The following is a 56,710-nucleotide window of genomic DNA, read 5'->3' on the forward strand; positions in this document are numbered from 1 at the left end:
AAAGAAGAGAGAAGAGCGAGAGAGAAACAAACAGGGACCAAAAAAAAACGAGAAAAAAGTTGGGGGGGGTTGGTTTTGTGTCTCTGAGAAAAAAAAAAAAAAAAAAAACACCCAGCACTCAACGGTTTGTAAGGGGCGGGTGGGTCACTCCTCCGGGAAGTCGCCCGTGACCAGGAAGGTCACGCGGCGGGCGACCGACACGCCGTGGTCGCCGAACCGCTCGTAGTAGCGGCCCACCAGCGTCACGTCGACGGCCTCCTGCACGGTGCCCTGCCAGCCCGGCGCCAGGAGCGTGTTGAACGTCTCCTGGTGCAGCTCGTCGATGATGTCGTCGTCGCGCTCCAGCGCCTCGGCCACCGACAGGTCGCGCGTGGCGAGCAGCTTGGTGGTGCGCTGGGCCACCCGGACGGCGGCGTCGTGCATCTTGGCGAACGTGTCCCGGGCCTCCGGGACGATCGCCTGGGCGGGGTAGCGCCCGCGCGCCACCTGGGCGACGTGGCGCGCCAGGTCGCCCATCCGCTCCAGCGACGCGCTCATGCGCAGGGCGCTGACGACCACCCGCAGGTCGGTCGCGACCGGGGCCTGCTGCGCGAGCAGGTGCACGCACCGCTCGTCGAGCGAGTCCTCGATGGCGTCGATGGTCTTGTCGGAGGCGATCACCTCCTGCGCAAGCTGAAGGTCGGCCTCCAGCAGCGCCGTTCCGGCGCGGGTGATGGCGGACTCGACGAGCCTGCTCATCTCGGTCAGGTCGTCGCCGACCTGCTGGAGCTCGGCATCGAAGATCTGTCGCATCGGTTTCCTCTCGCACTCGTGGCGCGCGAACGGTTCGCGTCCGCTGTCGCGCCGCCGTGAGGCGGGCAGGGCCGACGCACGGCCGGGCCGGCCGCCCGGACACGTCCCGGAACGGCGCACGGCACAGCTACCGCCCGCACCCACCTAGGTTCGACGGCGCGATGTACTGGGAGGTTAACGCTCTTCCTCCCTGACATGAACAGTAGGCGACGCGATCCTCCGACCGCCCGCCCACGTCCGTCAGCGGTTGAAACGTCGACCTACCCTGGAGGCGTGGACGGAATCATCTCCGGGGTACCGGTGCTGGTCGCCGGAATTCTCGGCGTGATCGTCGGCGTGGTCGCCACCGTGGCGTTCCGCGTCTCCGAACGGCATCAGCACGCCCTGCCCCCGACCGAACCCGACGAGCTCGACGCGGGCCTCGTACGTGTGCTCTCCGTGCTGCGTTCTGCCGCCGTCGTGCTCGACGGCGAGGACGAGGTGATCCGCGCGTCGCCCCCGGCCTACGCCCTCGGCGTGGTGCGCAACGACGCCCTGGTGCACGCCGCCATCACCGACCTGGTCGCCCTGGTGCGGCGCGACGGCGTGATCCGCGAGCAGGAGCTGGAGCTGCCCCGCGGCCCGGTGGGCCAGGGCACGGTGCTGCTGCAGGTGCGCGTCGCGCCGCTCGGCCTGGACCGGGTGCTGGTGCTCGCCGAGGACCGCACGGAGGCCCGCCGCGTCGAGGCGATCCGCCGCGACTTCGTCGTCAACGTGTCCCACGAGCTGAAGACGCCGGTCGGCGCGCTGGCGCTGCTCGCGGAGACCGTGGCCGACGCCGCCGACGACCCCGTCGCCGTCCGCCGGTTCACCGAGCGCATGCAGCGCGAGGCCGTGCGGCTGTCCGCGCTGGTGCAGGAGATCATCGAGCTGTCCCGGCTGCAGGGCGCCGGCGCGGTGCCCAAGCTGACGCCCGTCCCGATCCGCGAGGTCGTGGAGGAGGCGGTCGACCGGGCGCGCACCACGGCCCAGGCCAAGAACATCGCGATCACCATGGGCGGCGACCTGGACACCGAGGTGTACGGGGACCACAACCTCCTGGTCACCGCGGTCCGCAACCTGGTCGACAACGCCGTGGCCTACTCCGGGCCCGCCAGCCGGGTGGGCGTCGGGGTGAACGAGCGGGGCGGCCTCGTCGAGATCGCCGTCGTGGACCAGGGCGTCGGGATTGCCGAGGACGCGCAGGACCGCGTCTTCGAACGCTTCTACCGGGTGGACCCGGCGCGCTCGCGCGACACCGGCGGGACCGGCCTGGGGCTCAGTATCGTCAAGCATGTCGCGGCCGACCACGGCGGCGACGTCCAGATGTGGTCCGAGCCCGGGCGGGGCTCGACCTTCACGCTGCGGATCCCCTCCGCGGACCGGCCCGGCGCAGGCCGGGTCACCCCGCCCTCCCTGGCCGACGTCGTCCGCGAGGGCGACGAGCAGGACCAGGGCGAGCAACAGGAGCAGCACGACGAGCAGGACCAGCACAAGGCCGCGGACACCGCGGCCACGAAGAACGAGGAGGTAGGTGCGTGACGCGCATCCTGGTGGTCGAGGACGAGGAGTCGTACCGGGACCCGCTGACGTACCAGCTGACCCGCGAGGGGTTCGAGGTGATCGAGGCCGCCGACGGCGTCTCGGCGCTCGCCGCGTACGACGCGGAGGGGGCGGACCTCGTGCTGCTCGACCTGATGCTGCCCGGCCTGTCGGGCACCGAGGTGTGCCGCGAGCTGCGGGCCCGCGGTGACGTGCCGGTCATCATGCTGACCGCGAAGGACTCCGAGATCGACAAGGTGGTGGGCCTGGAGCTCGGCGCCGACGACTACGTGACCAAGCCGTACTCCTACCGGGAGCTGCTGGCCCGGGTGCGGGCCGTGCTGCGGCGCCGGCAGCCCACCGACTCCACGGACCAGGACGAGGACGGCGTGCTGGAGGTGGGGCCGGTGCGGATGGACGTGGAGCGGCACACCGTGGCCGTCTCCGGGGAGAGCGTGGCCCTGCCGCTCAAGGAGTTCGACCTGCTCGAGCTGCTGATGCGCAACGCCGGCCGGGTGCTGACCCGCGGCCAGCTCATCGACCGCGTCTGGGGCGCCGACTACGTGGGCGACACCAAGACGCTCGACGTCCACGTCAAGCGGATCCGCTCGAAGATCGAGCCCGACCCGGGCACCCCGAAGTACCTGCTCACGGTGCGCGGTCTGGGCTACAAGCTGGCCGACGACGAGGGGTGACCCCCGGTGAGGTGCGCCCCGGAAGTGGCGCACCTCACGGGTGAAACGTGAACGCTGGTCACCCTCCGTTCATCCGGCGTTTGCTCGCGGGACCGCGCCCCTGAGTAGTTTCGCGAACCGTGAGCACCCCCCATTACACCCGCCTCGTCTCCGCCGCCACCGCCGGCGCCCTCGTGCTGCCGCTCGCGGGCTGCGCCGCGGCCGGGCTGCCCGGGTTCGGCGGCGAGGCGGAGCCGACGGCCACCGCCGAGGCGCAGGTCGTCGCCGGCACGTTCGCCGGCGCCGGTGCCTCGTCCCAGGAGTCGGCGATGGAGGCCTGGATCAGCGGGTTCCAGGAGCAGCACCCCGACGCCGCGGTCAGCTACGACCCCGTCGGGTCGGGCGACGGGCGCGAGTCGTTCCTCGCGGGCAACACGGCCTTCGGTGCCTCCGACGTCGCGCTGAGCGACGAGGAGATGGCAGCCTCGGGCCCGGCATGCGACGGCGGCAACGCGATCGACCTGCCGGTCTACATCAGCCCGATCGCGGTCGCCTTCAACGTCGAGGGGGTCGACCAGCTCAACCTGTCCTCCGACCTCATCGCGCGGATCTTCACGGGCCAGGTCACGCGGTGGGACGACCCGGCGATCGTCGCGGCCAACCCCGAGGCGAAGCTGCCCGCGCTGGAGATCACGCCGGTGCACCGGTCCGACGACTCCGGCACCACCGAGAACTTCACCGACTACCTGCACGCCACGGCGCCCGGCGCCTGGCCGTACCCGCCGGACGGCGTCTGGCCGCTGCCGCAGGGCTTCGCGGCCGAGGGGACGGGCGGCGTCACGGACACGGTCCGCTCCACGCCGGGCGGCATCACCTACGCCGACGCCTCCCGCACGTCCGACCTCGGGCGCGCCGCCATCCTGGTCGGCGACGAGTACGTGCCCTACAGCGCGGACGCAGCGGCTGCCGTCGTCGACATCTCGCCGCGGATCGAGAACCGCTACGAGCACGACCTCGCCTTCGCCCTCGACCGGACGATCGACAAGCCCTTCGCCTATCCGATGGTGCTCGTGTCCTACCTCGTCGTGTGCTCGCGGTACGAGGACAAGGCGAAGGGCAGCTTCGTCAAGGAGTTCGTCGCGTACGTCGCGTCGGCCGAGGGGCAGCAGCGCGCGGCCGCGGCAGCGGGCAACGCCGCGATCTCGCCCGACGTCCAGGCCTGGATTGCCGAGGCCGCGAAGGCCATCTACCTGACCCGGGACCGCCCGGAGGAGCAGGCCGGCGGATGACCTCCGGAACGCACGGCGGGTGGCTCGCGGCAGGGCGTGTCATGGTGATCGTGTTGCGTATCACCCGCTTCCCGCGGGCTTGTTCACCCTCCGTTTACCTGGACCTGGTGAGCAGGTCACTCCACCTGCCTAGCGTCCCGACTGACGCCGCGGCGCTCGCCGCGCGTACGACTTGAACAGGATGGAAAGACACGTGAAGATCAGCCGATTCCCCCGCGTTGGCTCCGCTGTCATGGTGGGCGCGCTCGCGCTGAGCCTCGCAGCCTGCGGGTCTGACCCGACGACCGGTGCCGAGCCCAGTGAGGCAGCGGGCGGCGAGGCCATCTCCGGCGACTTCGCCGGCGCCGGGGCGTCGTCCCAGGAGTCCGCGATGGAGGCCTGGGTCGCCGGCTTCCAGGGCGCGAACCCGGACGTCACGATCAACTACGACCCGGCCGGCTCCGGCGCGGGCCGCGAGCAGTTCCTCGCGGGCGGCGTGCAGTGGGCCGGTTCGGACTCCGCGCTCGACGACGAGGAGCTCGCCGCCTCGGCCGAGGTCTGCGGCCCCGACGGCGCGATCGACCTGCCGATCTACGTGAGCCCGATCGCCGTGGCCTTCAACCTGCCCGGCGTCGACTCGCTGAACCTCTCCTCCGAGGTCATCGCCAACATCTTCAACGGCGAGATCAAGAAGTGGAACGACGACGCGATCGCGGCCGACAACCCCGACGCCGACCTCCCGGACACCGACATCACGCCGGTGCACCGCCTCGACGACTCGGGCACCACCGAGAACTTCACCGAGTACCTCTCGGCGACGGCCCCCGAGGCCTGGACCGACGAGCCCGACGGTGTCTGGCCGCTCAAGGGCGGCGACTCCGCCGAGGGCACGTCCGGTGTGGTCGGTGTCGTGACCGACACCGAGGGCGCCGTCACCTACGCCGACGCCTCCAAGGTCGGCACGCTGGGCACCGCGGCCATCAAGGTCGGCGAGGAGTTCGTGGAGCACACGCCCGAGGGCGCCGCTGCCACGGTTGACGCCTCCCCGCGCGTCGAGGGCCGCGCCGAGCACGACTTCGCCATCGAGGTCGACCGCACGCTGACCGACCCGACCACCTACCCGCTGGTGCTCGTGTCGTACGCCATCGCCTGCACCAACTACGCCGACGAGGCGCAGGGCAACTTCGTCAAGGCCTTCCTGGCCTACCAGGCCTCCGAGGAGGGCCAGCAGGCCGCGGCCGACGCCGCGGGCAACGCGCCCATCTCGGCGGCCACCGCCGAGCAGGTCGCCGCCGCGATCGAGTCGATCACGGTCGGCTGACGAAACACATGAACACCGGCCGGCGGCCGGACCGAACGGCGCCGACGGCGTCGCAGGTCCGGTCGCCGGCACAGCCATGTCAGTCACTGATCCCGATCCCCCCACCACGAGCGACGAGCATCGAGGAGCTCTTGTGACCACCACCGACAGTCCGCCGGACGCCCAGCCCGGCCGACTGAAGCCGCCCGCCCGACGGCGCAACCACGGCGACACCGAACGCGGCTTCAGCCGGGTGTTCCGCTGGATCACCACCGGGTCCGGCGCGTTCTTGCTGCTGGTCCTGGCGGCCGTCGCGGTGTTCCTCATCGCGCGCGGCCTGCCCGCGCTGATGGCCTCGCCCGAGGAGCTCAGCGGCAAGGGCGGCCTGCCCGCGGGGATGAACTCGCTCTGGGACCTGGTCGGCCCCCTCGTGTTCGGCACCCTGCTGGCCGCGGCCATGGCGCTGCTGCTCGCGACGCCGGTCGCCATCGGGATCGCGCTGTTCATCTCGCACTACGCGCCGCGCCGCGCCGCCTCGGTGATCGGCTACGTGATCGACCTCCTCGCGGCGATCCCGTCCGTGGTGTTCGGCCTCTGGGGCGGGCGCACGCTGGCCCCGATCATCAGCGACGTGTGGGTGTGGATCGCGGGCGTCCTCGACTTCCTGCCGTTCTGGACCGTGAACGTGACGAACACGGGCCGCTCGCTCGCGACGGCGTCCGTGGTGCTCGCGGTGATGGTCCTGCCGATCATCACCGCCGTCTCCCGCGAGGTCTTCCTGCAGACCCCGACGCTGCACGAGGAGGCGGCGCTCGCCCTGGGCGCCACACGCTGGGAGATGATCCGCACCGCCGTGCTGCCGTTCGGCCGCTCCGGCGTGATCTCCGCCGCGATGCTCGGCCTCGGCCGCGCGCTCGGCGAGACGATGGCGGTCCTGATGATCCTGTCGCCCGGCATCCTCTACTCGTTCCAGATCTTCGACTCCGGCCAGCAGCAGACCATCGCCGCCTTCATCGCGTCGCGGTTCGCCGAGGCCAGCGGGCTCGCGGTGAACGTGCTCATCGCCACCGGCCTCGCGCTGTTCGTCATCACCATGGTGGTCAACATGGGCGCCCGCGCGATCGTCGCGCGGCGCAAGGAATTCTCGGGAGCCAACTGATGAGCGCCACGACCTCGATCACGGACGACACCGGCGCCGCCGAGCGCACGCGTGCCCTCCTGACCGCCGCGGACACCGGCCGCAGGCGCACCGACCGCATCATGACGGTGCTGATCTACGGCGCCTTCACGCTCGCCGTGATCCCGCTGGTGTCCCTGCTGTGGACCGTCCTCGTGAACGGCATCGAGCGGTTCAACGGTGACTTCCTCTTCACGTCGATGCGCGGCGTCTTCGGCGGTATGGACATGGGCGGCGCCTACCACGCCGCCGTCGGCACGCTGATGATCACGCTGACCGCCACGGTCATCTCGGTGCCGATCGGCCTGCTGGTGGCGATCTACCTCGTCGAGTATGGGCGGGGCGCGCTCGCCCGGGCCACGACCTTCTTCGTGGACGTCATGACGGGTATCCCGTCCATCGTCGCGGGTCTGTTCGCCTTCGCGCTGTTCACGATCTTCCTGGGCCCGGGCGCCAAGCTCGGCATCATCGCGGCGGTCGCCCTGAGCGTGCTGATGATCCCCGTGGTCGTGCGCTCCTGCGAGGAGATGCTCAAGCTCGTGCCCAACGAGCTGCGGGAGGCGTCGTACGCGCTGGGCGTGCCCAAGTGGCTCACCGTCGTCCGGGTCGTGCTGCGCACCTCCGTCGCCGGCATCACGACGGGCGTGCTGCTCTCCATCGCCCGCGTGATCGGCGAGACCGCCCCGATCCTGATCACCGCCGGCGTCTCGGACTCGATCAACTTCAACCCGTTCGACGGCCGCATGATGACGCTGCCCGTCTACATCTTCAGCCAGTACCGGCAGGGCCCTGTGCCCTGCCGCGAGGATGCGCTTGACTGCCTGGTGAACATCAACTTCGACCGGGCCTGGGCCGCCGCGCTCCTGCTGATCATCATCGTCATGCTCCTCAACCTCATCGGGCGCCTCGTGACCCGGTGGTTCTCCCCGAAGCTGCGCTGACGCGCAGACCCGCCTCAGCCGCAGCTCACACGAAGGAATGATCCGATGGCACAGCGCATCGACGTGAAAGACCTGAACATCTACTACGGCGACTTCCTCGCCGTGGAGGGTGTGTCCATGACGATCGACCCCAAGTCCGTCACGGCCTTCATCGGCCCGTCGGGCTGCGGCAAGTCGACGTTCCTGCGCACCCTGAACCGCATGCACGAGGTGATCCCCGGGGCCCGCGTCGACGGCTCCGTGGAGCTCGAGGGCGTCGACCTGTACGGCGACGACGTCGATCCCGTGGCCGTGCGCCGGACGGTCGGCATGGTGTTCCAGCGCCCCAACCCGTTCCCCACCATGTCCATCCGGGACAACGTGCTGGCGGGCGTGAAGCTGAACAACAAGCGGATCAGCAAGTCGGACGCGGACAACCTGGTCGAGTCGTCCCTGCGCGGCGCCAACCTCTGGAACGAGGTCAAGGACCGCCTGGAGAAGCCCGGTTCCGGCCTGTCGGGCGGCCAGCAGCAGCGCCTCTGCATCGCCCGCGCCATCGCGGTGAAGCCGCAGGTGGTCCTCATGGACGAGCCGTGCTCGGCCCTGGACCCGATCTCCACGCTGGCGATCGAGGACCTGATCCAGGAGCTCAAGAAGGACTACACGATCGTCATCGTCACGCACAACATGCAGCAGGCGGCGCGCGTGAGCGACCGGACGGCGTTCTTCAACATCGCGGGCACCGGCAAGCCCGGCCGCCTCATCGAGATGAACGACACCGCGACGATCTTCTCGTCGCCGGCGGAGAAGGCCACCGAGGACTACGTCTCGGGCCGCTTCGGGTGACGGGCCGTCGCTGACCGGCCCCGGCCGGAACACACCTCTGGCGAGGTAGGACGGCGGTCCTACCTCGCCAGAGGTGTGTTTGCTGACTGTGTGCCGGGCCGGGAGCCCGGCGGGTCACTCCGAGGGGGAGGGGGACGGCGACACCGACGGGTCGACGAGCACCTCGACCGGGAGGTAGTCGGCGTACTCCGAGAGGGTGCCGTCAAGGACCGGGAGCTGGAACTCCTTGGTGTCGGTGCCGACGGTCAGGGTCGCGTCGAGGTAGTTGCCCGGTGCGGCGCCCACGGTGTCGAGCAGGGCGGCCTCGCCGGTCTCGGTGCCCAGGTAGATGGTGCCGCCTGCCGGGACCTCGACGATCACGGGGGCGGCGCCGGGGGCCTGGAGCGTGAACGACGCGTCGTCGGCCGTCTCGTTGGCCAGCGCGCCCAGCACGTTGCCGGCCTCGCCCTCGGCGGCGGACACGACCATGAGGTTGATGCCGCGCAGGTCCGTGTCCTCCTCGCCCAGGACGGAGACCCCGACGCCGTCGGACGGGTCGTAGGGCTTCGTCGTTGTGGTCGGGGCGCAGGCCGCCAGCAGGAGGGCTCCCGCAGCGAGGACCGCCGCGACGGCGGTGGTGCGGGCGCCTCGGGCGGCGGTGGCGCGACGGGACACGGTGAACTCCCTGATGTTCGTCTGGTTCGGGCGGGGTCGGATCCCCGCAATATCCTAGTGGGCCCGAGGGCGTGCCCGCGCATCGCCGAAGGTGACGAACCACCCGGTCAGGGAGTGGCAACGGTCACGGCTACGGAACGATCCGACCGGGGTCGCGGAGGTGAGGATCACCCCACCTACCCGGGCGGACAACGCTCTGACCTGCGGAAACGCTGTTCGCGAGGGGGTCGGACAAACGCCAAGGGTGCAAGTTCTTCAGATCACGCCGTGGTAACCTGGTTTCAGGGAAAGGGGACATCTGCAGATGACGTTCACAGTAGGCGAGACGGTTGTCTACCCGCACCATGGCGCGGCGCTGATCGAAGAGATCAAGACCCGCAAGATTCGCGGCGAAGAAAAGATGTACCTGAAGCTCAAGGTTGCCCAGGGCGACCTGACCATCGAGGTCCCGGCGGAGAACGTCGACCTGGTGGGGGTACGCGACGTCGTCGGCCAGGAGGGTCTCGACCGCGTGTTCGAGGTGCTTCGCGCGCCGTACACGGAAGAGCCCACCAACTGGTCGCGCCGGTACAAGGCGAACCTCGAGAAGCTCGCGTCGGGCGATGTCATCAAGGTGGCCGAGGTCGTTCGCGACCTGTCCCGCCGTGACGCCGACCGCGGTCTTTCCGCAGGTGAGAAGCGAATGCTCGCGAAGGCACGGCAGATCCTGGTGTCCGAGCTCGCGCTGGCCGAGCACACCGAGGAGGAGAAGGCGGAAGCCATCCTCGACGAGGTCCTCGCTTCCTGACCCACCCACAGGATCCCCAGCTCCACTGATGCACCGGTCTGGCGACCGGTGCATCGTGCCCCACGGGATCCTTCGCTTCAATCATGATCCTGTGGGGACCCCGACGAGATGACGACCCTTGCAATCCTGACGGCCGCCGGCTCGGGCTCCCGACTAGGCAGAGACCTGCCCAAGGCACTGGTGGAGCTCGACGGCTTCCCGCTCGTGCTGCACGCGGCGCGGCGCCTGGCGGCGTCGGGAGTCGTGGACTCGATCGTGGTGACCGCGCCCGACGGGCTCGTGGGCGTGATGGCCGACCTCATGGCCGACGACCCGCACGTCGACGTCCCTGTCGAGGTGACGGACGGCGGCCCCACCCGGCAGGCCTCGGTGCACGCCGGCCTGGCGCGCGCCCGGCCCGGTGACGACGTGGTGCTGGTGCACGACGCGGCTCGCCCGCTCGTCCCCCCGGACCTCGTCCGGCGGGTCGTGGCGGCCGTCCGCAGCGGCCACGGGGCCGTGGTGCCCGGGCTGCCGGTCACGGACACGGTGAAGCAGGTGCGGCCGGACGGCGACGCCGAGCTGGTCACGGGGACCCCGGACCGCTCGATGCTGCGGGCCGTGCAGACGCCCCAGGGGTTCGCGCGCGACCTGCTGGTGCGCGCGCACAGGACGGGCGCCGCCCGGGCCCAGGCGGAGCACCTCGCGGCGACGGACGACGCCGGCCTCGTCGAGGTGCTCGGCGAGCCGGTGCACATCGTGCCGGGGGACGCCGCCGCCTTCAAGATCACCACCGAACGCGACCTGTGGCTCGCGTCCCTCGTGCTGCAGGAGAGCAACGCATGACCGACCCGTCGAGCACGCCGGACCCCGCCGTCCCGGCCGCCGCGTACCCCCTGCCGCGCACGGGCATCGGCGTCGACGTGCACGCCTTCGCGCCGGACGGGACGGACCGCGAGATGTGGCTCGGGGGCCTGCACTGGCCGGGCGAACGCGGCCTGGCCGGGCACTCCGACGCCGACGTCGCCGCGCACGCGGCGGCCGACGCGCTGTTCTCCGCGGCGGGCCTGGGCGACCTCGGGTCGCACTTCGGGACCGGCCGTCCCGAGTGGGCGGGGGCCTCCGGGACCACGCTGCTGGCCGAGGCCGCGAGGCGCGTTCGGTCTGCGGGGTACATGATCGGCAATGTGGCTGTACAGGTGATCGGAAACCATCCGCGGGTGGGCACGCGGCGCGACGAGGCTCAGGCGGCGCTGTCCGCCGCCGCAGGCGCGCCCGTCTCCCTGACCGCGACCACCACCGATGCGCTCGGGCTGACCGGGCGCGGCGAGGGTGTCGCGGCGATCGCGACGGCGCTCGTCGTGCCCGACGGCAGGGCAGCGGCATGAACAACAAGCGCAAGCCGCTGGACGAACGGCGCGCCGAGATCGTCGAGGCCGGGCTGAGCGTGGCGATGCGCGAGGGCGTCGAGTCGGTGACCGTGCGCCGCGTGGCGCAGGAGGCCGGCATCTCGCTGGGCACCGTGCACTACTGCTTCGACGACAAGGACGCGATGCTGCGGGCCATGGGCCGGGCCATCGCGATGCGGGCGTCCGAGCCCATGATCTCGGCGCTGGAGGTCGGGCCGGACCGCACCACCCTGGCCGACACGGCCGTGGACGCCCTCCTGACGGGCCTCAAGCAGCACCAGCACATGCGGCTGCTCACCTTCGAGTTCGCCGTCTCGGGCGCGCGCACGCCGGTGCTGCGCGAGGTGGCGCAGGCGCACCTCAAGCAGAGCATCGTGATGACGCGGGAGTACCTGCTGCGGCTGGCCGAGGTCGCCGAGGCCAAGTACCGGACCGACATCGACGCGCTGGCGCGCACCGTGGCGATCCGGATCGACGGCATCGAGCTGGCCTGGATGGTCGACCAGGACGACGCCGCGGCGCGGTCCGCCTTCGCTGACCTGACGCACGACGTGTTCGACGACATGCAGCCCTGAGGTCTCGCCGTCCCCGCCCGGGCGCCCGGGCCTAGATCGCGAAGACCCGCTGGGTGTACGGGTTGGCGAACACGCCCTCGGGGTCGGCCGCCTCGCGCGCCCGCCGGAAGTCGCCGAAGCGGCGGTACTGGCCCGCCAGGTAGTCGGCGTCACGCGTGTGCATCTTGCCCCAGTGCGGGCGCCCGCCCGCGGCGGTGAAGATCTGCTCGGCGGCGTCGAAGTACCGCGCGTACGGCAGCCGCCAGTACTGGTGCACGGCGACGTACGCGGTGTCGCGGCCGTACGCGGTCGAGAGCCACACGTCGTCGGCGGGGGCGAAGCGCACCTCGACCGGGAACGGGACGTTCTCGCCGGTGGACCGCTGCCAGGCGTCGAGCTGGTTCAGCACGTCGACCACGGCAGCCCGCGGCACCGCGTACTCCATCTCGCGGAACCGCACCCGGCGGTGGGTGCAGAACACCTGGTGCGACGGCGCGGTGTACCGGCGGGCGCTCAGGGCGCGGGCCGAGATCGCGTTCAGCGTGGGGGTCGCCGCCGGGATCAGGGTCGCGATCTGGTTGACGGTCCCGAAGAGCGCGTTCGACAGCACCTCCTCGTCGAGGAAGGAGCGGGCCGCCCCGGCCGCCTTCCGCAGGGAGTGCGCGAGACCCGACCCCGCGTTCACCCCGGCGTCGACCCGGGTGTTGCGCAGGGTCAGGGCGCGGCGCGTGGCGGGGAACCAGTAGAACTCGAAGTGGTCGCTGCCCGCCACGAGGTCGTCGAGCTCCTCGAAGACCCGGTCCAGGGGCCAGGGCTCCTCGACGGCCTGCAGGTCGAACGCCGGGACCGCCTCGACGGTCACGGTGCTCAGCACGCCCGTGGCGCCGAGGCCGAGGCGGGAGGCCTCGAACAGGTCGTGGCGCTCGGTGGGCGCGGCGCGGACGACGTCGCCGTCGGGCCCCACGACCGTCAGCGCCCGGACGCGCGTGGCGAGCCCGCCGAACCGCGCGCCCGTGCCGTGCGTGCCCGTCGAGATGGCGCCGGCGACCGACTGCCGGTCGATGTCGCCGAGGTTCTGCATGGCCAGCCCGCGCTCGGCCAGGATCTGGTTGAGCTGGTGCAGCCGCATGCCCGCGCCCACCGTGACCAGGGCGTGCCCGGTGTCGGGGTCGCGCTCGACACGGTGCAGGGCGTCGAGGTGGTCGAGGTTGAGCAGCACGCCGTCCGTGGCCGCCGCCGGCATGAACGAGTGCCCGGCGCCGACGGCGCGCACGGGGTGCCCGTCCTTCACGGCGCGGCGCACGGCGTCGGACAGCTCGTCCTCGGAGGCCGGCTGCTCCAGCCGCGCGGGCGTGGCGGTCACGTTGCGTGCCCAGTTCGTCCAGATCACCGGAGCACTATCCCACGGGCCCGCGCTGCTGGACAGAACCGGAGTAGCGTTCGGGCATGAGCTCCGCAGCAGACACCGCCGCGCGGCTTTCCGCCGCCACGTCCGGCCTGCCGGCCCCGGTCGCCGTGGTCGACCTGGACGTGTTCGACACCAACGCGCTCGACATCCTCAAGCGGGCCGACGGCGTACCCGTCCGCGTCGCGTCGAAGTCCGTGCGCGTGCGCTCGCTGGTCGAGCGGGCGCTCGGCCACGGGTTCGCCGGCGTCATGGCCTACTCGCTGCGCGAGGCGCTGTGGCTGGTCGGCACGGGTGTGCGCGACGTGCTGGTGGGCTACCCGACGGTCGACGGGGAGGCCCTGGCCACGCTGGCGGCCGATCCCGCCGCGCGCGCCGAGATCACCCTGATGGTCGACGACGTGGCGCACCTCGGGCTGATCGCCGAGGCCGAGGAGCTCGTGGGCGCGGGCGGTCCGGCCGCCGCCACGGCGGGCACGGCCGCCGGCCGGCCGATCCAGGTCTGCCTGGACGTCGACTGCTCGCTGCGGGTCGGCGTGGGGCCGCTGACGGCGCACCTCGGCGTGCGCCGCTCGCCCCTGCGCGAGCCCGGCGACGTCGCCGCCCTCGCCACCGTGGCCCAGGCCAGGGGGCTGGCCGTGCGCGGCCTGATGTTCTACGAGGCCCAGGTGGCCGGCCTGCCGGACACCAGCCCCGCCGTCCGGCTCGTCAAGCGACTCACGATGCGCGAGGTCAACGACCGCCGGGTGCGCATCCTCGCGGCCGTTCGCGACGCCGTGGGGCAGGACGTCGAGCTCGTCAACGCGGGCGGGACCGGTTCGATCGAGGTGAGCGGCAGCGCCCCCGGCGTCACCGAGGTGACGTCCGGCTCCGGGCTGTTCGCGCCCGGCCTGTTCGACGGCTACCGCTCCTTCGAGGCGCGTCCGGCGGCGTTCTTCGGGCTCGACGTGGTGCGCGAGCCCGCTCCCGGCTGGGTCACGGCCTTCGCGGGCGGGTACGCGGCGTCGGGCCAGGCGGGCAAGGCGCGGCTGCCGCGCCTGTTCACGCCCGGATACACGCTGAGCGGGACCGAGGGCGCGGGCGAGGTCCAGACGCCCCTGCGGGCCACGCGTGCCGACGGCGCTCCCCTCCGCACGGGCGACCGCGTCTGGCTCCGGCACGCGAAGGCCGGCGAGATGATGGAGCGGTTCGACCAGGTGCACCTCGTGCGAGGCTCCGAGATCACCGAGACGGTGCCCAGCTACCGGGGCGAGCACAAGAACTTCGGGTAGGCCGGGGGACGGGCCATCGGGTAGAACAAGCCCATGCCCACACTGCACCACCGCACCCGGCCGATGACGGGGCGCGACCCGCACGAGCCGGCCCGCACGGCGACCCCGCTGGAGCTGCTCTTCGACCTCACGTTCGTGGTCGCGTTCGGGGTGGCCGGCGAGCAGGGCGCCCACCTCCTCGCGGAGGGGCACGTCGCGTCGGGCATCGTCGGGTTCGCGTTCTCGATGTTCGCCATCTGCTGGGCGTGGATCAACTTCACCTGGTTCGCCTCCGCCTTCGACACCGACGACTGGTTCTACCGCGTCACCACGATGGTGCAGATGATCGGCGTCGTGATCCTCGCGCTCGGCCTGCCCGCGATGTTCAGCTCCCTCGACGAGGGCGACCGCGTGCACAACGAGGTCATGGTCGCCGGGTACATCGTGATGCGGCTGGCCATGCTCGTGCAGTGGCTGCGCGCGGCCCGGCAGGCGCCCGAGTACCGCGCCACCTGCATGGCGTACGTGCGCACGCTGGTCATCACGCAGATCGGCTGGGCCGTGCTGGCCGTCGCGCCCGTGACCGTCCCGGTCTTCCTCGTGGGCGGCGTGCTGCTGGGCGCCGCGGAGATGGCGGGGCCGCTGATCGCCGAGCGGTTCCGCACGGCCGGCCCCGGCCAGAAGAGCACACCCTGGCACGCCCACCACATGGCCGAGCGCTACGGGCTGCTGGCCATCATCACGCTCGGCGAGGGCGTGATCGGCACCGTCGCGTCGCTGTCCGCCGTCGTCGAGGGCTCCGGCTGGACGCTCGACGCCGCCCTGGTCGCGCTCGCGGGCACCGGCCTCACCTTCGGCCTCTGGTGGACGTACTACCTCACGCCGGACGCCGAGCTGCTGCACCGGCACCGGGAGCGGTCGTTCAGCTGGGGCTACGGCAACATCGTGGTCTTCGCGGCGCTCGCCGGCGTGGGGGCGGGGCTGCACGTCGCGGGCTACTACCTGGACCACGAGTCGCACCTCGGCCCCGTCGCGACGGTGCTGGCGGTCGCCGTGCCGGTGCTCGTGTTCGTGGTGGCCGACTACACGCAGTTCTGGGTCCTGTCCCGGTCGTTCAGCCCCCTGCACCTGTACCTCGTGATCGGCACCGTGGCGGTGCTCGCCGTGGCGGTCGCCGTCGCGGCGGCGGGCCTCGGCATGGCGTGGGCCCTGCTCCTGGTCATGCTCGCCCCCGCCGTGTCGGTCGTCGGGTACGAGGTGCGCGGGCACCAGCACGTGGCGCGCGTGCTCTCCGATGCCACCTAGACCGCTAGCCTGCACGGATGCGAGCAGCGGTGACGGTGCACATGGACGCCTCCCCCGAGCGGGTCTGGGACCTGCTCAGCGACGTCACGCGGGTGGGCGAGCTGAGTCCCGAGACCTTCGAGGCGGAATGGACCGACGGCGCGACCGGACCCGCCGTCGGCGCCCACTTCCGGGGGCACGTGCGGCGCAACGGGGTGGGACCCGTGTACTGGTCCCAGTGCAAGGTGACCCACTGCGAGCCGGCCAGCGACTTCGGCTTCACCGTGTACCTGGGCGGGCGGCGCCTGAACAACTGGCGCTACCGGCTGGCACCCGCCGACGGCGGCACGGACGTCACCGAGTCGTTCGAGCTGGAGCAGCGCGGGGTCGCCCGCGTGTACTGGGCGCTGGCCGGCTGGCACCGGCGCCGGGTGAACGTCCGCGGCATGCGGCAGACCCTGGAACGAGCCCGGGCAATTGTCGAGGCGGGAAGCTGAAGCGCCGGTACCCTTGACAGGTGACTATTCGCCTGTTTGACACCGCTGCGCGCGAGGTGCGCGACCTGAACCCCATCACCCCGGGCGAGGTCGGCATCTACCTGTGTGGCGCCACGGTGCAGGCACCCCCACATGTGGGCCATCTGCGCCCGGTCATCGCGTTCGACGTGCTGCGCCGGTGGCTCACCCGGCGGGGCCTGAAGGTCACCCTGATCCGCAACGTCACCGACATCGACGACAAGGTGCTGGCCAAGTCGGCCGCCGCCGGCCGGGAGTGGTGGGCGCACGCCGCGCTGTACGAGCGCGTGTTCACCCAGGCGTACGACGCGCTCGGCGTCATCCCGCCCACCTACGAGCCGCGGGCCACCGGGAGCGTGCCCGAGATGGTCGCGCTCATGGAGCGCCTGGTCGAGAAGGGCCACGCCTACACCACCGGTGAGGGCAACGTCTGGTTCGACGTCCACTCCTGGCCCGCCTACGGCGAGCTGACCCGGCAGCGGGTCGAGGACCTCAGCCCCGAGGAGGGCGCGGAGGTCACGGCAGGATCCGCCGCCGCGGCCAAGAAGAACCCGCACGACTTCGCGCTGTGGAAGGCCGCCAAGCCGGGCGAGCCGGAGTCGGCGTCCTGGGACACCCCGTTCGGCCGCGGCCGGCCGGGCTGGCACCTGGAGTGCTCCGCGATGGCCCGCCGCTACCTGGGCGAGACGTTCGACATCCACGGCGGCGGCCTCGACCTGCGGTTCCCGCACCACGAGAACGAGCAGGCGCAGTCGCGGGCCGCGGGCTACGGGTTCGCGCAGCGCTGGATGCACGTCGCGTGGGTCACCCAGGCCGGCGTCAAGATGTCGAAGTCCCTGGGCAACGGGCTGCTGGTCAGCGAGCTGCTGGCCCAGGCGCCCGCGCCCGTGGTGCGCTACGCGCTGGCGGCCGTGCAGTACCGGTCCATGCTCGAGTGGGCGCCCGACACGCTGGACGAGGCGCGCACCACGTGGGAGCGCCTGTCCGGCTTCGTCACGCGCGCCTCGGAGCGGGTGGGCGACGTCCCGGCCGAGGAGGTCGCCAAGGCGGAGGTCCCCGAGGCGTTCGCCGCCGCGATGGACGACGACCTGAACGTGCCGCAGGCGCTCGCCGTCGTGCACGAGCACCTGCGGGCCGGCAACACGGCTCTCGCCTCCGGGAGCGACGCCGCCGTCCGCGACGAGCTGGTGACGCTCCGTGCGATGCTGGACGTGCTGGGCCTGGACCCGGCCGACCCGCGGTGGTCGACGTCGGGCGACGACCGGTACGCGACGGCCCTGGACGGCCTCGTGGCCGCGGAGCTCAAGGCGCGCGCGGAGGCGCGTGCCGCGAAGGACTGGGCCACCTCCGACGCGATCCGGGACCGCCTCGCGGCCGCGGGCATCGAGGTCCAGGACAACGCCGACGGGGCCCGCTGGTCCCTCTCCTGATCTGACACCCCGGCTAGAGACGAGAAACAAAGATGGCAGGCAATTCCAAGCGCGCCGGAGCGGTGCGCAAGGCCGGCTCCAAGAAGGGTGCGCAGGTCGGCACCGGCGGACACAGCCGCAAGGGGCTGCAGGGCAAGGGCCCGACGCCCAAGGCGGAGGACCGCACGTACCACCCCGCGCACCAGCGCAAGGTCGCGGCCGAGAAGCGGGCGACCGCGGCCGGACGCCGTCCGGGCAGCCCGGGCGGGCGCGGCGCAGGCCGCAAGGGCGCCGGGGCGGCCGAGGTCGTCGCCGGCCGCAACGCCGTGCTGGAGGCGCTGCGCGCGGAGATGCCCACCGAGGGCATCTACCTGGCCTCGCGCCTGGAGTCGGACGACCGCACCCAGGAGATCCTGGAGATCGCGCACACGCGCAGCCTGCCGATGTTCGAGGCGTCGCGCCTCGACCTGGACAAGATCACCGACGGCGCCGTGCACCAGGGCGTCGCGATGAAGGTGCCGGCCTACGACTACAAGGACGCCGACGACCTGCTCGACGTCGCGGCCGAGGCGGGGGAGCACCCGCTGATCGTCGCGCTGGACGGCGTCACCGACCCCCGCAACCTCGGGGCCGTGCTGCGGTCCGCCGGGGCGTTCGGCGCGCACGGCGTGCTGGTGCCTGAACGCCGCGCGGCAGGCGTGACGGCGTCGGCGTGGAAGGTGTCCGCGGGCGCCGCCGCGCGCGTGCCCGTGGCGCGTGCGACCAACCTGGCGCGCGAGCTCGCCGAGCTGAAGAAGACCGGCTGCTTCGTGGTGGGGCTCGACGCGGGCGGCGACATGCCCGTGGGCGAGCTCGCGTACGCGAACGACCCGCTGGTGCTGGTGGTCGGCTCGGAGGGCAAGGGCCTGTCCCGCCTCGTGCGCGACACGTGCGACGCGGTGGTCTCGATCCCGATCGCGGCCACGACGGAGTCGCTGAACGCCGCGGTGGCGGCGGGCATCACGCTGTACGAGGTCGCGAAGCAGCGGGGCGAGGCCGGCCAGGCCGGCTAGACCCGCTAGGCCTGCTAGGCCTGCTGCTCGGCCTCGCCCGGTGCGAGGCCGAGCAGGGCGTCCTCGTCGGGCCGGTGCCGCAGCACGTTCTCCACGTAGGACGTCGCGGCCTCGGGCAGCGGGATGTCCCGCTGCGCCTGCTGGGAGATGAACCAGCGGTGGTCGAGGATCTCGTGGAAGAGCTGCGCGGGCTCCAGCTTGCGCCGCATCTCGCGGGGCACGGCGTCGATCGTGGGGCGGAAGACCTGGCGGACCCAGGCGTGCGCCACGATCTGCTCCTGGTCGTTCTGCCGGTCGGTCGCGGCACGGAAGCTGTCGAGGTCGTTGAGCATGCGGCGCGCCTGGTTCTCCTGCACGTCCAGGCCCGTCAGGCGCAGCAGCCGGCGCGAGTGGTGCCCGGCGTCGACCACCTTGGGCTGGATGCGCACCTTGGTGCCGTCGATGTCGGTGGTGATCTCCAGCTCGCCCACGTCGAAGCCGAGGTCGTTGAGCCGCTCGATGCGGGCGGCGACGCGCCAGCGCTCCTCGGAGTCGAACGCCTCCGAGATGGTCAGGGCGGCCCACAGCTCCTGGTAGCGCTCCACCAGGGCGTCGCCGATGGAGACCTCGTCGACGTCCTCGTCGAGCAGCTCGCCGGCGGCCAGGTCCATCAGCTCGCCGATGATGTTGGTGCGCGCCAGGTCGACGTCGTAGTTGCGCTGGCCGTCCGTGAGCTGGCGGTGCATGTCGCCGGTCTCGGCGTCGACCAGGTACGCGGCGAAGGTCTCGGCGTCGCGCCGGAAGAGCGTGTTGGACAGCGAGACGTCGCCCCAGTAGAAGCCGACGAGGTGCAGGCGCACCAGGAGCACCGCGAGGGCGTCGATGAGCCGCGTGGCGGTGTCGGGGCGCAGGTCCTGGCTGAACAGGGCGCGGTAGGGCAGGGAGAACGGCAGGTGCTCGGTGATCAGCACGGCCTCGAGCCGCTCGCCGTCGGGCGCGCTGCGGCCCGTGATGACGCCGACCGGTACGACCGACGGCACCTCGATGCGGTGCAGCTGGCGCAGCAGCGCGTACTCGCGGTAGGCGACGGTCTCGCCGATCTCCTTGATCGCCAGCACCCGGCCGCCGTGGTTGACGAAGCGGACCACGTGCCGAGAGATGCCCTGGGGCAGGGCGGCGAGCACCTCGTCCGGCCACTCGGCCAGGGGGATGTGCCAGGGGAGGTCCAGCAGAGTGGGGTCGGGTGCGACCGCGGTGATCTGGAGGTTCTGCTGGGGCATGGGCACCATTCTGGATGACGGGAGCGCCGAGGTAGAACTACGGCGAGATAGAACTGTGGCGAGACGGGACGTCGGCTGGTGCTGACGTCCTGTCTCGCCACAGTTCTACTTCGCCACGGTTCTACCTCGGCGAGGGAAGCTCGGATCAGCCGAGACGCTCACCCGAGGTCGCGGAGAACACGTGCGAGTGACCGGCCTGGATGGCGACGGAGATGACGTCACCCTTGTCCGGCACACCGCGCGGGTCGATGCGCACGATGACCTGGTTGGTGTCGCCGGCGGACAGGTCGACGTCGGCGGCGTCGCCCTTGAGCGAGCCGTAGACGAAGGCGTCGGAGCCGAGCTCCTCGACCAGGTTGACCTCGACCTCGAACGAGCCGGCGGTGCCGGACGGGACGACGTCGAGGGCCTCGGGACGGAAGCCCAGGGTGACCTTGCCGCCGTCGGCCTCGCTGAGGTTGCTCGCGATCGAGCGCTCGAGCGGGACGCTGGCCGAACCGACCTTGACGCCACCCTCCTTGACGTCGAACGTGCCGATGTTCATGGCGGGCGAGCCGATGAAGCCGGCGACGAACACGTTGTTCGGGCGGTCGTACATCTCACGCGGGGTGCCGACCTGCTGCAGGATGCCGCCGTTGAGGACCGCGATGCGGTCGCCCATGGTGAGGGCCTCGGTCTGGTCGTGGGTCACGTAGACCGTGGTGACGCCCAGGCGACGCTGCAGCGACGCGATCTGCGTACGGGTCTGGACGCGGAGCTTGGCGTCGAGGTTCGACAGCGGCTCGTCCATGAGGAACACCTGCGGCTGGCGCACGATGGCGCGGCCCATGGCGACGCGCTGACGCTGGCCACCGGAGAGGGCCTTCGGCTTGCGGTCGAGGTACTCGGTGAGGTCGAGGATCTTCGCGGCCTCCTCGACACGCTGGCGGATCTCCGCCTTCGGCGTGCCGGCGATCTTCAGCGCGAAGCCCATGTTGTCCGCCACCGACATGTGCGGGTAGAGCGCGTAGTTCTGGAAGACCATCGCGATGTCGCGGTCCTTGGGCTGCACGTCGGTGACGTCGCGGTCACCGATGAAGATGTGCCCGCCGTTGACGTCCTCGAGCCCCGCGAGCATGCGCAGCGAGGTGGACTTGCCGCAGCCGGACGGGCCGACGAGGACGAGGAACTCGCCGTCCTCGATCTCCAGGTTCAGCTGGTCGACGGCCGGGCGCTCCGTGCCCGGGTAGACGCGCGTCGCGTGGTCGAAAGTGACCGTAGCCATGAGAAAACATCCCTCCACCGGCAGGTACGTGCCGGACGATCCGTTGTGGTCGGGTGCCGTTGCTTCCACTCGCGTGTCGGCGGTGACACTGTTGCAGCGCGATCGTACCCCGGTTGGTCAAGGCCGCGGTATCGACCGGGTCACGTACGGGTCAGTCCTCCCCGCGCAACGTGCGGGCGAGGCCGGCCAGGACGGCGGCGAGCGCGTCCGGGTCGGGCACGCGGTGGGAGGCGAGGGTGTCGCCCGTGCCCACCTTGATCGACAGGTCGCCGGACTCGAGCGCGCCGAAGGCCTGCTCGTCGGTGGTGTCGTCGCCCGCGTACAGCACGCGCACCTTCTCGACGCCCAGCTCGGCCGCCACGGTGCCGCGCAGCCGGCGCAGCGCCTCGCCCTTGCTGGTGGTCACCACCGACACCTCGACCACGTCCTTGCCGTGCATCACGGGCAGGCCCAGGTTGGCCGCGACCTCGTCGGCGGCCACGGTGATGGCGGCGGCGTCGTCCACGCTCGCCAGGCGCGTGTGCACGACGGCGGCCGCGGGCTTGACCTGCACCCACGCCCCCTCGCGCCCGGACACCGCGGACTCGAAGCCTGCGACGAGCGCGTCGAGCTGGCCGGACTGCACGGTGGTCAGGTGGAAGGGCACCTGGTCGACGCCGGTGGCGGTGGCCCGCCCGGCCTCCGCGCCGTGGCTGCCCACGAGGAACGTGCCCTCGGGGGCGACCGTGCGCTCGGCGAGGTCGGAGAGGTCGCGGCCGGAGACGAACGCGAGGCGCACCGGCGCCTCCTGCGCCAGCGCGTGCAGCTGCTCGACCGCGGTCCGCGCCGCGCGCGTCATGGTCGACGCCTTGGGGTCGTCCACGAGCGGCGCCAGCGTCCCGTCGAAGTCGGAGGCGAGCAGCCAGCCCGTCGTCGGCTTCTTGCGGCGTCCGTTCCCGTTGCCCATGCGCGCGAGCCGGCCCTTGGCGGGGATGCCGTCGGGCACGGTGGCGAAAGCCGTCAGCGCGTCCCGGAGGTTCTGGTGCCGGGGCTCCGTCGAGCGCGGGTCCACGCTGAGCGGCCGCGGCGGCACGGCGGTGAGCACCCCGAGGAAGGTCTCGGACCACTTGGCCACGTCGTCGGCCAGGACCTTGCGGCGCAGGCGCCGCATGCGGCGCCGCTGCTCCCGGGGGTCCATGGTCGCGGCGGCCACGATGATGTCCTTCATGCCGTCGATGTCGTGGGGGTTGACCAGCAGGGGGCCGGGGGAGAGCTCGTCGGCCGCGCCCGTGAACTCGCTCAGCACCAGGGCGCCGCGCTCGTCTGAGCGGGCGGCGATGTACTCCTTGGCCACCAGGTTCATGCCGTCGCGCAGCGAGGTCACCAGCAGCACGTCGGCCGCGAGGTAGAGCGCCGCCATCTCCTCCGGCGGGTAGGAGTGGTGCAGGTAGTGGATCGCCGAGTGGCCCAGCTCGCCGTACTCGCCGTTGATCCGGCCCACCAGCACCTCGACGTGCTCACGGAGCTCCTGGTAGGCGCCCACGTTCTCGCGGCTGGGGCTCGCGACCTGCACGAGCGTGGCGTGCTCGACGTCGAGGCGGCCGTCGTCGAGCAGCTCGCCGTACGCCTTGATGCGGTGCCGGATGCCCTTGGTGTAGTCGAGGCGGTCCACGCCCAGCATCAGCGTGTCCGGGTTGCCCAGGTCCGCCTTGATCTCCTTGGCGCGGGCCTGGACCTCGGGGGTGCGCGCGAGTGTGTCGAACCGGTGGGAGTCGATCGAGATCGGGAACGACGACGCGCGCACGTGCCGGCCGGGCCGCCCGTCGGCGTCCGGGATGGTGATGACGGGGCCGCGCGTGGTGAACCCGGTCAGCCGCCGCGCCGAGCGCACGAAGTTCGCGGCGTCGCCGTTGCGCTGGAAGCCCACGAGGTCCGCGCCGAGCAGACCGTCGATGATCTGCCGTCGCCACGGGAGCTGCGCGAACAGCTCGACCGGCGGGAACGGGATGTGGTCGAAGAACCCGATCCGCAGGTCCGGCCGCAGGTCGCGCAGCATGCGGGGGACGAGCTGGAGCTGGTAGTCGTGCACCCAGACGACGGCGCCCTCCGCTGCCTGCTCGGCGGCGGCGTCGGCGAAGCGCTGGTTGACCCGGCGGTAGGCGTCCCACCACTGGCGGTGGTAGTCCGGGGGCGCGATGACGTCGTGGTAGAGCGGCCACAGGGTCGCGTTCGAGAAGCCCTCGTAGTAGCGCTCGATCTCGGTGGCGCTGAGCGTGACCGGCACCAGCAGCATGCCGTCCGCCTCGAAGGGCTCGTGCGCGAGGTCGGGGGCGCCGGACCAGCCCACCCAGGCGCCGTCGGCGCCCTGCATGACCGGTTCGAGTGCCGTGACCAGGCCGCCCGGTGACCGCTGCCAGGTGAGGTCGCCCTTGGGGCCGACCGAGAAGTCGACCGGGAGCCGGTTCGCGACGACGACCAGATCGTACCCGTCTTTACCCGGCAATGTACTGCTCCTTATGTGTGGATGATTCTCGCTCTGCTGCGTCAAGAGTAACGAGGTCTCTTCCCTGCTCAGGGTAACGATGTCCGGTTCCACTCGAACGCCGAGGCGTCGCGGTGCTGGTCAGGGCGTGGTTGTTGGCGGGCATCCGTCGTCCGTGACGGCTACGGTGTGCCTCATGGAGGAGGTGGAGGCCCAGATCGCGCACCCGCACGGCGCCGGCCCCGCTGCCGGTACGAAGCTCGGCGGGTACACGGTCGTGCGTGAGATCGGGTCGGGCGCCATGGGTGCCGTCTACCGCGCGCAGGACGACGGCGGGAACGCCGTCGCGCTGAAGATGCTCCACCGCCACCTCGACGACCCGGCGGCCCGCGAGCGGCTGCGCCGCGAGGCCACCGCGCTGCAGGGACTCCGGCACCCCGCCGTGGCCCGGGTGCTGGACGCCGAGCTCGAGGGGCCCGACGCCTTCATCGTCACCGAGCTCGTCGAGGGCCCCACGCTCGAGGAGGAGATCGACGCGCGCGGTCCCCTGGACTCCCGCGACCTCTTCGAGCTCGCCGACCAGCTCGCGGACGCCCTCGAGGCCGTCCACGGCACCGGCGTCGTGCACCGGGACCTGACGCCGTCCAACGTGCTCATCGCGCGGACCGGGCCGGTCCTGATCGACTTCGGGCTCGCGCAGGGCCCGGGCGACGTGCGGGCGACCCGGACCGGGTTCGTCATGGGCACCCCCGGCTACCTCGCGCCCGAGCTGCTCGACGGCGCGGAGCCCGGACCCGACACCGACTGGTGGTCCTGGGCCGCCGTCCTCGCGTTCGCCGGCACCGGCCGCGCGCCGTTCGGCGTACGGCCCACCGAGCTCGTGCTGCGCCGCTCGCGGCAGGGCCAGGCCGACCTCGACGGGCTGCAGCCGCGGGCCGGCCGGGCGCTCGCGGCGGCGCTGCGGGCCGTTCCCGCCGAACGCTGGGGCCCGAACGAGGTGGCGCGGGCCCTCAAGTCCGAGTCGGACGCCTTCGTCGCCACGACGACGGGGGAGGGCGGCCCGGAGACGACGGTCCTCGACCCCTCCGGCGACGGCACCACCGTGGCCGCGGTGGACGCCGGCTCGACGCGCGTGATGCCGAAGGGCCTGCTGCCCCGGCGGCGGCCCGTCTCCGCTGCGGCCGGCGGCGCCGGGGTCGGTGCTGCGGCCGGAGCCGCCGCTGCCGCGCGCACCCGCGACCCCGTGGGCGGCGTGAGCGACCTGGCGCAGGGCGCGGGCCGGGCCAAGGGCCGGTCGGTCACGGGCCGGGCGGTGGGCTCGCCGGGTCCGGGCGCGACGTCGGGCGGGACCGCCCTCCTGCCGGAGCCGGTGAACCCCGCGCGCGTGACCGGCTACCGCACGCTGTTCCTGACGCTCACCCTCGCCCTCATGACGCTGGCCGCGACCCGGCCCGGCGCCGCCGTCGCCGTGCTCGTGGCCCTGCTCGTCGTGACCCGCCTGGCCGGCATCGCCGTCGACGAGTTCCGCAGCCGCCGCGCGCGGCGCGGGCCGAGCCGCAGCGACGCACTGGTGGCGACCCTCGTGTCCCCCTGGCACCTCGTGCGCGCCGTGTTCGGCGTGCTGCCCGCCGTGGCCGTCGGCATCTGCGCCGGGGTGATCCTGGTGCTGCTGGGCCTGATGCTCTTCGCGCCCGGCAACGTGATCATCGCGCCCATCCCGACGGTCGAGGCCCGGTCCGTGGGCGGCATGAACCAGCCGATCGTCGACAGCCTGGTGCTCGCTGTCGGCATGCTGGTCACCGTGGTCGTGTCGTGGTGGGGCCCGGCGTCGTACGGGACCCGGGTCGGGGCCGGGCCGCTGCTGCGCCGGATCGCCCCGACCAAGGGCTCGAAGGTGCTGGTCACCCTGGTCGTGCTGGCGCTCGCGCTGCTCGCCGCGCTGCCCCTGTTCGGCAGCCCGGTGGACGTCGTCTGGTGGCCGCTGGGCGACCGGCCCGCCGTCACCTGGTGACCGCCGGTCCGGGTGTCCGGATCGTACAGAAACGTTCAGCAGTCTCCCAGCAGACGCTAGTAGGCTGGGTGAAGGCGCGTGTCGCGCCTCGCCCCATTGGCCCGCATCTCGAAGGACCCCGATGTCGACGAATCAGACCAAGGCACAGCGCCGCGACGCGGCCCGTGCCGAGGCCCTTGCTCTCCAGAAGAAGCAGCAGGCACGCGAGAAGCGCAGCCGCCTGATCGTGCTAGGACTCCTCGGGCTCGGAGTCATCGTCCTGGTCGTGGCGGTCGTCCTGATCTTCATGGAGTCGCAGAAGACGACCATGGAGAAGGTCGAGAACATCCCGGCCGGCGTGGTGCAGGAGACCGGCATCCCCGTGGGGGCCGACGGCGCCGCGGGCACCTCGAACGAGGGGGCCAAGACGCTCGACGTGTACGTCGACTACATGTGCCCCATCTGCGGCCAGTTCGAGCAGACCAACAGCGCGAGCATCACCGAGATGCGCGAGGCCGGTGACGTCACGTTCGTGGTGCACCCGGTCTCGATCCTCGACCGCGCCTCGCAGGGCACCGAGTACTCGACCCGTGCGGCGTCGGCGGCGGCCTGGGTGGCCGACCGCGCCCCCGAGCAGTTCGCCGCGTTCCACGACGCGATGTTCGCGAGCCAGCCGGAGGAGAACACCGCGGGTCTGTCCGACGAGCAGATCGCGCAGGTCGCCGAGCAGGCGGGCGTGCCGGCCGACGTCGCCGCGGGCATCACCGACGGCGACGCCATGGACACCTACGAGGAATGGGTCAAGGCTGCCACGGAGGTCGCGAGCAACGACCCCGACGTGGTCAACCCCGAGACCGGTCAGCTGGGGACGCCCAGCGTCCTGCTCGACGGTGAGCGGTTCACCGACTGGCAGACGCCCGGCGCGCTGACCCAGGCGATCACGGGCGAGGCCGCCGGCTCCGAGGAGCCGTCCCCGTCGCCGTCCGAGTAGTACCCGGCACGTCGACGGCGGGGTCCCGGACTGCGGTCCGGGGCCCCGCCGCTCTGTGTCCCCGCGGCGTCCCGGCGACGCGCGCGGAATCGACTCGGACACCGGCGGGAGGAACCGTTAGGCTGTTCCCCGCCCGCCGCCTTAGCTCAGCTGGTAGAGCTCCCGCCTTGTAAGCGGAAGGTCGTCGGTTCGAACCCGACAGGCGGCTCCAGAGGCCCGGGATCCCAAGGATCCCGGGCCTTTTTGTCCGGGATCAGACGAACCGGCGCCGTCCGGCGAGTGCGCCGAACACCATCTGGGCCAGCAGCACCGCCAGGAGCATCGCCAGCGGGACCGCCCAGCCGCCCGTGACGTCGTGCAGCAGGCCGAACAGGAACGGCCCCAGCGCGGCGAAGAGGTATCCGAAGCCCTGTGCCATCCCGGACAGCCGGGCGGTGTCGGCGCCGGTCCGCGCGCGCAGCGCGATGACGGTCAGGGCGAGGGAGAACACGCTCATCCCGAGGCCCGCCAGCAGGCTCCACAGCAGCGGCGCCCAGGCCGGGGCCAGCATGAGCCCGGCCGTCCCGGCGACACCCAGGACGCTGAGCGTGATGATCCACCCGCCCTGCCCGCGCCCGCGCGCGGCCAGCGGGGCGACGAACAGGCTGATCGGCACGGCGACCAGCGAGACCAGGCCCATCAGCAGCCCGGCTTCGGAGCGCGGCACGCCGGCGTCCATCAGGACCTGCGGGAACCAGCCCATGGCCGCGTAGGCGTAGAAGGCCTGGAGGCCGAAGAACCCGGTGACGATCCAGGCGAGGGGGTTGCGCAGCAGCGAGCGGCCGCCGTCGACGGTCCCGGCGGGCCGCGGCGTCCGGCCGGTGCCGCGGGCCGCGAGGAGCCACACCAGCAGCGCGACGACGGCCAGTACTGTCCAGGCGCCCAGCGCCGGCCGCCAGCCGCCGAACGCGTCACCGAGCTGCGGCGTCACCGCCGACCCGAGCGCGCCGCCGCCCTGCAGGGCCGCCGTGTAGACGCCGGTCATGACGCCGATGCGCGCCGGGAAGGAGTCCTTGATGACGACCGGGATCAGCACGTTGACCAGCGCGATCCCGGCGGTGGCGACCAGCGTGCCGCCGAGCACCACGGCCGGGCCGTCGAGCACGCGCAGCACGAGCCCGGCGGCGAGCGTGGTCAGCGCGATCGAGATGGCGGCGCCGATGCCGGCCCGGCGGGCGAGCAGGGGCGCGACGAGGCCCGCGCCGGCGAAGCACAGCGTCGGCAGCGTCGTGAGCACGCCCGCCCAGACCGCGGGGACGCCCAGGTCGACGCGCATCTCCTCGAGCATCGGGCCGACGCCGGTGATGGCCGGGCGCAGGTTGAGGGCGACCAGCACCACGGCGACCGCGAGCAGGACGCCGGCGGCGACCACACCCGGCGTCCGGGTCTCCACGGCGCCGTTCAGCTCGGGTCCCAGGGCGGATTCATGGTGGTCGACGCGCATGACCGCTACTCTGGCATACATAGGATGATTGGATGAAAGGAATCCGCTGTGCCTTTGGCCACCACGCACCGGGCCGGCCTCGTCGACCAGGTGATCGAGCAGCTGCGGGCCGCGGTCCGCGAGGGCGAATGGCCCGTCGGCGTACGCATCCCCACCGAACCCGAGCTCGGCGAGCAGCTCGGCGTCGGCCGCAACACCATCCGTGAGGCCGTGCGCGCGCTCGCGCACACGGGGCTGCTGGAGGTCCGCCAGGGGGACGGCACGTATGTGCGCGCCACGAGCGAGGTCTCCGGTGCGATCCGCCGGCTTGCCGGTTCGGAGCTCCGGGAGGTGCTGCAGGTGCGGCGCACCCTCGAGGTCGAGGGCGCCCGGCTCGCCGCCACCGAGCGGACCGAGGAGGAGGTCGCCGAGCTGCGCGCCCTGCTCGCCCGCCGCGCGACAGAGCTGGCCGAGGGCCGCTGGGAGGACTTCGCGCGGACGGACGCCGAGTTCCATCAGGCGGTCGTCCGCGCCGGGCACAACGGGCTGCTGACGGAGCTGTACCGGGGGCTGACGGAGGTCATCACGGCGAGCGTCGCCGCGACGTCGACGATCACGCCCGGCGCGGAGCACGCGCCCGAGATCGGCCACGAGGATCTGGCCGACGCCATCGCGCGGCGGGATCCGGACCGGGCCGTCGCCGAGGCCTGCGGCTTCCTGGACGAACTCCTGGCCCGCGTCGAGAGCTCCTGAGCGGGTGCCCGCACACCCCCTGACCGAGGAGCGGCGTGCGGCGGTGACCGCCGCCCTGTCCCGGGTCGCGGGCGGCGCCGTCGTGGTCCTCCGCGAGCAGCACGTGGGTCACGACTGGGCCCCGGTCACGCGCCTCCGGCTCGACCGTGACCTGCCGGGAGTCGGGGCGTCCGTGATCGTCAAGCACCTCCGGGTGTCGGGGGAGGGCCACGGCGGCCCGCCCTACCTGCGTCGCGAGGCGGCCGGGTTGCGGACGGCGGCACGGAGCGGCGTCGCCCCGAGGCTGCTGCACGTCGACGACGGCGCGGGGTTCCTGCTTCAGGAGGACCTCGGCACCTGGCCGACCCTCCAGGACCACCTTCTGGGCGACGACCCGCGCGCCGCGACGGCCGCCCTCGTCGCCATGGCGACCGCCGTCGGACGCCTGCATGCGACGACGGTCGGCAGCGACGCCGAGCACCGGGACCTCCTCGACGCGTTCTCGTCCGACGTGACGAGCGGGGCGCTCTACGACCTCGGCGCGGACCACTGGGAGCGCGTCGAGCGGCAGTGCGCGGATCTCCGGCTGCCCGCAGGGAGGCCGGCGCGGGCGGCGGTGCTGCGCCTGCTCGGCCGGGTGGCCGCGCGCGGGCCGCACACGGCGCTCGTGCACCTGGACCTGAACCCGACCAACGTGCTGATCACCGACGACGGCGCCCGGCTGATCGACTTCGAGGGATCACGCATCGGGCACACCGGGATCGACGCGTGCTTCCTGCACTACCCGTTCCCGCACCACAGCAGCCCGTGGGGCGTGCTGCCGCCGGAAGCCGTCGAGTCCGCCGACACGGCGTACCACGCTGCGCTGACCGCGGACGGCGCGGACCTGCCGGCCGCCGGTCACGGCCAGGCGCTCGCCGACGGGGCCGTCGTCGCGCTGCTCGGCAGGCTCGTCCGGCTGCCGCTGATCGCCCGGCCGGATCAGGCGCGGGCGGACGCCCGGCGACGTCGAGGGCAGATCGTGCACCAGGTCGGGACCTGCGCGCGCCTGACGGAGCGTGTCGAGGGTCTGGCGGCAGTCACCGGATGGCTCCAGTCGCTCGGCGCGGCGCTGACGCGGCGCTGGCCTGCTGCCGCGGCGTCGCGAGCACCCGTGTTCCCCGCCTTCTCGCGGTAGGCGCCGGGCCCCGTTCAGGCTCCGGGAGCCCCCGCCACGGCGCGCACCAGGTGCTCCGCGACGGCGCGGCGCTGGGTGTCGGGCATCGACCGGTAGGCGAGCGACTCGAACATCCACAGCCCGTCGGCGGCGAGGCGGGCCACCAGCAGGGACATCGAGGCCGGGTCGGCCTCCGCGTCGTCGGGCACGGGCGCCCACCGCTCCAGCACCACGCTCCACGGGCCCGCCCACTCCGGACGGGTCGCGGCCTCCAGCATGAGCTGCAGCTCCGCCCGGGTCGCGGCCTGGGCGCTCACGCGGATGTAGGCGGCCAGCCGCTCGTCGGGGGTGAGCTGGTCGGCCGGACGGCCGGCGTCGGCCTCCAGCGTGGCCTCCCACCGCGCGGCCAGGTGCTCGTGGATGGCGACGAGCAGCCCCTCGCGGGAGGGGAAGTGGTACATGATCCCGCCGCGCGTCAGCTCTGCCTCGGCCGCCACGGAGTCGAAGGTCACGGCCGTGACGCCCTCGCGCTGGACCAGGCGCACGGCGGATTCGAGGATGCGGTCGCGGTTGCTCGGTCGCACGGGGTCTCCTGCGGGGCGTCGCGGTCGGAGCGGTTCAGTGACCCGAACCGTAGGCGGAGGATGCCGATCCCGGCCCGTAGGCGCGGAGCAGCACTGTGGTGACGATAGCGCCGAGCGCCAGGACCGCGGCGCAGATCACCATGACCACGAAGTAGCTGTTCCCGAACGCCTGGGCCGCGGCGGCGAGCACCTCGGGGCCGGTGCCGGGGGCGGTCAGGGCGTCGGACATCGACCGGCCCGCCTCGACGGGGGCGCCGTCGGGCAGGCGGACCGTCGCGGTGTAGACGGTGGTCAGCAGCGAGCCGAGCAGGGCCACGGCGGCCAGGCTGCCGAACTCGTAGGAGACCTCCTCCACGGAGGAGCCCATGCCGGCCCGGCGGGCGGGCACGTTCCCGATGATCGCCGTGGAGGCCACCGACATCGCCGCCCCCAGCCCGAGGCCCGTCACGAGCAGGCCGGCGAGCAGCAGCCACTCGGTCCCGTGCTGCACGCCGTACAGCGTCCCCGCCACGCCGACGGCGCCCACGGCCAGGCCACCGCCGATCAGCACCCGCAGGCCCACCACGTGGAGGAACGCCCCGGCCAGGAGCGAGGACGGCAGCGAGCCGAGGGCGATGGCGGCCACCAGGAGCCCGGCCTCCAGCGGGGTGAACCCGGCCACGAGCTGGAACCGTTGCGTCGTGGCGAGCTGCAGCCCGCCCATGGCGAACATGGCGATCGCCGCCGCCAGCACCCCGGACGAGAACGCGGCGTTGCGGAAGATCGACAGGTCGAGCAGCGGGAACGGCAGCCGCCGCTGCCGGCGGACGAAGACCCACCAGCCCACGACGGTCACCGCTGCCGCGCCGAGGACGACGGTCCCGGACCGGTCGGCGCGGGCGACCTCCTTGATGAGGACCACGAGCCCGACCAGCGTGACGAGGGCCTGGACGGACGAGACGAAGTCCCACCGGGTCGCGGGGTGCGGGTCGTCCTCCGGCGCGACGGCGAGCCCGACGATCACGGCCAGCAGGACCACCGGCACGTTGATCAGGAAGATCGAGCCCCAGGCGAAGTGCTCCAGCAGCACGCCGCCGACGATCGGCCCGAGGGCGCCGCCGACGACGGACAGGCTGCCCCACACGCTGATGGCGATGTTGCGCTCGCGCTCGTTGACGAAGGCCACCCGGATCAGGGCCAGCGTGGCCGGCATCATCGCCGCGGCGCCGACGGCGAGGAGCCCGCGCGCGGCGATCAGCACCTCGGGCGTGGGCGCGGTCGCGGCCAGGAAGGAGGCGAGCCCGAACACGACCAGGCCGGACACGAACATCCGCCGGTGCCCGAACCGGTCGCCCAGCGTGCCCGAGCCGAGCAGGAGCCCGGTCATCACCAGCGGATAGGCGTTGATGATCCACAGGCTCTCGCTCCAGCTCGCGTCGAGCTCGCGCGTGAGGGTCGGCAGCGCCGTGTACAGGATCGAGTTGTCCAGCGTGATCAGCAGCAGACCGGTGCCGACCGTGACCAGAAGGGTCCAGCGCCGTCCGGTGCTCAGCCGGGACGTGCCCGCACCCAGCGGAGGGCTCATCGTCATGGTTGTAAATGTACCATCTAGAAGGTTAAGTTACGCGGCCAGGGTGGGGTGTGAAGACGTCAGAGGCTCCCCGGTGCGAGCACCGGGGAGCCTCTGAGATTCACCCTCGCAAGTGTAGGGCCGAGCGGGTGAACTATGCGCGCGGCCAGGCTCCCGGCGTCGGCCACTTCGCGGTGCGTCCGTCGCCGCTGGAGGTGCCGGTCAGGCGCCGCTTGACCCACGGGCCCACGTGCTGGCGCATCCAGGCGGCGTTGGCGCGCGCCGTCTCGCGGAAGGCCGCGGGCGGGGCGGCGTCGAGCGGCACGTCGTAGGCGGCGTCGTCCGGCTCCAGGCCGAGCGCGACGAGCGCGGCGTTCGCCACCCGCTGGTGCCCCTCGGGGGTGAGGTGGATGCGGTCGGAGGACCAGAGGCGCAGGTCGGCCAGGGCGCGCATGCCCCACAGGTCCACCACGTGCGCGCCGTGGCGCCGGGCGATGGACCAGACGTTCGCGTTGAAGATGCCCACGCGGCCGTTGGTCCAGCTCAGCGCGGCGCCCGCCTTGAAGCCGGTGCCCATCAGCACGTCGGCGCCGGTGGCACGGAGCGTGACGACGGCGTCCTCCAGGGCGGCCGAGATCGCGTCGATGTCCGCCGTGGCGCGCAGGATGTCGTTGCCGCCCGCGACCAGGGAGACGAGGTCCGGCTGTGCGTCGAGGGTGACCCCGAGCTGCTCGGCGACGATCGGGCGCAGCTTGCGGCCCCGGATCGCGAGGTTCGCGTACTCCAGCGGCGCCTCGCCGGCCGCGATGCGGCGGGCGGAGAGCGCGGCGGCGAGGTTGTCCGCCCAGCCGCGCTGCACGTCCGGGGCGTCGGGATAGGGATCCCACAGCCCCTCCGAGAAGGAGTCGCCCATGGCGATGTACCGCGTCCAGCGGACGGGGGCGGTCGCGGTGGGGGTCGTGGAGGGGCCTTCCGGTTCTGGGGTCGTCGTCGCGCTCACGGTCCTCATTGTTGCGCCAACGCGGTGAAGAGTCGTCACAAGTGGGTGTGTCGGGCAGCACAGACGGTCGCTGTCAGTGGGTCCCGGTAACCTCCTGAACGTGGAGACCATCGTGAACCCGACACCCCCTGCCGACGCCGCCGATGCCGCTGGCCGGCCCCCGTTGTCGCAGGTCATCGCGCCGGACTGGGCCGAGGCGCTGGCCGACGTCGAGCCCCGCATCCATGCGATGGGCGACTTCCTCCGAGCCGAGGTCGCCGAGGGGCGCACCTACGTCCCGGCGGGGGAGAACGTGCTCGCCGCGTTCAAGCGCCCGCTCGCGGACGTGCGTGTGCTGATCGTGGGCCAGGACCCGTACCCGACGCCGGGGCACGCCATGGGCCTGTCCTTCTCGGTGCAGCCGGACGTGCGGCCGGTCCCGCGCTCGCTGGTCAACATCTACAAGGAGCTGCAGGAGGACCTCGGCCTGCCGCTCCCGTCGAACGGTGACCTCCGGCCCTGGGCCGACCAGGGCGTCATGCTGCTGAACAGGACGCTGACCTGCCGCCCCGGCTCCTCCGACTCGCACGCCGGCAAGGGCTGGGAAGAGGTCACCGAGGCCGCCATCCGTGCGCTGGTGGCCCGTGGCGGGCCCCTCGTGGCGATCCTGTGGGGCGCGAAGGCGCGCAACCTCAAGGCGTGGCTGGGTGACGTCCCCGTGGTCGAGAGCGCGCACCCGTCGCCGCTGTCGGCGCGCAGCGGCTTCTTCGGGTCCAAGCCGTTCTCGCGGGCCAACGCGCTCCTGGAGCAGCAGGGCGCCCAGCCCGTCGACTGGCGCCTGCCGTAACGACCGGCCGCCCTTGGCGCCGGCGGACTCCCGGCGTGCAGACAACGTGAAAAGGACTCAGGTGAACAACAGGACTGTTCCTCCGGCCTCCGGGGGGACCGGCGAGACGCTGGTCGCCCACGTCGAGGCCCCCGCCGTCGCGGGCGCGGAGAAGGGGCTCTCCGACCGGGACCGCGAGATCCTCGCGTTCGAGCGCCAGTGGTGGAAGTACGCCGGCGCCAAGGAAGAAGCGGCGCGTGAGCTGTTCGGTCTGACGGCCACGCGGTATTACCAGGTTCTCAATACGCTCATCGACTCCCCGGCCGCCCTGGAGCACGACCCGATGCTGGTCAAGCGGCTGCGCAGGCTCCGCTCGACCCGGCAGCGAGCACGATCTACACGTCGTCTGACGGATGAGAACCACTGAGAAGGCACCGATCCGTCACAACAACCCGCTACTCTCTCTGCCGTGACGAAGAGTGGCTACCCCTACCCGCCCGACGAGTTCGACGTCGCTGTCCCCGGGGGCGCACCGGTGGGTGTGCACCGTGCACCGCGCAGCGGTTGGAGCTCGGCCTGGCCGTTCCTGCTGGTCGCCGTAGTCTGCGCCGCCGTGGCGTGGGGCGGCATCACACTGCTCTCCGGCGACGGGGAACCGGCGGAGGCGTCGGGCGACCCGTCGACCTCGGCCTCGGCGCCCGTCTCGCCGTCCCCCTCGGCCTCGACGTCGGGTGAACCGTCGGGCGAGCCCAGCGGTGAGCCGTCCGCGGAGACCGGCGGTGCTGCCGACCCGGCGGCGCTCAAGGCCGGCGCGGACCTGACCGCCCAGGTGGCCGTCTACAACGTCGGGCAGGAGGCGGGCCTCGCAGGCGAGACCGCCGACTACCTGAAGGGGCAGGACGTGGCCGGCGCGGCGCTGCGCGAGGAGCCGGCGACCCCGGACGGCGCGACCTACACCGAGAACACCATTCTCTACGGCGCCAACCGTGCGGAGACGGCCGCCTACACCGCGGCGCTGCTCGGCATCCCGGAGGCCAACATGGTCGAGTCGGCGGCGGTGTCCGAGTCGCCCGAGGCCCTGTGGGTGGTCGTCGTGACCCGGCCCTCGACCATGGGCTGACCTTCGGTTGGGTTTACCAGGCTGTACCACCATGTTGATATTCCTTGACAAGCGGCGGTTTGCAGCCCTCTGACCTGGGCGTTCGCCATGCGCTTAATGCCGCATACCGGGCATAGAGGGTTCCCTGGTGTGAGACGGACCACTAGGCTCGAACCACCACGGGTCGACCGCATGGCCCGTGCAGAGGTACAAGGAGAACTACGCATGGCCCAGGGCACCGTCAAGTGGTTCAACGCCGAGAAGGGGTATGGCTTCATCACCCCGACCGCCGGCGGCCAGGACCTTTTCGTTCACTACAGTGCGATCCAGAGCGATGGCTACCGGTCCCTCGACGAGGGACAGGAAGTCGAGTACGAGGTGGGGCAGGGACAGAAGGGTCCGCAGGCAGAGCAGGTTCGTCCGGTCTGACTCGATGGGACGACGGGTGGGAACTGCCCACCCGTCGCCCGCCACCCCCCGAGGATGCTGGGACCCAGACCCCGGCGTCCGCACTGGACGGTCGACGACGACCGGTATCGCACCCTGTCGGACGACGATGCCCGACGCCACCGAGCAGCCGCCCCGTACCGCGGCTGCTCGCTCTGGTTCCCGCCTGGCGCCCCCTGCCCGGCGAGCACCCGTGATTCGATGGGGTGCGTGACGCTCCTCGATGCAGTGGTGGTGGGCTCCGGGCCGAACGGCCTGGCGGCCGCGGTGACGCTAGCCCGCGCGGGCCTGGGCGTCCGTGTGCTGGAGGCGCAGCCGACGATCGGCGGCGGCGCGCGCACGCTCCCTGTACCCGAGCTCGACGACGACCTGCTCTTCGACCTCTGCTCCGCCGTGCACCCCATGGCCTGGGCCTCGCCGTTCTTCCGGGCCTTCGACCTGCCGGCACACGGCGTCGAGCTCGTCGCGCCCGAGGTCGCCTACGCCCAGCCGCTCGCCGGCGATCGCGCGGGCATCGCGTGGCGCGACCTGGCCCGGACCGCCGACGGCCTCGGGGCCGACGGCGACGCGTGGCGTGACCTGATCGGCCCCCTCGCCGAGAGCTGGCGACAGGTGACCGCGCTCGCGCTGGGGGACAAGCGGACCGTGCGCGGCATGCTGGAGGGCGTGCGCGACCACGGCGCGCACGCGTCGGAGACCTGGGGCCTGGCCTCCCTCGTCCGGCCGGGCCTGCGGTTCGGCGCGGCACTCCTCGAGCAGGGCGGCCCGCGCTGGGAGCGGCGGTTCCTCACCGAGGAGGCGAAAGCCCTGCTCACCGGCGTCGCGGCGCACGCCATCACGCCGCTCCCGTCGTACGCGGGGGCGGGTACGGCCCTGCTCCTCGCGGCCCTCGCGCACGCCGACGGCGGCTGGGCCGTGCCGGTGGGCGGTTCGCAGGCCATCACCGACGCCCTGGTCCGTGACCTCCGGGCGCACGGCGGCACCGTCGAGACGGGCCGCCCGGTCGACGCCTGGCGCGACCTCCCGCCCGCCCGCGCCGTCTTCTTCGACACGACGCCGACCACCGTGCTGCGGGTCCTGGGGGAGCGGATCCGGGCGCCGCGCCGCGCCGCCCTGCGCAGGTTCCGGTACGGCAACGCGGCCGCCAAGGTCGACTTCGTCCTGTCGGGCCCGGTCCCCTGGGCGGCGCCCGACGTCGGGCGCGCGTCGACCGTGCACGTGGGCGGGTCGCGCGGGGAGATGGTGATCGCGGAGGACGCCGTCGCGCACGGGGTGCATCCCGACCACCCGATGGTCCTGCTCAGCGACCCGGGCGTCGCCGACCCCGGCCGGGTGCGGGGCGCCAGGCGGCCGCTGTGGACCTACGCCCACGTGCCCGCCGGCTCGCCGCACGACGTCACCGAGGCGGTCACACGGCAGATCGAGCGCTTCGCGCCCGGCTTCCGCGACGTCGTCGTCGGCGCGCGGTGCATCCCCGCCGACCAGATGCAGCGCCACAACCAGAACTACCCGGGCGGCGACATCTCCGCGGGCGCCGCGAGCATGTGGCAGATGGTCGCGCGGCCCACCCTCGCCCCCGACCCGTACCAGGTCGCCGAGGGTGTGTACCTCTGCTCGGCGTCGACCCCGCCGGGCCCGGGCGTGCACGGCATGGGCGGGTGGCACGCCGCGCGCCGGGCGCTGGTGGGGGAGTTCGACCTCCGCCACGTGCAGGGGCTCGCGCCGGGGTAGGTGTGCCGCGTTCGCTCGCGGTGTACGCGTCTTGCACTCTCAAGGTCCGAGTGCCAATAATGTCTTAGCACTCTCCGTTGGAGAGTGACAGCAGGGTCGAATGGTGAGGCCTCCTGCCGCGGCGAGACATGGTCGTCGAGGCGGTTGCCGTCCGTCGCGGGCACCGGCCGGCCTGGACAAGCCACCAGCGGAGGATTCATCCCCATGGCCAAGATCATCGCTTTCGACGAGGTTGCTCGTCGGAGCATGGAGCGCGGGCTCAACCAGCTCGCCGACACGGTGAAGGTCACGCTCGGCCCGAAGGGTCGCAACGTCGTTCTGGACAAGAAGTGGGGCGCCCCCACGATCACCAACGACGGTGTCTCCATCGCCAAGGAGATCGAGCTCGAGGACCCCTACGAGCGGATCGGCGCGGAGCTCGTCAAGGAGGTCGCCAAGAAGACGGACGACGTCGCGGGTGACGGCACCACCACCGCCACCGTGCTCGCCCAGGCGCTCGTGAAGGAGGGCCTGCGTGTCGTTGCCGCCGGTGCCAACCCGATCGCCGTCAAGCGCGGCATCGAGAAGGCCACCGAGGCCGTCACCGAGCAGCTGCTGAACGCCGCCAAGGAGATCGAGACGAAGGAAGAGATCGCCGCCACGGCCGCGATCTCGGCCGGCGACCCGGCGATCGGCGAGCTCATCGCCGAGGCCCTCGACAAGGTGGGCAAGGAAGGCGTCATCACCGTCGAGGAGTCGAACACCTTCGGCCTCGAGCTCGAGCTCACCGAGGGCATGCGCTTCGACAAGGGCTTCCTGGCCCGCTACTTCGAGACGGACCCCGAGCGCCAGGAGGCCGTGCTCGAGGACCCGTACGTCCTGATCGTCGAGTCGAAGATCTCGAACGTCAAGGACATGCTGCCGCTGCTCGACCAGGTCATGAAGTCGGGCAAGTCGCTCCTCATCATCGCCGAGGACGTCGAGGGCGAGGCCCTGGCGACCCTGGTGCTGAACAAGATCCGTGGCACCTTCAAGTCCGTCGCCGTCAAGGCCCCGGGCTTCGGCGACCGCCGCAAGGCCATGCTGCAGGACATCGCGATCCTGACCGGCGGCCAGGTCATCACCGAGACGGTGGGCCTCAAGCTGGAGAACGCCACGCTCGAGGAGCTGGGCCAGGCGCGCAAGGTCGTCGTCACCAAGGACGAGACCACGATCGTCGAGGGTGCCGGCGACGCCGACCTCATCGCCGGTCGCGTGAACCAGATCCGCAGCGAGATCGACAAGTCCGACTCGGACTACGACCGCGAGAAGCTGCAGGAGCGCCTCGCCAAGCTGGCCGGCGGCGTGGCCGTCATCAAGGCCGGCGCGGCCACCGAGGTGGAGCTCAAGGAGCGCAAGCACCGCATCGAGGACGCCGTCCGCAACGCGAAGGCTGCCGTCGAGGAGGGCATCGTCGCCGGTGGTGGCGTGGCCCTCATCCAGGCCGGCGCCGTCGCGTTCGCCAAGCTCGAGCTCGAGGGTGACGAGGCGACCGGTGCCTCGATCGTGCGTGCCGCGATCGACGCCCCGCTGAAGCAGATCGCCGTGAACGCCGGCCTCGAGGGCGGCGTCGTGGCGGAGAAGGTGCGCAACCTTCCCTCCGGCCAGGGCCTGAACGCCGCGACCGGCGTGTACGAGGACCTGCTCGCCGCGGGCGTCAACGACCCGGTCAAGGTGACCCGCTCGGCGCTGCAGAACGCCGCGTCGATCGCCGCGCTGTTCCTCACCACCGAGGCCGTCGTCGCCGACAAGCCGGAGCCCGTCGGGGCCCCCGCCGGCGACCCGACCGGTGGCATGGGCGGCATGGACTTCTGAGTCCGGCCTGACCCGCTCGGGCCTCGGCCCGCGCACCCGTCCGACGCCGGTCGGTCAACCTCTCACGCGGAGGGTGACCGGCCGGCGTCGGCCTTTTCCTGTCGGGCCGCGGAAGCGCCCGCGCGCGTCCGGAGCCCGCAGGGCGTCAGGAGAACATGCGCGTCGCGGCCGCCTCCGCCTCCGCGTAGGTGCGGGCCGCGGCCGCCAGCGCGGCCTGGATCGCGTCCAGCGCGCCCTCGACCTGCGCCTGCGCGCCCCGCCACTGCCCGACCGTCCCGCCGAACGCCGCGGCGGCCGGCCCCTGCCAGCTCGCCTGCAGCGCGTCGAGGTTGCGCATGAGCGCCCCCACCTCGGTGCGTACGGTGGCCACCGAGCCCGCCACCGCCGCGCTCGCCTGCTCCACCTGGTCGCTGTCGACCTCGAACCGCATGGTCATCACCTCCCGCACGCCGGCCCGTCCGGCGTCCCGCACCGACGGTAGGCACGGGGCGGCCGACGGCGGGGCGGTCGCGGGACCGCCTGTGCACAGGCCTGTGGATGCCGGGGGTGTGGTCGCGCTCGGACCGGCGCGCGGCCGTCCGGAGGGTCTGTCGCGGGCGCCGTCAGGGCGTGTCGAGCTTCGCCTGCTCCTTGCGCAGCCGGTGCAGCTCCATGTCGAGGTTCTGCCGCGCGGGCTCCTCCCACGCGGCGCCCATGGGGCTCAGGAAGAGCGACTTGCGGGCGAGCAGCCGCTCGATCACCCGGATCCGGGCCCGGAGGTAGTCCTCGGCGGGGATGTGCGCGTACTCGGCGCGCACCGCGGACTTGTAGTCCTTGTAGCGCTGCGGCTCGGCGGCGAGCATCGCGAGGTCGGCGTCGTTGAGCACCGCGGCGTCGAAGTCCGTGGGGTCGGGCGCGTGCCGCACGATGGCGTTGACCAGGGCGGCGACCCGGTCCGCCGCCCGCACGGGCACGCCGAGCCCGGTCAGCTCCTTGTCCGCGAGGGCCGCCGAGGCCGTGGTCTGCTCGCCGCCCTGCGAGGCGTCGGCCACCTTGCGCTCGGCGTTGAACACCGCGCCGTGGTACCAGGCGGCGAGGCGCACCAGGTCCGGCTCGTGCGTCTCCTCGGCCAGCTCGTCCACGCGGTGCAGCACGGAGGCCAGGTGGCGCAGGTTGTGGAAGTGCCGGTTCTCGTCGGCCCACCGGTCGAGGAGCGACTGGCCGACCGCCTCGATCGCGTCGGTGTCCGCCGTGGCCCCCGCGCCCACCGCGCTGCGGACGAAGGACTTGAGGAACCACTGCGGCGCGTCAGACGTCAGCACGCCCATGTGAATTCTGCCTAACGGTCGATGTCGGTCACTCCACGACCAGCCTATTACCGAAACGGTCAGTGGCGACTACCACCGTCACGGGATCGTGATCACGGTTCGGGGTCAGAGCGGCAGCGTGAGCCGGACCGTCAGGCCGCCGCCGGGGGTCTGCGCCACCTCGACGTGCCCGCCGTGCGTGCCCACGATCGCCGCGACGATCGCCATGCCGAGCCCCGAGCCGCCGCCCGACTCCCGGGTGCGGGACGAGTCCGCGCGGTAGAACCGCTCGAAGATCCGCCGGCCCTGCTCCTCGGTGAGGCCGGGACCGTGGTCGCGCACCTCCAGGACGGCGGAGCGGCCCGACGCCGGGGCGTCGGCGCCCGGGGCCGCCTTCTCGCCGTTCAGTGCGGCGCCGTTGGCGCCCGGTGAGCCCGGTGAGCCCGGCGCGCTCGGCAGCACCCCCAGCGCGATCTCGGCGGGCGTGCCCGCCGGCGTGTGCCGCGCGACGTTGCCGATGAGGTTGGTCAGGACCTGCCGCAGGCGGTCGCCGTCGCCCTCCACGACGAGCTTGCCGGGGACCTGCCCCGCCGGATCGTCCGGACCGGCGTCCGGGGCCAGCGGCACCACGGTGACGTCGCGCGTCGGGTCCAGCGCGTGCAGGTCCTGCGCGGAGTCCCGCGCGAGGGCGACCAGGTCGACGTCCTCGCGGGCGACCGGGCGCCCCTCGTCGAGGCGCGCGAGCACCAGCAGGTCGTTGACCAGCGTGCCCATGCGGCGGGCGGCGTCCTCGATGCGGAACATCGTGTCGTCGACCTTGTCCGAGCTGTCCAGGGCGCCCATCCGGTACAGCTCGCCGTAGCCGCGGATCGTCGCGACGGGCGTGCGCAGCTCGTGCGAGGCGTCCGAGACGAACTGCCGCATGCGCACCTCGGAGGCCTCCTGGGCGGCGAAGGCGCGCTCGATCTGCGTCAGCATCGCGTTGAGCGACGCCGCCAGCGAGCCCATCTCGGTGCCGGCGGGCGCCTCGGGAACGCGCAGCGTCAGGTCGCCCGCCGCGATCTGCGCGGCCGTGTGCTCCACGGACCGCAGCGAGCGGAGCGACCGCTCCACGAGCAGCCACGCCGTGAGCCCGCCGAGCAGCACGATGCCCAGGCCCGACATGATCAGGGTCCGGGTCAGGATCGAGACCGTGCGGTCCATGCCCACCAGGGGCAGCGCCACGTAGACCGTGGCGCGCTCGCCGCTCGGGTAGGTCGCGCCCAGCGTGATGACGCGCCAGCTCTCGGTGCCGGTGTCCGGGCCGGCGCCGTCACGGGAGCTGCCGTCGCCGGTCTCGCCGTCGCCCGTGTCGTCGGTGCCGGTCGCCCCGGCGGCGGTGAACGGCTCGCCGCCGCTGGCGACGGCCTCCTCGTACGTCACCTCCGGCAGCTCGGGCGTGCCGAACCGCGTGATCGCGGAGTTGCCGAGCTGGGTCCGCTTGCCGCTCTCGTTCTCGATCAGCACGTAGTAGTCACTGGGCAGCGCCTGGCCCGAGGTGGACTGGATGATGGCGATCGGGTCGAGCGCGGCCGTGTGCAGCTCGTCGTCCACCTGCTGGACCAGGAAGCTGGAGACCACCGTGGTCGTCGCGATGCCGGCTATACCGAGCCCCGCCGCCAGCAGCAGCGAGATGATCGCGACGAGCCTGGCGCGCAGAGGGATACCGGCGAGGCGCTCCCTAAGCACGGACGGGCTGCGGGGCGCGCAGCAGGTACCCGACGCCCCGCTTGGTGTGGATCAGCGGGGGCAGGGTCTCGCCCTCGACCTCGAGCGTGTCGATCTTGCGCCGCAGGTAGGAGATGTAGGACTCGACGATGTTCGCGTCGCCGCCCCAGTCGTACTGCCACACGTGGTCCAGGATCTGCGCCTTGGACAGGACGCGGCCGGAGTTGAGCATGAGGTAGCGCAGCAGCTTGAACTCCGTGGGCGACAGGTCGACCTCGACGCCGGCCCGGCGCACCTCGTGCGAGTCCTCGTCCATCTCGAGGTCGCCCACGTGCAGCACGGCCTCCTCCTCGGGGGCGGGCACGCCCGTGCGGCGCAGCACCGCGCGGATCCGCGCCACGACCTCCTCCAGGCTGAACGGCTTGGTCACGTAGTCGTCGCCGCCCACGGTGAGGCCCTGCACCTTGTCCTGGGTGTCGTCCTTCGCGGTGAGGAAGACGACGGGGGTGTGCCGGCCGGTCGCCCGCATCCGGCGCGTCACCGTGAAGCCGTCCATGTCCGGGAGCATCACGTCGAGCACCACGAGGTCCGGCTCGACGTCGCGGACGAGCTGGAGCGCGCCGTTGCCGTCCGCGGCGGCATGGACCTCGAAGCCCGCGAAGCGCAGGGACGTGGACAGGAGCTCGCGGATGTTCGGTTCGTCGTCCACGACGACCAGACGCGCCTCAGGAGTAGCCATGTTTCCAGTGTGCGGCTGGTTCCTGAAGACTGCCTGAGTTTCGCCCGGGAAATCCCCCGGGCTTCCGTTCCGGCTGTCCGCCGCCCCCGTCGAGCGGGCTTCGGCTCCGCGATTCGGCGCACACGGCCTAGGCTGTGTCGCATGTCAGCACCGTCCCCGCAGGAGTCCGGGCAGTTGCCCCGGCGCACGTATCTCATCGTCGACGGTGAGAACATCGACGCCACGCTCGGCATGAACGTGCTGAACCGCCGTCCGGCACCCGAGGAGCGCCCGCGCTGGGACCGTATCTCCGCGTTCGCGGAGAAGGTCTGGTCGCAGGAGGTCGTGCCGCTGTTCTTCCTCAACGCGACGTCCGGCCAGATGCCGATGCCGTTCGTGCAGGCGCTGCTCGCCATGGGCTACAAGCCCATCCCGCTGGCCGCGCAGGGCTCGGAGAAGGTCGTCGACGTCGGTATCCAGCGCACCCTCGACGCGCTGATGGACCGACCTGGCGACGTGCTCCTCGCGAGCCACGACGGCGACTTCCTGCCGCAGATCGAGGCCCTGCTCGCCGACGACGACCGCCGCGTCGGCCTGCTGGGCTTCCGCGAGTTCGTCAACGCGCGGTTCACCGAGCAGGAGCAGCGCGGCCTGGTCATGTACGACCTCGAGGCCGACGCCGACGCCTTCACCACCATGCTGCCGCGCGTTCGCATCATCCCGATCGAGGAGTTCGACCCGCTGCGCTACCTGTAGCCCGGCGATCCCCGGGGGGCGCTCACCGCCCCCGGGGGAGCGTCGTCAGCGTGCCGACGCCGGCCACCAGGCCCGGACGGTGCCCAGCCTGCGGTGCCCCGCCGGCCGGCCGCCGCCGAACCCGCCCCCGCCGAACCCGCCGCCGATGCGGGCCGTGCGGGCGCGCTTGCGCGAGCGCACCAGGTGCGGGTCGAGCAGGATGCCGCCGAGCATCATGCCGCCGCTGATCGGCCCGTTCGCGTCGGTCCCGTCGGCGTCGGGCTCGGCCTCGGCGGCAGCAGCAGCCGCGACGACGGCGTCCGCGTCCTGGCGGGCCAGGCGTGCCGCCTCCCGCACCAGCGCGCTCGCCTCCTGGGCCTCGTTCAGGGCCGCGGTGGGGTCGGTCGGGTGGAGCGCGCGGGCGACGTCGGCCAGCCGGACCGCCTCCGCGAGCCGGGTGCGCGCCGCGGCGCCGACGGCCCCGCGGCGGGTCGCGATGAAGTCGCCGGTCTGACGCAGCTGCGCGTCCACGCGGCGCAGCGTGTCGCGCAGCAGCGCGGACGCGCGGGCCCTGACCTCGGTGTGGTCACGGGTGGACGCCAGGGCCGCGTCGAGGGAGGCCTCCGCCGCGGCGATGCGCTGCAGGCCGGCGAGCGGGTCGCCGCCCTCGCGCGTCACCTCGACGTTCTTGAGCGAGGCCTGGGCCGCGGCGCGCGCGAGGGTGACCCGGAGGTCGCCCTCGATCGCCTTGGCGGAGACCACGTCCTGGGTGAGCGACGCGATCGACTTGTCGAGCCGGCCGACGGCCTCCCGGAGGTGCAGCGCGGTGGCGTCGACGGCGTCGAGCAGCATGACGGCCTGCCCCAGGGCGTTCTGCGCGCCCCGCGCGTGCGCCACGGCGACGACCTTCTGGCCCGCCGCCAGGGCCGAGTTCCCGGCGGCCACGGCCTCCTTGGCGTTGGCGATCAGCAGCTCCGCCTGCTCCGGGTTGCCCACCACGGTGGCGAGCGGGCCCGTCGGGTACCGCCGGGAGAGCTGCGTCAGGAGGCCGCGCGCGGTGGCGACGCGCCGGGAGACCTCGGCCTCGCGGGCGACGACGTCGGCGAGCAGCTCCGGGGCGCGCTGCTGCAGGCGGCGCAGGTCGTCGAAGGCGCGGGTGCGTGCGTCGAGCGTGTCGGCCGCGGCGTCGCACAGCGCGATGATCCGGGTCAGGCGGGCACGCCGCACCGGGTCCTCCGCGGTGCTGGGCGCGTCGTCGTCCGACGCGTCGTCGCCCGACGTGTCAGCGGCGGCCTCCGGGCCCTCGGGCGCGGCGGCGCGGGGCTCCGTGTCCACGACCTGCCGCACCGCGAACGCCTCGCGGACGTCGGCGGCGGCGCCCTCCAGGATCAGCTCGAAGTCCCGCGTCGCGTCGGCGCCCAGCTCGGAGCGGGCGAAGCCGAGCTCCTGCTCGCACGTCTTCAGGGCGTCGTCGATGCCCACCAGGGCCGCCGCGGCGCGCTCGTCGAGCTCGTCGGTCGTGAGGTCCGCGAAGGCGTCCGGCGCCGGCCCGCCGGCCACCGGGGTGCGGTCCCTGAGCTGGGTGAGGAGCGGGCGGAGCCGGGGTGCGGCGAACCGCCACAGCACGTAGCCGAGGGCGGCCAGGACGAGGAGCGCCGCGACGGCGATGCCCACCACGAGGAGCGGGCTGGTGGTGCTCGCGACCCCCGTGCGGACCGAGTCCGCGGCGTCGGTGGCCGCGGGGGCCCAGCGTTCGTCCTCGACGGCGGACGCGACGGCGTCGTCGATCTGCCCGAGCTGGCCGTCCGTGAGCGGCACGTTGGTGTCCGCGGACAGGCCGAACTCGTGGTCGACGGTCGCGATCGCGAGGAGCAGGTCCTCGGTGCCGAGCCCGGACTGGTTCGCGCTCGCGTTGGCCCAGTCCACGGGGTCGGTGCCGTCGAAGCTCTCGATGTAGACGACGAACATGCGCAGGTCGGACTCCGCGGCGAGCCGCTCGACGGCGGCCAGCACGTCCTGGCGCTCGGTGTCGGTGAGCGCGCCCGCGCCGTCGGTCACGGGGTCCGTGAGCGTGATCGGCGGCGACGCGGGCAGGATGTCCGACATGAGCTCGGCCTGCGTGGCGGCCGACAGGCGCGGCGACACGGACGGCCGTGGTTCGGCCGGCCCGACGACCGTCGCGCTGGCGGCCTGTGAGGTGGCCGCCAGGACGATGCCGACGAGGCCGGCGAAGGCCACGATGACCCAGCCCCCGGAAGCGCGGGTGCCGGGATCGTGCGGATGCTCGGCTCTTGCTCGGGACTCGATCACGTCCCTGATCGTCACCCCGGGTTCAAGACACCGCAATCGGAGACCGTAACGTTGCGTATGTGCAACGAATCCCCAGGTGAATGCCCAGCGTGAAGGGCATTTTCACGCCCTGATCAGGCCCGACGTCAGGGTGTCGTCGAGCCGGCCGGCGACTCGTCCAGGTCCTCGGCGTCCACGATGCGGTACGCGTAGCCCTGCTCGGCCAGGAACCGCTGCCGGTGGGCCGCGAAGTCCTGGTCCACGGTGTCCCGCGCGACCACGGCGTAGAAGTGCGCGGTGCGGCCGTCGGCCTTGGGCCGCATGATGCGCCCGAGGCGCTGCGCCTCCTCCTGCCGCGACCCGAACGACCCCGACACCTGGATGGCGACCGACGCCTCCGGGAGGTCCACCGAGTAGTTGGCGACCTTGCTCACCACGAGCCGCGAGATCTCGCCCTCGCGGAACGCCCCGAACAGCCGCTGCCGCTCCTTGTTGGTGGTCTGCCCGGTGATGATCGGCGCCCCGAGGTGCTCGGCCAGCTCCTCGAGCTGGTCGATGTACTGCCCGATGACCAGCACCTGGTCGTCGGGGTGGCGCGCCACGATCTGCTCCACCACCTTCTTCTTGCCCGACGCCGACGCGGCCAGCCGGTACTTGTCCTCCGTCTCGGCCGTCGCGTACGTCATCCGCTCGCTCTCCGGGAGCGTGAGGCGCACCTCCACGCAGTCGGCGGGAGCGATGTAGCCCTGGGACTCGATGTCCTTCCACGGCGCGTCGAACCGCTTGGGCCCGATGAGGCTGAACACCTCGTCCTCGCGGCCGTCCTCGCGCACCAGCGTGGCGGTCAGGCCGAGGCGCCGGCGCGCCTGCAGGTCCGCCGTCATCCGGAAGACGGGCGCGGGCAGCAGGTGCACCTCGTCGTACAGGACGAGGCCCCAGTCGCGGGCGTCGAGCAGCTCGAGGTGCGTGTAGACGCCCTTCCGCTTGGTGGTGAGCACCTGGTAGGTGGCGATGGTGACCGGCTTGATCTCCTTCTTGGTGCCGGAGTACTCGCCGATCTCGTCCTCGGTCAGCGTGGTGCGCCGCACCAGCTCGTCGCGCCACTGGCGCGCGCTGACGGTGTTCGTCACCAGGATCAGCGTCGTCGTGCCGGACTTGGCCATCGCGCCCGCGCCGACGATCGTCTTGCCCGCGCCGCAGGGCAGCACCACGACGCCGGACCCGCCGTGCCAGAACCCGTCCACGGCCTGTGCCTGGTAGGGCCGCATCTCCCAGGGGGCCGCCTTCTCGTGCGGCGTGCGCGGGTGCGTCGTGGGGCTCAGCTCGATCGGGTGCTTCTCGCCGTCCACGTAGCCCGCGAGGTCCTCGGCCGGCCAGCCCAGCTTGACCAGGACCTGCTTGAGGTGGCCCCGCTCGGACGGGTGCACGGCCACCGTCGACTCGTCGATCCGCGCGCCGACCAGGCCGGACGTGCGCCTCGACTTCAGCACCTCCGCGAGCACCGCCCGGTCCGTGGTGCGCAGCACGAGGCCGTGCGCCGGGTCCTGCGCGAGCTGGAGGCGCCCGTAGCGGGACATCGTCTCGGCCACGTCGACCAGCAGCGCGTGCGGCACCGGGTACCGGCTGAACTCGATGAGCGTGTTCACGACCTGCTCGGCGTCGTGGCCGGCCGCGCGCGCGTTCCACAGGCCCAGCGCCGTCAGGCGGTAGGTGTGGACGTGCTCGGGCGCGCGCTCGAGCTCGGCGAACGGCGCGATGGAACGGCGCGCCTGCTCGGCGCTCGGGTGGTCGACCTCCAGCAGGAGCGTCTTGTCACTCTGCACGATCAACGGGCCGTCGGGCATGGGGTCTCCCTCAGTGTTGGTCTGGTGCGCCTCAGGGCGTGGATGACGTCGGCAGGACCGACGCGATGCGGTGGACGGCGATCGTCAGCTCGGCCTCTCGGTCCGGGTCGAGCGCGCGCAGCCTGCCACCGTCGAGGTTCAGGGGTTTGAGCTCGCGGCGCTCCAGCCGGCCGGTGTGCCCGGCCACCTCGACGATCACGGTGGAGCCGTCGCGGAGCGCGTCGCGCAGCAGTGCCAACCCGTCAGCGGGGTGCTGTGTTCCCGGGTCGTCGTCCTCGGGCCCGTGATCCTGCGGTGCGGCCGGCGTCCCGGCGCCCGCGGCGGCGGCCCGGGACCCGTTCGTCGGCGACGGCAGGGCCGCGCCGGACGTCACCTCCTCCGCCGTCCCCGTGCCGGCGGGCCGGCCGGGGACCATGCGGTAGCCGCGCAGCGGGATGCCGCTCGCGGGGGCGACGGAGTGCGCCACCTCGGCCGCGTCCGCCCGCGCCCGCGCACCGGCCCGGGCCGCCTCCTCGACGGCGCGCAGCTCGGCGACCAGCGACTCGGGGTCGGGCGTGCGGGTGGCGACGTCGGACCCGGAGCCCATCCGGATCGCGGCCGCCGAGCGCGGCGCGGGCATCGCCCGGCCCGTGACGCCGCGACGTGCCACGAGCACCCGGCCGTCCGGCCCTTCCAGGGCCGAGACCAGCCCGCGGCTGCGGAGCGCCTCGTGCAGGGCCGCCGCGGGGACCGACGCCGCGAGGACCGTCGGCGCGAGCCGGACCAGGCCGAGGCCGACGAGCGACGGGTCGTGCTCCAGCCCGGCGAGGACGGTCGCGTCTGCGGCCCGCAGGTACGCCGACGCCGAGCCGACGCGGACCGCGCCGTGCCGCCGGGCGGTGTCCCGGACCAGGTACTCCAGCGGCTGGGGGACGGGCACGGGGGACCGGTGCGCCAGCTCGTCGAGCAGGCCGTCCGCCGTCTCGCCCTGGTCGAGCGCCCGCGTGACCGACGCCGGGCTGAACCGCACCGTCGTCGCCGCGCCGCGTGACTCCACGTCGGCCGCCCGCTCCAGGAGCCGCGCGAGCTCGCGCGACGGCCGCCCGGGGACGATCCCCGTGAGGTCGCCCTGCAGCAGGATCTCGTCCACCTCGTGCGGGAGCACCGCGCGCAGCGCCCCGGCGACGTCGGCCGGGCGGGACGGGTCGGCCGGGAGGAGCGCCCGGCCCGGCGCCGACAGCGCGCCCGCGCCCGTCACGCCCAGCCACTCCACCTCGGCCAGCAGCCCCTCGACCGCGCTCGCCGGCGGCACGGAGCGAGGCGTGTGCCAGGTCAGCACCTCGACGACCGCGGCCGCCGTGGGCGCCAGCACGGTCTCGCCGTCCCGGGCCGCCGCGAGCACCCCGAGCACGCTGTCCCGCAGCCGTGGCACCCACGGCCGGTGCAGGTCCGGCGACAGCGGAGCCCGCAGCGCCCCCTTGTCGTCGCGCGAGCCCACCAGCCACGGCGCGCGCCGGGAGGCCAGCCAGGCCTCCACCAGGCGGGCCCAGCGGGCGGCGTCGTCCAGGTCGTCCCAGTCCGACACCGTCGGCACGTACGACGGCGGCGCGTCGCCGTCGTCCCGGACCAGGCCGGCCAGCGCGGCGACCTCGACCACGAACGCCGCGGCGGGCTCGTCGGTCTCGAGCTGCGTGGCGAGCCGGCGCAGGTCACGGACGCCCAGCCCGCCTGCGCGCAGGACGGACGGCGGGTTCTCGTCCCAGGAGCCGCGCAGCACGCGCACGCGCCGGACCAGCTCGAGCGCGGCGCTCGCGGCCTCGGCGTCGGCGGTGGCCCTCGGCACGGGGCGACCCTGCGGCTCGGGCGCCCGGGTGAGGGGCGCGCGGTGGGTGTGCCCGTCGCGCAGGGCCAGCCCGACCAGCCGCGGCAGGACCACGTGCCGGGCGTCGGAGCGGACCAGGAGATGTGCGGTGACCAGCCAGTTCACCGCGTCGCGGGGGCGGGTCCCCGCGGCCGGGACGACGCCGACCGGCGGCCCCCACGCGAGGGCGTCCAGGATCGCGCGCGCCCCGCCGGGCGCCTCGGCGAGCAGGGCGTCGAGCGCGGCGCCCGTCCCGGGCGGCCCGGGCGCGGGGCCGAGGGCCTGCGCGACCGCCTCGGCCAGCCCGTCCGGGACCGGGTCGATGTGTGGACCGAGGCCCGCGGGGTTGGGCCCCAGCAGCTCGTCGAGCCCCGGCGAGGTGCGCAGGTCCGGCGCCGACGCCGGTCCGGCGGTCTGGCCGGCGTCCCAGAGGAGGGCGTGCTCGACGGCCAGGTGGACGGCCGCCTCCACCGCCGCCCGGTCGTCCGCCGCGCCGCCGAGCGCCCGGGTGACGACCTCGGGGCCGAGGGTACCGGGACCAAGGGTGCCCGAACCGGGGGTACCCGGTCCGGGCGGGGCGCGGAAGACGGGCTCCAGGGCGAGCACCGCCTCCAGTACCTGCAGGGTCAGGGCGTCGGAGCGGGCGAGCGCGCGTTCGAGCGACGTGCGGCTCGACGCACGGGCGGCCAGCGACCGGAGCGTCGAGGGGGAGGGGGAGGCGAGGTCAGGACGGGCGCGCAGGAGCGCGGCGAGCGCGGTGTCCGAGCGCTGCCGGAGATCGTCGGCGAAGTGCCGCGTGGCCGAGGCCGGCGCTGCGGGGAGCGAGGAGGCCATCCTGACGATGCTACGCGGGTTTCCTGGCTCTCCGTCCGGCCGGGTCCGTGCCCGGCCCCGGTCAGACCTGCGCGGTGCGGCGGCAGACCTCCGCCCACGGGGTGGGGGTGATGCCGAAGCGGTCGCGGGCCGCGGCGTCGTCCAGCACGTACGGCCGTTCCCACTGGTAGATGATCTCCCGCATCTCGCGCATGAAGGGGACGGCGAGGGCGGCGGCGGCGAGCCCGGCGCCGCGCAGGGAGGAGATCTTCACCGGCGGCTTTCCGACGCTCGCGAGCACGTCGGTCAGGGCCTGCGCCTGCGTCACCGGGGCGTTGCTCGGCACGTGCCAGACGCGGCCGTGGGCCCCCGGGTCCTCCGCGGCGGCGACCAGCGTGCGGGCGGCGTCCGCGACGTCGGTGAAGGTGTGCGGCAGGTCGGTGCGGCCCATCATCAGGGCGCGCCTGCCCTCCAGCGCGCTGGGCACCAGGCGCGAGATGTGCCCGTTCCCGCCCACGCCGCGGCCCATGTAGTCGGAGCCGCGGATCTCGACGGCCCGGATACGGCCGGCCTCGTGCGCCGCCCTCGCGTCCGCCCACATCTTGGCGCGCAGCCGGCCCTTGTGGTCGGTCGCCGCGTCGGGCAGGTCCTCCGAGATCAGGCCGTCGACGGGGCCGTAGGGGTAGAGCGTGCCGGTGATGCCGTAGACGGCGCCGGAGCGCTCCGCGGCGGTCAGCAGGGACGTGGCGAGCGGGGGCCAGACGCGCTCCCACTGGGTGTAGTCGGCCGGGTTGGCGCAGTTGTAGAGGTAGTCGGCCCCCTCGGCGGTGCGGGACAGGGCGTCGGCGTCGGAGGCGTCGAGGGCGAGGTGCTCCACGCCGTCGATCCCGGTGGTGCGGCCCGAGCGGCTCACGACCGTGACGCGGGACCCGCGCTCGGCGAGCAGGGCGGCGACGTGCCGGCCGATCGGACCGGCGCCGACGATGAGGTGGGTGTCAGACATGACCAATGCTCCATTCCGAGAGCGGTGCTCTCTGTCGTGGCGCAAGCGTGGCATGGGCGGGCACGCTTTGGCAAGAGCGGTGCTCTCGGTTGTGTGCAGTGATCTGTCATGCGAACCTGAACGGCATGAGTCCGGCCCGCACCGCCCGCGCCCTTGCCCGCGAGACGATCACCCGCGAGATCCTCGACTCCGCCCGCGCGCGGCTGTCCACCGACGGCGCGGCGGCGCTCTCGCTGCGCGCCGTCGCGCGGGACGTCGAGATGGTGTCGTCGGCCGTGTACCGCTACTTCCCGAGCCGGGACGCCCTGCTCACGGCGCTGCTCGTCGAGTCCTACGACGAGCTCGGCGAGGCCGCGGAGGCCGCCGACGCCGCCGTCGCAGACCGCGCCGACACCGGCGCCCGCTGGCTGGCCACCTTCCGCGCCGTGCGGGCCTGGTGCGTGGCGCACCCGGGAGAGTTCGGCCTGCTGTACGGCACACCCGTACCGGGCTACGCCGCGCCCCGGGACACCGTCGTGCCCGCCGTCCGCGTGGTCCGCGTGCTCGCCCGCATCGTCGGGGACGCCTACGCCGCGGGCGCGCGCCCCGCGGCCGTGCCGGCCCCGGTGGCCGCCGCCACGGCGGACGCGCCGGTGACCGTCGCGCCCGGCCTCGCGTTCATCGCGGACCAGGGCCTCTGGGCGGGCACCGACCTGACGGGCGACGACGTGGCGGAGGCCGTCCGCCGCACGATCATCGCCTGGACCACGCTGTTCGGCCTGATCTCGTTCGAGCTGTTCGGGCACCAGGTCGGCTCGGTCGCCGACCCCGTGACCTGGCTCGACGAGGTGGCGCTCCGGCTCGGCGCCGACCTGGGCATCGGCGTCCGAACCCAGCATCCGGGCGGCCCGCACCCGGCACCGGCGCGCCACGCGGGCGAAGAACGGTCAATGCATGCGACGCGGTAGGCATCCGCCCGGTAACCTTGTGCAACGGGTCCGGAGAGAGCGCGTCAGTCGCAGCACCTCGGACCGCCCTGAGCAGTTTCGCGAGCAGTACCGACAAGCACAGAAGAAGGTTGCAGTGCCCACCGGCAAGGTCAAGTGGTTCGACACCGACAAAGGCTTCGGGTTCATCGCCAACGAGGACGGAGGCGAGGTCTTTCTGCACGCCTCCGCCCTGCCCGAGGGCGTGGTGCCCAAGCCCGGCGCGCGCGTGGACTTCGGGGTGGCCGACGGCCGCCGCGGTCCCCAGGCGCTCGCGGTCAAGGTGCTCGACGCCGCGCCGTCGGTCGCCAAGGCGAGGCGGAAGCCCGCCGACGACATGGCCGTCATCGTCGGCGACCTGACGCAGATGCTCGACCGGGTGGCAAATGACCTGCGCAAGGGGCGTTATCCGAAGAACCCGGAGACGCTAGCCAAGATGCTGCGCAAGGTCGCAGACGACTTCGACGCCTGAAACCCCACGAGGTCCCGAGGAACATGGTGACGATCACCGCGCCCGCCACACGAACGCCCACCCGGCGGGTCGCCGCACGCTCCAGCCGCGACGCCGTGCTGAACGGCGCCGCGGAGCTCGCGCGCGCCGCCGCACAGGAGGTCGCTGAGCGGCCCGACGACGTCGGGGAGCACCTCGGCACCTTCTTCGAGGACGAGCGGGTGGTCTCGCACCGCTTCGCCGCGACCATGCGGGGGTACCGCGGCTGGCACTGGACGGTCACCGTGACGCGCGTGCCGCGCGGCCGGGCCGCCACGATCAGCGAGGTCGAGCTGCTGCCCGGCGACGAGGCGATCCTCGCCCCGGCCTGGCTCCCGTGGTCCGAGCGGCTGCGCCCGGGCGACGTCGGCCCGGGCGACGTGCTGCCGTTCCGCGCCGACGACCCGCGGCTCGAGCCCGGCTACACCGCCACCGGTGACCCCGAGGTCGACGAGGTCGCGATCGACGAGCTCGCGCTCGCCCGCGCCCGCGTGCTGTCCCCGCAGGGCCGCGACGAGGCGGCGGAGCGTTGGTATCGCGGCTCGCGCGGGCCGACGTCCGCGGGGTCCGTCGCGGCCGCCGCCGAGTGCACGGCCTGCGCGTTCCTCATCCCGCTCTCCGGTCCGATGGGCCAGCTCTTCGGGGTGTGCGCCAACGAGTGGTCGCCCGACGACGGCAAGGTGGTCTCCCTCGACCACGGCTGTGGTGCCCACTCGGAGACCGACGTCGAGGCGCACCCGACCGACTGGCCGGCGCCCGCCCCGCTGATCGACGAGAACGAGGTCGAGCCGGTTGCGGCGGCCGGCGACACGCCGGCGGGCGACGGGGGCGAACCCTCCGCGTGACCCACGACCCCTTCGGCACCGGAGCGCTGCGGCGCGTGGTGGCCGAGGCGTGGCTGGCGTCGCCGACGCGCTTTCGCGAGGACGCGAACTCCGAGGAGGACCACGCGCGCGGCTACTACCGCGACCGGGTGGTCGTGGAGCTCGCGCAGAACGCGGCCGACGCCGCCGCGCGCGCCGGGGTGCCCGGCAGGCTGATGCTGACCCTGGAACCGCGCGGCTACGCGGGTGACGACGCGGACGGCACCGGGGCGGGCTGGTGGCTCGTCGCCGCCAACACGGGCGCGGCGCTCGACGCCGACGGCGTCGCCTCGCTGGCCTCCCTCCGGGCCTCGGCCAAGTCGGGCGGCCCGGCCGGGCCCGAGGCCGTCGTGGGGCGGTTCGGGGTCGGGTTCGCCGCCGTCCGGTCGGTGTCGGACGAGATCCTGGTGCGCTCGCGTGCGGGCGGCGTGCGCTTCTCGCTCGCGGCCACCCGCGCGGAGCTCGGGCTGGGGCTGCCGTCTGGCGCGAGCGAGATCGGTTCCCTGCTCCGAGATCGGTCCGACGACGGGCCGGTCTCGGGGCAACCGACCGATCTCGGGCCCTCGGTCGGGGCAGAGGAGTGGCTCGCCGACGAGGCCCGGCGGCGCGGCAGCGCGCTGCCCGTGCTGCGGCTGCCGTTCGCCGCGCCCGGGACCACGGCGGAGGAGCCGGACACCGTGGTCGAGGTGCGGCTGCGGGACGACGCCGCGGTGGCCGCCGTCCGCGCCCAGCTCGCCGCCGTCGACGACGGTCTGCTGCTCGCGCTGCCCGCCCTCGACGAGCTGGTGATCGAGGACGACTACGCAGGTCAGCCGGGTTCTGAACCCGGGGACACGGTGCCCCGGGCGACGCCGCGCGTGCTGCGCGACGTCGGGACGCGCTGGCGCGTGCACCGGTCGTCCGGCGTGCTGGAGCCGGACGACTCGCTGCCGTCCGAGGCGCGCCGCACGGACTGGTCGGTGCTCTGGGCGGTACCCGTCGCGGGGACCCTGCCCGACCCCGGGAGCCGCACCGCGGCCGGGAGCCGGGCGGCGGTCGGGAGTCGCGCCGCGGCCGGGCCGACGCTGCACGCCCCGACCCCCACCGACGTCCGGCTCACGTTCCCCGCGCTCCTGATCGCCTCGTTCCCGGTCGACCCGGGACGGCGCGGCGTGCTCCCCGGGCCGACGTCGGACCGGGTCGCCGCCGAGGCGGGCCGCTCCTACGCCGCGTTCCTGGGCGAGCTCGCCGCACGGCCCGGGGGCGACGTGCTCGGCCTGGTCCCGACCGGGCTCCCGGCGGGCGACGTGGACGCCGCGATCCGCGCGGCCGCGGGCGCCGCCCTGGGTGCCACGCCGCTGCTGCGGCCGAGCGACCCGGCGTCGCCGGTCGCACCCCGGGACGCCGCCTTCGTCGCGGGGCCGCTCGGCGAGGACGCCACGCTCGCCCGTGCGCTCGCCCGGACCGGCGACAGGACCCTGGTCACGGTCCCCGTGCGCCACCAGGCGCTCGTGCGCTCCCTCGGCGCGGATCCCGCCGACCTCGTCGACCTGGTCGAGGCCCTGCCGCCGGATCCCGGCGTCGTGCGCGCGGCACTCGACGCCCTCGCGCCGCACGTCGGCGAGCCGGCGGTCCTGGAGGCGGTGTCCGGCGCCCCGCTGCCGCTCGCGGACGGCCGGGTGACCCGCGGCGCGCGGGGGACCGTGCTGCTCGACACCCCGCGGCTCGCCGGGATCGCCCGGGCGCTGGGCGTCCGGGTGGTCCACCCGGACGTCGCCCACCCGGTGCTGGAGCGGGCCGGCGCCGTACCCACCACGCCGCGCGGGCTGCTCGCGGACGTCGAGGTCCGGTCGGCGGCGCTGGCCGCCGCGGAGGAGGTGCTGGACGACGGCGACGCCGAGCACCTCGGCGCCGTCCTGTCGGCCGGGCCTCAGGCCGGGCCACAGGCCGGGCCCCAGGCCGGACCCCAGGCCGGGCCGCCGTCCCCGGACCCGGACGCCGGTGCGCCCGAGGGGCCGTGGGCGCCCGAGGACCCGACCCCCGCGGAGACGGTGTCCGCCGTGCTCGAGCTGGTGCGGCTCGCCGTCGCCGAGACCGCGGAGGACCTCCCGTTCTGGCTGGGCGAGCTGCCCGTGGTGGCGGACGGCGCCGTCGTCCCGCTGCGCGAGACGGCGCTGCCGGGCACCTGGGCGGCCCGGAACCTGGACCTCGCCCCGGTGCGGGCCGACGTCGTCGAGCGCTGGGGCGAGGCAGCCCTCGGAGCCGCCGGGGCGCACGCCGACCTGGGCGTCTACCGCGTGGTCGACGTCGCGACGCCCGACGGGGACGACGACGCCGACTACGGCCCGGACGACCCGGCCGGCTGGCTCGCCGACTGGGACGAGTACCTCGACCTGCTCGCCGAGGAGCTCGGTGCGGGCGCGTGGGTCGGCGACGTGGCGGCCGTCCCGGACCTCGACGCGCTGGGGGAGGCCGAGGGTACCGAGCCGGGTGCCGGGCCCGGCTCGCTCGCCGCGGGGCTCGCCCGGATCGCCGCCGACCCGGAGCTGCGGCGCGCGCTGCTGACGCCCGTCCGGTCGCCCGACGCCCCGGACCGCGAGGCGCCGTCGTACACGGCGTGGTTCCTGCGCCGCCGGCTTGGCGCGCCGTTCGCGCTCGGGGACACCCCGCTCCTGCCGCCCGCACCACCGGAGACGGCCGGCCTGGACGCCGACCTCCTGACCGCGCTCGGCGGTCTGCACAACCTTGCTGACCTGCCCGGACACGACTGGCCCGCGGTCCTGGAGCAGCTGCCCGACGCATCGGCCGGGTCGGCCGGGCGGCTGCCCGCCGACGTCGCGCGCGCCGTCTGGACGGGGTTGGCCGCGCTCGCCCGGGCCGACGGCCCCGGGATCGCGCCGCCCCGGCTGCCCGCGTTCGGCCCGGCCGGGATCACGGTGGAGAGCACGGACGACCTCGCCGTCGCCGCGTCGCCCCGGTG

The 56,710-nt window shown here is 73.3% G+C and carries 49 protein-coding genes and 1 tRNA gene (1 of these 50 running past the window's edge); 32 read left to right on the top strand and 18 right to left on the bottom strand.

All coding sequences use genetic code 11. The annotated features are described in order from the left end of the window. Nucleotides 1-144: 144 nt before the first annotated feature. Nucleotides 145-792 carry a phosphate signaling complex protein PhoU gene (gene phoU / locus ACFV9Q_RS20115; RefSeq protein ID WP_377229146.1) on the bottom strand — a complete coding sequence of 216 codons (648 nt, stop codon included), beginning with the start codon at nt 790-792 and terminating at the stop codon, nt 145-147. Between the two features lie 273 nt (nt 793-1,065). Here phoU and ACFV9Q_RS20120 point away from each other — a divergent pair, with 273 nt between their 5' ends. The 7 genes from ACFV9Q_RS20120 to pstB all read left to right on the top strand — a co-directional run bounded on the left by ACFV9Q_RS20120 (nt 1,066) and on the right by pstB (nt 8,537). Beyond that, nucleotides 1,066-2,352 carry a sensor histidine kinase gene (locus tag ACFV9Q_RS20120; RefSeq protein WP_377235868.1) on the top strand — a complete coding sequence of 429 codons (1,287 nt, stop codon included), beginning with the start codon at nt 1,066-1,068 and terminating at the stop codon, nt 2,350-2,352. Further along, entirely contained in the window at nt 2,349-3,047 is a 699-nt protein-coding gene (locus tag ACFV9Q_RS20125; protein WP_377229148.1) for a response regulator transcription factor, read from the top strand. The genes ACFV9Q_RS20120 and ACFV9Q_RS20125 overlap by 4 nt, the downstream gene beginning before the upstream one ends. A gap of 119 nt (nt 3,048-3,166) precedes the next feature. Then, the gene (gene pstS, locus ACFV9Q_RS20130) at nt 3,167-4,315 is read left to right on the top strand and encodes a phosphate ABC transporter substrate-binding protein PstS (protein ID WP_377235869.1); all 1,149 of its coding nucleotides are present in this window, start codon (nt 3,167-3,169) and stop codon (nt 4,313-4,315) included. 181 nt (nt 4,316-4,496) lie between these two features. Beyond that, nucleotides 4,497-5,615 (top strand): phosphate ABC transporter substrate-binding protein PstS, encoded by a 1,119-nt coding sequence (pstS, locus tag ACFV9Q_RS20135; protein ID WP_377235870.1) that lies wholly within the window; start codon nt 4,497-4,499, stop codon nt 5,613-5,615. A 133-nt stretch (nt 5,616-5,748) separates the two neighbouring features. Then, entirely contained in the window at nt 5,749-6,753 is a 1,005-nt protein-coding gene (pstC, locus tag ACFV9Q_RS20140) for a phosphate ABC transporter permease subunit PstC (protein ID WP_377229150.1), read from the top strand. Continuing rightward, the gene (gene pstA / locus ACFV9Q_RS20145; protein WP_377235871.1) at nt 6,753-7,712 is read left to right on the top strand and encodes a phosphate ABC transporter permease PstA; all 960 of its coding nucleotides are present in this window, start codon (nt 6,753-6,755) and stop codon (nt 7,710-7,712) included. The genes pstC and pstA overlap by 1 nt, the downstream gene beginning before the upstream one ends. Nucleotides 7,713-7,757: 45 nt before the next feature. Then, nucleotides 7,758-8,537, top strand: a complete 780-nt coding sequence (gene pstB, locus ACFV9Q_RS20150) for a phosphate ABC transporter ATP-binding protein PstB (protein WP_377235872.1) — start codon at nt 7,758-7,760, stop codon at nt 8,535-8,537. Between the two features lie 114 nt (nt 8,538-8,651). Here pstB and ACFV9Q_RS20155 read toward each other — a convergent pair whose 3' ends face one another. Beyond that, entirely contained in the window at nt 8,652-9,191 is a 540-nt protein-coding gene (locus tag ACFV9Q_RS20155) for a hypothetical protein (protein ID WP_377235873.1), read from the bottom strand. A gap of 304 nt (nt 9,192-9,495) precedes the next feature. Between ACFV9Q_RS20155 and ACFV9Q_RS20160 the strand changes: the two genes are divergently transcribed. From ACFV9Q_RS20160 to ACFV9Q_RS20175, 4 genes are all read left to right on the top strand, one after another. Then, on the top strand, nt 9,496-9,978 hold the full coding sequence (locus tag ACFV9Q_RS20160) for a CarD family transcriptional regulator (protein WP_020017968.1): 483 nt from the start codon (nt 9,496-9,498) through the stop codon (nt 9,976-9,978). A gap of 108 nt (nt 9,979-10,086) precedes the next feature. Further along, nucleotides 10,087-10,803: a 2-C-methyl-D-erythritol 4-phosphate cytidylyltransferase gene (gene ispD / locus ACFV9Q_RS20165; protein WP_377235874.1), complete on the top strand. Its 717-nt coding sequence runs from the start codon at nt 10,087-10,089 to the stop codon at nt 10,801-10,803. Further along, entirely contained in the window at nt 10,800-11,345 is a 546-nt protein-coding gene (gene ispF / locus ACFV9Q_RS20170) for a 2-C-methyl-D-erythritol 2,4-cyclodiphosphate synthase (RefSeq protein ID WP_377235875.1), read from the top strand. Before ispD ends, ispF begins: the two co-directional genes overlap by 4 nt. Further along, nucleotides 11,342-11,941 (top strand): TetR/AcrR family transcriptional regulator, encoded by a 600-nt coding sequence (locus ACFV9Q_RS20175; RefSeq protein WP_377229156.1) that lies wholly within the window; start codon nt 11,342-11,344, stop codon nt 11,939-11,941. Before ispF ends, ACFV9Q_RS20175 begins: the two co-directional genes overlap by 4 nt. A 31-nt stretch (nt 11,942-11,972) precedes the next feature. On the opposite strand, the gene ACFV9Q_RS20180 is transcribed toward ACFV9Q_RS20175, so the two are convergent. Further along, entirely contained in the window at nt 11,973-13,310 is a 1,338-nt protein-coding gene (locus tag ACFV9Q_RS20180; protein ID WP_377229157.1) for a D-arabinono-1,4-lactone oxidase, read from the bottom strand. 56 nt (nt 13,311-13,366) lie between these two features. On the opposite strand from ACFV9Q_RS20180, the gene ACFV9Q_RS20185 reads away from it, so the two are divergent. The 5 genes from ACFV9Q_RS20185 to rlmB are packed head-to-tail and all read left to right on the top strand — an operon-like array spanning nt 13,367 to nt 18,835. Next, the gene (locus tag ACFV9Q_RS20185; protein WP_377235876.1) at nt 13,367-14,596 is read left to right on the top strand and encodes an amino acid deaminase/aldolase; all 1,230 of its coding nucleotides are present in this window, start codon (nt 13,367-13,369) and stop codon (nt 14,594-14,596) included. A 33-nt stretch (nt 14,597-14,629) separates the two neighbouring features. After that, nucleotides 14,630-15,880 carry a low temperature requirement protein A gene (locus tag ACFV9Q_RS20190; protein ID WP_377235877.1) on the top strand — a complete coding sequence of 417 codons (1,251 nt, stop codon included), beginning with the start codon at nt 14,630-14,632 and terminating at the stop codon, nt 15,878-15,880. A gap of 17 nt (nt 15,881-15,897) precedes the next feature. Next, nucleotides 15,898-16,356, top strand: coding sequence for an SRPBCC family protein (locus ACFV9Q_RS20195; RefSeq protein ID WP_377235878.1), 459 nt, complete (start codon nt 15,898-15,900; stop codon nt 16,354-16,356). A gap of 20 nt (nt 16,357-16,376) precedes the next feature. Further along, nucleotides 16,377-17,804 carry a cysteine--tRNA ligase gene (cysS, locus tag ACFV9Q_RS20200; RefSeq protein WP_377235879.1) on the top strand — a complete coding sequence of 476 codons (1,428 nt, stop codon included), beginning with the start codon at nt 16,377-16,379 and terminating at the stop codon, nt 17,802-17,804. 32 nt (nt 17,805-17,836) lie between these two features. After that, nucleotides 17,837-18,835: a 23S rRNA (guanosine(2251)-2'-O)-methyltransferase RlmB gene (gene rlmB / locus ACFV9Q_RS20205; protein ID WP_377235880.1), complete on the top strand. Its 999-nt coding sequence runs from the start codon at nt 17,837-17,839 to the stop codon at nt 18,833-18,835. 14 nt (nt 18,836-18,849) lie between these two features. Here rlmB and ACFV9Q_RS20210 read toward each other — a convergent pair whose 3' ends face one another. The 3 genes from ACFV9Q_RS20210 to otsB all read right to left on the bottom strand — a co-directional run bounded on the left by ACFV9Q_RS20210 (nt 18,850) and on the right by otsB (nt 23,840). After that, the gene (locus ACFV9Q_RS20210) at nt 18,850-20,094 is read right to left on the bottom strand and encodes a DUF4032 domain-containing protein (protein ID WP_377229163.1); all 1,245 of its coding nucleotides are present in this window, start codon (nt 20,092-20,094) and stop codon (nt 18,850-18,852) included. 145 nt (nt 20,095-20,239) lie between these two features. Continuing rightward, complete coding sequence (locus ACFV9Q_RS20215; RefSeq protein WP_377229164.1) at nt 20,240-21,358, bottom strand: ABC transporter ATP-binding protein; 1,119 nt, start codon at nt 21,356-21,358, stop codon at nt 20,240-20,242. 151 nt (nt 21,359-21,509) lie between these two features. Continuing rightward, complete coding sequence (otsB, locus tag ACFV9Q_RS20220) at nt 21,510-23,840, bottom strand: trehalose-phosphatase (protein WP_377235881.1); 2,331 nt, start codon at nt 23,838-23,840, stop codon at nt 21,510-21,512. A 175-nt stretch (nt 23,841-24,015) separates the two neighbouring features. Between otsB and ACFV9Q_RS20225 the strand changes: the two genes are divergently transcribed. The 3 genes from ACFV9Q_RS20225 (at nt 24,016) to ACFV9Q_RS20235 (ending at nt 27,011) form a co-directional block, all read left to right on the top strand. Beyond that, entirely contained in the window at nt 24,016-25,830 is a 1,815-nt protein-coding gene (locus ACFV9Q_RS20225; RefSeq protein WP_377235882.1) for a protein kinase, read from the top strand. Nucleotides 25,831-25,951: 121 nt separating this feature from the next. Next, nucleotides 25,952-26,800 (top strand): DsbA family protein, encoded by an 849-nt coding sequence (locus tag ACFV9Q_RS20230; RefSeq protein ID WP_377235883.1) that lies wholly within the window; start codon nt 25,952-25,954, stop codon nt 26,798-26,800. 135 nt (nt 26,801-26,935) lie between these two features. Next, a tRNA-Thr gene (locus tag ACFV9Q_RS20235) sits at nt 26,936-27,011 on the top strand. A gap of 42 nt (nt 27,012-27,053) precedes the next feature. Here the strand turns inward: ACFV9Q_RS20235 and ACFV9Q_RS20240 are convergent. Next, on the bottom strand, nt 27,054-28,283 hold the full coding sequence (locus tag ACFV9Q_RS20240) for a CynX/NimT family MFS transporter (protein WP_377235884.1): 1,230 nt from the start codon (nt 28,281-28,283) through the stop codon (nt 27,054-27,056). Between the two features lie 48 nt (nt 28,284-28,331). Between ACFV9Q_RS20240 and ACFV9Q_RS20245 the strand changes: the two genes are divergently transcribed. Next, nucleotides 28,332-29,015, top strand: coding sequence for a FadR/GntR family transcriptional regulator (locus ACFV9Q_RS20245; RefSeq protein WP_377235885.1), 684 nt, complete (start codon nt 28,332-28,334; stop codon nt 29,013-29,015). A 4-nt stretch (nt 29,016-29,019) separates the two neighbouring features. Further along, nucleotides 29,020-30,171, top strand: coding sequence for a phosphotransferase (locus ACFV9Q_RS20250; protein WP_377235886.1), 1,152 nt, complete (start codon nt 29,020-29,022; stop codon nt 30,169-30,171). 14 nt (nt 30,172-30,185) lie between these two features. On the opposite strand, the gene ACFV9Q_RS20255 is transcribed toward ACFV9Q_RS20250, so the two are convergent. From ACFV9Q_RS20255 to ACFV9Q_RS20265, 3 genes are all read right to left on the bottom strand, one after another. After that, nucleotides 30,186-30,734, bottom strand: a complete 549-nt coding sequence (locus ACFV9Q_RS20255; RefSeq protein ID WP_377235887.1) for a TetR/AcrR family transcriptional regulator — start codon at nt 30,732-30,734, stop codon at nt 30,186-30,188. A 34-nt stretch (nt 30,735-30,768) separates the two neighbouring features. After that, on the bottom strand, nt 30,769-32,304 hold the full coding sequence (locus ACFV9Q_RS20260) for an MFS transporter (protein ID WP_377235888.1): 1,536 nt from the start codon (nt 32,302-32,304) through the stop codon (nt 30,769-30,771). Between the two features lie 133 nt (nt 32,305-32,437). Further along, nucleotides 32,438-33,196 carry an SGNH/GDSL hydrolase family protein gene (locus ACFV9Q_RS20265; protein ID WP_377235960.1) on the bottom strand — a complete coding sequence of 253 codons (759 nt, stop codon included), beginning with the start codon at nt 33,194-33,196 and terminating at the stop codon, nt 32,438-32,440. A gap of 196 nt (nt 33,197-33,392) precedes the next feature. On the opposite strand from ACFV9Q_RS20265, the gene ACFV9Q_RS20270 reads away from it, so the two are divergent. From ACFV9Q_RS20270 to groL, 6 genes are all read left to right on the top strand, one after another. Continuing rightward, a complete protein-coding gene (locus tag ACFV9Q_RS20270; RefSeq protein WP_377231056.1) occupies nt 33,393-34,109 on the top strand; it encodes a uracil-DNA glycosylase in 717 nt (238 codons plus the stop codon). Between the two features lie 109 nt (nt 34,110-34,218). Then, nucleotides 34,219-34,515 (top strand): DUF3263 domain-containing protein, encoded by a 297-nt coding sequence (locus ACFV9Q_RS20275; RefSeq protein WP_377235961.1) that lies wholly within the window; start codon nt 34,219-34,221, stop codon nt 34,513-34,515. A 42-nt stretch (nt 34,516-34,557) separates the two neighbouring features. Then, a complete protein-coding gene (locus tag ACFV9Q_RS20280; RefSeq protein WP_377235889.1) occupies nt 34,558-35,208 on the top strand; it encodes a LytR C-terminal domain-containing protein in 651 nt (216 codons plus the stop codon). Between the two features lie 204 nt (nt 35,209-35,412). Next, the gene (locus tag ACFV9Q_RS20285) at nt 35,413-35,616 is read left to right on the top strand and encodes a cold-shock protein (protein WP_020017272.1); all 204 of its coding nucleotides are present in this window, start codon (nt 35,413-35,415) and stop codon (nt 35,614-35,616) included. 228 nt (nt 35,617-35,844) lie between these two features. After that, on the top strand, nt 35,845-37,365 hold the full coding sequence (locus tag ACFV9Q_RS20290; RefSeq protein ID WP_377235890.1) for a phytoene desaturase family protein: 1,521 nt from the start codon (nt 35,845-35,847) through the stop codon (nt 37,363-37,365). A gap of 204 nt (nt 37,366-37,569) precedes the next feature. After that, a complete protein-coding gene (gene groL, locus ACFV9Q_RS20295; RefSeq protein ID WP_121386650.1) occupies nt 37,570-39,198 on the top strand; it encodes a chaperonin GroEL in 1,629 nt (542 codons plus the stop codon). A 145-nt stretch (nt 39,199-39,343) separates the two neighbouring features. On the opposite strand, the gene ACFV9Q_RS20300 is transcribed toward groL, so the two are convergent. The 4 genes from ACFV9Q_RS20300 to ACFV9Q_RS20315 all read right to left on the bottom strand — a co-directional run bounded on the left by ACFV9Q_RS20300 (nt 39,344) and on the right by ACFV9Q_RS20315 (nt 42,930). Continuing rightward, nucleotides 39,344-39,628 carry a WXG100 family type VII secretion target gene (locus tag ACFV9Q_RS20300; RefSeq protein ID WP_182620033.1) on the bottom strand — a complete coding sequence of 95 codons (285 nt, stop codon included), beginning with the start codon at nt 39,626-39,628 and terminating at the stop codon, nt 39,344-39,346. Between the two features lie 172 nt (nt 39,629-39,800). After that, nucleotides 39,801-40,505 (bottom strand): hypothetical protein, encoded by a 705-nt coding sequence (locus ACFV9Q_RS20305; protein ID WP_377235891.1) that lies wholly within the window; start codon nt 40,503-40,505, stop codon nt 39,801-39,803. Between the two features lie 105 nt (nt 40,506-40,610). Then, on the bottom strand, nt 40,611-42,212 hold the full coding sequence (locus ACFV9Q_RS20310; RefSeq protein ID WP_377235892.1) for an ATP-binding protein: 1,602 nt from the start codon (nt 42,210-42,212) through the stop codon (nt 40,611-40,613). Continuing rightward, nucleotides 42,205-42,930: a response regulator transcription factor gene (locus ACFV9Q_RS20315; protein WP_182619482.1), complete on the bottom strand. Its 726-nt coding sequence runs from the start codon at nt 42,928-42,930 to the stop codon at nt 42,205-42,207. Before ACFV9Q_RS20315 ends, ACFV9Q_RS20310 begins: the two co-directional genes overlap by 8 nt. A 141-nt stretch (nt 42,931-43,071) precedes the next feature. Here ACFV9Q_RS20315 and ACFV9Q_RS20320 point away from each other — a divergent pair, with 141 nt between their 5' ends. Then, nucleotides 43,072-43,665: an NYN domain-containing protein gene (locus tag ACFV9Q_RS20320; RefSeq protein ID WP_377229808.1), complete on the top strand. Its 594-nt coding sequence runs from the start codon at nt 43,072-43,074 to the stop codon at nt 43,663-43,665. 45 nt (nt 43,666-43,710) lie between these two features. Here ACFV9Q_RS20320 and ACFV9Q_RS20325 read toward each other — a convergent pair whose 3' ends face one another. From ACFV9Q_RS20325 to ACFV9Q_RS20340, 4 genes are all read right to left on the bottom strand, one after another. Beyond that, nucleotides 43,711-45,954 (bottom strand): TPM domain-containing protein, encoded by a 2,244-nt coding sequence (locus ACFV9Q_RS20325; RefSeq protein WP_377235893.1) that lies wholly within the window; start codon nt 45,952-45,954, stop codon nt 43,711-43,713. Nucleotides 45,955-46,079: 125 nt separating this feature from the next. Next, a complete protein-coding gene (locus ACFV9Q_RS20330) occupies nt 46,080-47,777 on the bottom strand; it encodes a DNA repair helicase XPB (RefSeq protein ID WP_377235894.1) in 1,698 nt (565 codons plus the stop codon). Nucleotides 47,778-47,808: 31 nt separating this feature from the next. Then, entirely contained in the window at nt 47,809-50,451 is a 2,643-nt protein-coding gene (locus tag ACFV9Q_RS20335; protein WP_377235895.1) for a helicase-associated domain-containing protein, read from the bottom strand. Between the two features lie 61 nt (nt 50,452-50,512). After that, entirely contained in the window at nt 50,513-51,433 is a 921-nt protein-coding gene (locus ACFV9Q_RS20340; protein WP_377235896.1) for an NAD-dependent epimerase/dehydratase family protein, read from the bottom strand. 125 nt (nt 51,434-51,558) lie between these two features. Here ACFV9Q_RS20340 and ACFV9Q_RS20345 point away from each other — a divergent pair, with 125 nt between their 5' ends. From ACFV9Q_RS20345 to ACFV9Q_RS20360, 4 genes are all read left to right on the top strand, one after another. After that, nucleotides 51,559-52,380: a TetR/AcrR family transcriptional regulator gene (locus ACFV9Q_RS20345; protein ID WP_377235897.1), complete on the top strand. Its 822-nt coding sequence runs from the start codon at nt 51,559-51,561 to the stop codon at nt 52,378-52,380. A 115-nt stretch (nt 52,381-52,495) separates the two neighbouring features. Further along, nucleotides 52,496-52,870 carry a cold-shock protein gene (locus tag ACFV9Q_RS20350; RefSeq protein ID WP_182619474.1) on the top strand — a complete coding sequence of 125 codons (375 nt, stop codon included), beginning with the start codon at nt 52,496-52,498 and terminating at the stop codon, nt 52,868-52,870. A gap of 23 nt (nt 52,871-52,893) precedes the next feature. Beyond that, nucleotides 52,894-53,733, top strand: a complete 840-nt coding sequence (locus ACFV9Q_RS20355; RefSeq protein ID WP_377229814.1) for a DUF3027 domain-containing protein — start codon at nt 52,894-52,896, stop codon at nt 53,731-53,733. Then, a protein-coding gene (locus tag ACFV9Q_RS20360) for a sacsin N-terminal ATP-binding-like domain-containing protein (protein ID WP_377235898.1) crosses the window boundary here: on the top strand, nt 53,730-56,710 show its 5' portion. It continues 394 nt past the right edge of the window; 2,981 of the gene's 3,375 nt are visible here — the first part of the coding sequence; its start codon is at nt 53,730-53,732; its stop codon lies off the right edge, out of view. The genes ACFV9Q_RS20355 and ACFV9Q_RS20360 overlap by 4 nt, the downstream gene beginning before the upstream one ends.

The sequence above is a fragment of the Promicromonospora sp. NPDC059942 genome (assembly GCF_042731755.1).
Classification (GTDB): domain Bacteria; phylum Actinomycetota; class Actinomycetes; order Actinomycetales; family Cellulomonadaceae; genus Promicromonospora.

Excerpts from the sequence above, each read along its gene's own strand:
- phoU (WP_377229146.1), bottom strand. The coding sequence starts at position 792 with ATGCGACAGATCTTCGATGCCGAGCTCCAGCAGGTCGGCGACGACCTG.
- pstS (WP_377235870.1), top strand. The coding sequence starts at position 4,497 with ATGGAAAGACACGTGAAGATCAGCCGATTCCCCCGCGTTGGCTCCGCT.
- pstA (WP_377235871.1), top strand. The coding sequence starts at position 6,753 with ATGAGCGCCACGACCTCGATCACGGACGACACCGGCGCCGCCGAGCGC.
- pstB (WP_377235872.1), top strand. The coding sequence starts at position 7,758 with ATGGCACAGCGCATCGACGTGAAAGACCTGAACATCTACTACGGCGAC.
- ACFV9Q_RS20160 (WP_020017968.1), top strand. The coding sequence starts at position 9,496 with ATGACGTTCACAGTAGGCGAGACGGTTGTCTACCCGCACCATGGCGCG.
- ispD (WP_377235874.1), top strand. The coding sequence starts at position 10,087 with ATGACGACCCTTGCAATCCTGACGGCCGCCGGCTCGGGCTCCCGACTA.
- ispF (WP_377235875.1), top strand. The coding sequence starts at position 10,800 with ATGACCGACCCGTCGAGCACGCCGGACCCCGCCGTCCCGGCCGCCGCG.
- ACFV9Q_RS20175 (WP_377229156.1), top strand. The coding sequence starts at position 11,342 with ATGAACAACAAGCGCAAGCCGCTGGACGAACGGCGCGCCGAGATCGTC.
- ACFV9Q_RS20185 (WP_377235876.1), top strand. The coding sequence starts at position 13,367 with ATGAGCTCCGCAGCAGACACCGCCGCGCGGCTTTCCGCCGCCACGTCC.
- ACFV9Q_RS20190 (WP_377235877.1), top strand. The coding sequence starts at position 14,630 with ATGCCCACACTGCACCACCGCACCCGGCCGATGACGGGGCGCGACCCG.
- ACFV9Q_RS20195 (WP_377235878.1), top strand. The coding sequence starts at position 15,898 with ATGCGAGCAGCGGTGACGGTGCACATGGACGCCTCCCCCGAGCGGGTC.
- rlmB (WP_377235880.1), top strand. The coding sequence starts at position 17,837 with ATGGCAGGCAATTCCAAGCGCGCCGGAGCGGTGCGCAAGGCCGGCTCC.
- ACFV9Q_RS20210 (WP_377229163.1), bottom strand. The coding sequence starts at position 20,094 with ATGCCCCAGCAGAACCTCCAGATCACCGCGGTCGCACCCGACCCCACT.
- ACFV9Q_RS20215 (WP_377229164.1), bottom strand. The coding sequence starts at position 21,358 with ATGGCTACGGTCACTTTCGACCACGCGACGCGCGTCTACCCGGGCACG.
- ACFV9Q_RS20225 (WP_377235882.1), top strand. The coding sequence starts at position 24,016 with ATGGAGGAGGTGGAGGCCCAGATCGCGCACCCGCACGGCGCCGGCCCC.
- ACFV9Q_RS20230 (WP_377235883.1), top strand. The coding sequence starts at position 25,952 with ATGTCGACGAATCAGACCAAGGCACAGCGCCGCGACGCGGCCCGTGCC.
- ACFV9Q_RS20240 (WP_377235884.1), bottom strand. The coding sequence starts at position 28,283 with ATGCGCGTCGACCACCATGAATCCGCCCTGGGACCCGAGCTGAACGGC.
- ACFV9Q_RS20260 (WP_377235888.1), bottom strand. The coding sequence starts at position 32,304 with ATGACGATGAGCCCTCCGCTGGGTGCGGGCACGTCCCGGCTGAGCACC.
- ACFV9Q_RS20265 (WP_377235960.1), bottom strand. The coding sequence starts at position 33,196 with ATGGGCGACTCCTTCTCGGAGGGGCTGTGGGATCCCTATCCCGACGCC.
- ACFV9Q_RS20285 (WP_020017272.1), top strand. The coding sequence starts at position 35,413 with ATGGCCCAGGGCACCGTCAAGTGGTTCAACGCCGAGAAGGGGTATGGC.
- groL (WP_121386650.1), top strand. The coding sequence starts at position 37,570 with ATGGCCAAGATCATCGCTTTCGACGAGGTTGCTCGTCGGAGCATGGAG.
- ACFV9Q_RS20300 (WP_182620033.1), bottom strand. The coding sequence starts at position 39,628 with ATGCGGTTCGAGGTCGACAGCGACCAGGTGGAGCAGGCGAGCGCGGCG.
- ACFV9Q_RS20305 (WP_377235891.1), bottom strand. The coding sequence starts at position 40,505 with ATGGGCGTGCTGACGTCTGACGCGCCGCAGTGGTTCCTCAAGTCCTTC.
- ACFV9Q_RS20315 (WP_182619482.1), bottom strand. The coding sequence starts at position 42,930 with ATGGCTACTCCTGAGGCGCGTCTGGTCGTCGTGGACGACGAACCGAAC.
- ACFV9Q_RS20320 (WP_377229808.1), top strand. The coding sequence starts at position 43,072 with ATGTCAGCACCGTCCCCGCAGGAGTCCGGGCAGTTGCCCCGGCGCACG.
- ACFV9Q_RS20330 (WP_377235894.1), bottom strand. The coding sequence starts at position 47,777 with ATGCCCGACGGCCCGTTGATCGTGCAGAGTGACAAGACGCTCCTGCTG.
- ACFV9Q_RS20335 (WP_377235895.1), bottom strand. The coding sequence starts at position 50,451 with ATGGCCTCCTCGCTCCCCGCAGCGCCGGCCTCGGCCACGCGGCACTTC.
- ACFV9Q_RS20340 (WP_377235896.1), bottom strand. The coding sequence starts at position 51,433 with ATGTCTGACACCCACCTCATCGTCGGCGCCGGTCCGATCGGCCGGCAC.
- ACFV9Q_RS20345 (WP_377235897.1), top strand. The coding sequence starts at position 51,559 with ATGAGTCCGGCCCGCACCGCCCGCGCCCTTGCCCGCGAGACGATCACC.
- ACFV9Q_RS20355 (WP_377229814.1), top strand. The coding sequence starts at position 52,894 with ATGGTGACGATCACCGCGCCCGCCACACGAACGCCCACCCGGCGGGTC.